This window comes from Candidatus Aramenus sp. CH1, from assembly GCA_022678445.1.
Taxonomy (GTDB): Archaea; Thermoproteota; Thermoprotei_A; order Sulfolobales; family Sulfolobaceae; genus Aramenus.
This window is the reverse complement of the sequence record JALBWU010000009.1, coordinates 55,124-97,617: the sequence shown is the minus strand read 5'-3', so window position 1 is coordinate 97,617 and position 42,494 is coordinate 55,124. Positions and strand designations below refer to the sequence as shown.

At 49.1% G+C, this 42,494-nt stretch carries 43 protein-coding genes (1 of these 43 cut by a window edge); 22 read left to right on the top strand and 21 right to left on the bottom strand.

All coding sequences use genetic code 11. The features are described from left to right. Positions 1 to 159: 159 nt before the first annotated feature. The 8 genes from MPF33_08950 to MPF33_08915 form a co-directional block, all read right to left on the bottom strand. Positions 160 to 435: a hypothetical protein gene (locus tag MPF33_08950; protein MCI2415349.1), complete on the bottom strand. Its 276-nt coding sequence runs from the start codon at positions 433 to 435 to the stop codon at positions 160 to 162. A gap of 173 nt (positions 436 to 608) precedes the next feature. After that, the gene (locus MPF33_08945) at positions 609 to 800 is read right to left on the bottom strand and encodes a hypothetical protein (GenBank protein ID MCI2415348.1); all 192 of its coding nucleotides are present in this window, start codon (positions 798 to 800) and stop codon (positions 609 to 611) included. A 74-nt stretch (positions 801 to 874) separates the two neighbouring features. Next, on the bottom strand, positions 875 to 1,117 hold the full coding sequence (locus MPF33_08940) for an MBL fold metallo-hydrolase (GenBank protein MCI2415347.1): 243 nt from the start codon (positions 1,115 to 1,117) through the stop codon (positions 875 to 877). A gap of 160 nt (positions 1,118 to 1,277) precedes the next feature. Then, on the bottom strand, positions 1,278 to 2,447 hold the full coding sequence (locus MPF33_08935) for a cation:proton antiporter (protein MCI2415346.1): 1,170 nt from the start codon (positions 2,445 to 2,447) through the stop codon (positions 1,278 to 1,280). A 385-nt stretch (positions 2,448 to 2,832) separates the two neighbouring features. Further along, entirely contained in the window at positions 2,833 to 3,633 is an 801-nt protein-coding gene (locus MPF33_08930) for a hypothetical protein (protein MCI2415345.1), read from the bottom strand. Positions 3,634 to 3,727: 94 nt separating this feature from the next. Continuing rightward, on the bottom strand, positions 3,728 to 5,527 hold the full coding sequence (locus MPF33_08925; protein ID MCI2415344.1) for a cbb3-type cytochrome c oxidase subunit I: 1,800 nt from the start codon (positions 5,525 to 5,527) through the stop codon (positions 3,728 to 3,730). A 197-nt stretch (positions 5,528 to 5,724) separates the two neighbouring features. Further along, positions 5,725 to 6,198, bottom strand: coding sequence for a hypothetical protein (locus MPF33_08920; GenBank protein ID MCI2415343.1), 474 nt, complete (start codon positions 6,196 to 6,198; stop codon positions 5,725 to 5,727). Next, positions 6,191 to 6,412 carry a hypothetical protein gene (locus tag MPF33_08915; GenBank protein ID MCI2415342.1) on the bottom strand — a complete coding sequence of 74 codons (222 nt, stop codon included), beginning with the start codon at positions 6,410 to 6,412 and terminating at the stop codon, positions 6,191 to 6,193. The genes MPF33_08920 and MPF33_08915 overlap by 8 nt, the downstream gene beginning before the upstream one ends. Positions 6,413 to 6,892: 480 nt before the next feature. On the opposite strand from MPF33_08915, the gene MPF33_08910 reads away from it, so the two are divergent. The 16 genes from MPF33_08910 to MPF33_08835 all read left to right on the top strand — a co-directional run bounded on the left by MPF33_08910 (position 6,893) and on the right by MPF33_08835 (position 22,014). Continuing rightward, positions 6,893 to 7,495, top strand: coding sequence for a quinol oxidase (locus MPF33_08910; GenBank protein MCI2415341.1), 603 nt, complete (start codon positions 6,893 to 6,895; stop codon positions 7,493 to 7,495). 12 nt (positions 7,496 to 7,507) lie between these two features. Then, positions 7,508 to 7,756 carry a hypothetical protein gene (locus MPF33_08905; protein MCI2415340.1) on the top strand — a complete coding sequence of 83 codons (249 nt, stop codon included), beginning with the start codon at positions 7,508 to 7,510 and terminating at the stop codon, positions 7,754 to 7,756. Then, positions 7,753 to 9,423: an ethylbenzene dehydrogenase gene (locus MPF33_08900; GenBank protein MCI2415339.1), complete on the top strand. Its 1,671-nt coding sequence runs from the start codon at positions 7,753 to 7,755 to the stop codon at positions 9,421 to 9,423. The genes MPF33_08905 and MPF33_08900 overlap by 4 nt, the downstream gene beginning before the upstream one ends. Before the next feature lie 64 nt (positions 9,424 to 9,487). Continuing rightward, complete coding sequence (locus MPF33_08895) at positions 9,488 to 10,363, top strand: hypothetical protein (GenBank protein ID MCI2415338.1); 876 nt, start codon at positions 9,488 to 9,490, stop codon at positions 10,361 to 10,363. A gap of 51 nt (positions 10,364 to 10,414) precedes the next feature. Next, positions 10,415 to 10,612, top strand: coding sequence for a SepZ protein (locus MPF33_08890; protein MCI2415337.1), 198 nt, complete (start codon positions 10,415 to 10,417; stop codon positions 10,610 to 10,612). After that, positions 10,603 to 11,211: a DUF1404 domain-containing protein gene (locus MPF33_08885; GenBank protein ID MCI2415336.1), complete on the top strand. Its 609-nt coding sequence runs from the start codon at positions 10,603 to 10,605 to the stop codon at positions 11,209 to 11,211. Before MPF33_08890 ends, MPF33_08885 begins: the two co-directional genes overlap by 10 nt. Before the next feature lie 99 nt (positions 11,212 to 11,310). Continuing rightward, positions 11,311 to 11,463 (top strand): hypothetical protein, encoded by a 153-nt coding sequence (locus tag MPF33_08880; GenBank protein MCI2415335.1) that lies wholly within the window; start codon positions 11,311 to 11,313, stop codon positions 11,461 to 11,463. 11 nt (positions 11,464 to 11,474) lie between these two features. After that, positions 11,475 to 13,364, top strand: coding sequence for a hypothetical protein (locus MPF33_08875; GenBank protein MCI2415334.1), 1,890 nt, complete (start codon positions 11,475 to 11,477; stop codon positions 13,362 to 13,364). A gap of 35 nt (positions 13,365 to 13,399) precedes the next feature. Further along, entirely contained in the window at positions 13,400 to 15,496 is a 2,097-nt protein-coding gene (locus MPF33_08870) for an AAA family ATPase (GenBank protein MCI2415333.1), read from the top strand. Between the two features lie 7 nt (positions 15,497 to 15,503). Beyond that, positions 15,504 to 15,782, top strand: a complete 279-nt coding sequence (locus MPF33_08865; GenBank protein ID MCI2415332.1) for a hypothetical protein — start codon at positions 15,504 to 15,506, stop codon at positions 15,780 to 15,782. Further along, positions 15,775 to 15,969 (top strand): hypothetical protein, encoded by a 195-nt coding sequence (locus tag MPF33_08860; GenBank protein ID MCI2415331.1) that lies wholly within the window; start codon positions 15,775 to 15,777, stop codon positions 15,967 to 15,969. The genes MPF33_08865 and MPF33_08860 overlap by 8 nt, the downstream gene beginning before the upstream one ends. A gap of 67 nt (positions 15,970 to 16,036) precedes the next feature. Beyond that, the gene (locus MPF33_08855) at positions 16,037 to 17,935 is read left to right on the top strand and encodes a 4Fe-4S binding protein (protein MCI2415330.1); all 1,899 of its coding nucleotides are present in this window, start codon (positions 16,037 to 16,039) and stop codon (positions 17,933 to 17,935) included. Positions 17,936 to 19,275: 1,340 nt separating this feature from the next. After that, positions 19,276 to 19,458, top strand: a complete 183-nt coding sequence (locus MPF33_08850; protein ID MCI2415329.1) for a transposase — start codon at positions 19,276 to 19,278, stop codon at positions 19,456 to 19,458. A gap of 230 nt (positions 19,459 to 19,688) precedes the next feature. Continuing rightward, on the top strand, positions 19,689 to 19,832 hold the full coding sequence (locus tag MPF33_08845) for a hypothetical protein (protein MCI2415328.1): 144 nt from the start codon (positions 19,689 to 19,691) through the stop codon (positions 19,830 to 19,832). Positions 19,833 to 20,508: 676 nt separating this feature from the next. Continuing rightward, positions 20,509 to 21,663: an orc1/cdc6 family replication initiation protein gene (locus MPF33_08840; protein ID MCI2415327.1), complete on the top strand. Its 1,155-nt coding sequence runs from the start codon at positions 20,509 to 20,511 to the stop codon at positions 21,661 to 21,663. 12 nt (positions 21,664 to 21,675) lie between these two features. Further along, the gene (locus tag MPF33_08835; GenBank protein MCI2415326.1) at positions 21,676 to 22,014 is read left to right on the top strand and encodes a hypothetical protein; all 339 of its coding nucleotides are present in this window, start codon (positions 21,676 to 21,678) and stop codon (positions 22,012 to 22,014) included. On the opposite strand, the gene MPF33_08830 is transcribed toward MPF33_08835, so the two are convergent. The 4 genes from MPF33_08830 to MPF33_08815 are packed head-to-tail and all read right to left on the bottom strand — an operon-like array spanning position 22,011 to position 23,787. After that, positions 22,011 to 22,304, bottom strand: coding sequence for a 4a-hydroxytetrahydrobiopterin dehydratase (locus MPF33_08830; GenBank protein MCI2415325.1), 294 nt, complete (start codon positions 22,302 to 22,304; stop codon positions 22,011 to 22,013). The two genes, MPF33_08835 and MPF33_08830, sit on opposite strands and share 4 nt — an antisense overlap. A 44-nt stretch (positions 22,305 to 22,348) precedes the next feature. After that, positions 22,349 to 23,158, bottom strand: coding sequence for a gamma-glutamylcyclotransferase (locus MPF33_08825; GenBank protein ID MCI2415324.1), 810 nt, complete (start codon positions 23,156 to 23,158; stop codon positions 22,349 to 22,351). A 1-nt stretch (position 23,159) separates the two neighbouring features. Continuing rightward, positions 23,160 to 23,435, bottom strand: a complete 276-nt coding sequence (locus MPF33_08820; GenBank protein MCI2415323.1) for a hypothetical protein — start codon at positions 23,433 to 23,435, stop codon at positions 23,160 to 23,162. Then, entirely contained in the window at positions 23,419 to 23,787 is a 369-nt protein-coding gene (locus MPF33_08815; GenBank protein MCI2415322.1) for an NfeD family protein, read from the bottom strand. Before MPF33_08815 ends, MPF33_08820 begins: the two co-directional genes overlap by 17 nt. Before the next feature lie 34 nt (positions 23,788 to 23,821). On the opposite strand from MPF33_08815, the gene MPF33_08810 reads away from it, so the two are divergent. From MPF33_08810 to MPF33_08795, 4 genes are read left to right on the top strand one after another with little or no spacing between them, the layout of a single operon-like run. After that, a complete protein-coding gene (locus tag MPF33_08810; protein ID MCI2415321.1) occupies positions 23,822 to 25,108 on the top strand; it encodes a thermopsin in 1,287 nt (428 codons plus the stop codon). A gap of 23 nt (positions 25,109 to 25,131) precedes the next feature. Next, a complete protein-coding gene (locus MPF33_08805) occupies positions 25,132 to 25,932 on the top strand; it encodes a slipin family protein (protein ID MCI2415320.1) in 801 nt (266 codons plus the stop codon). Position 25,933: 1 nt separating this feature from the next. Then, entirely contained in the window at positions 25,934 to 26,674 is a 741-nt protein-coding gene (locus MPF33_08800) for a cobalt-precorrin-4/precorrin-4 C(11)-methyltransferase (GenBank protein ID MCI2415319.1), read from the top strand. Next, positions 26,671 to 27,204 (top strand): precorrin-2 C(20)-methyltransferase, encoded by a 534-nt coding sequence (locus MPF33_08795; GenBank protein ID MCI2415318.1) that lies wholly within the window; start codon positions 26,671 to 26,673, stop codon positions 27,202 to 27,204. Before MPF33_08800 ends, MPF33_08795 begins: the two co-directional genes overlap by 4 nt. 114 nt (positions 27,205 to 27,318) lie before the next feature. Here MPF33_08795 and MPF33_08790 read toward each other — a convergent pair whose 3' ends face one another. From MPF33_08790 to MPF33_08770, 5 genes are all read right to left on the bottom strand, one after another. Beyond that, on the bottom strand, positions 27,319 to 27,723 hold the full coding sequence (locus MPF33_08790) for a rhodanese-like domain-containing protein (GenBank protein ID MCI2415317.1): 405 nt from the start codon (positions 27,721 to 27,723) through the stop codon (positions 27,319 to 27,321). A gap of 108 nt (positions 27,724 to 27,831) precedes the next feature. Then, a complete protein-coding gene (locus MPF33_08785; protein ID MCI2415316.1) occupies positions 27,832 to 30,024 on the bottom strand; it encodes a xanthine dehydrogenase family protein molybdopterin-binding subunit in 2,193 nt (730 codons plus the stop codon). Positions 30,025 to 30,057: 33 nt separating this feature from the next. Beyond that, complete coding sequence (locus MPF33_08780; protein ID MCI2415315.1) at positions 30,058 to 30,435, bottom strand: DUF2203 family protein; 378 nt, start codon at positions 30,433 to 30,435, stop codon at positions 30,058 to 30,060. Positions 30,436 to 30,507: 72 nt separating this feature from the next. Further along, complete coding sequence (locus tag MPF33_08775) at positions 30,508 to 31,200, bottom strand: TIGR00266 family protein (protein ID MCI2415314.1); 693 nt, start codon at positions 31,198 to 31,200, stop codon at positions 30,508 to 30,510. A gap of 82 nt (positions 31,201 to 31,282) precedes the next feature. After that, the gene (locus tag MPF33_08770) at positions 31,283 to 33,205 is read right to left on the bottom strand and encodes a 4Fe-4S binding protein (GenBank protein MCI2415313.1); all 1,923 of its coding nucleotides are present in this window, start codon (positions 33,203 to 33,205) and stop codon (positions 31,283 to 31,285) included. A gap of 138 nt (positions 33,206 to 33,343) precedes the next feature. Between MPF33_08770 and MPF33_08765 the strand changes: the two genes are divergently transcribed. Then, positions 33,344 to 34,708 carry a hypothetical protein gene (locus MPF33_08765; GenBank protein MCI2415312.1) on the top strand — a complete coding sequence of 455 codons (1,365 nt, stop codon included), beginning with the start codon at positions 33,344 to 33,346 and terminating at the stop codon, positions 34,706 to 34,708. Here MPF33_08765 and MPF33_08760 read toward each other — a convergent pair. After that, the gene (locus MPF33_08760; protein MCI2415311.1) at positions 34,689 to 35,543 is read right to left on the bottom strand and encodes a hypothetical protein; all 855 of its coding nucleotides are present in this window, start codon (positions 35,541 to 35,543) and stop codon (positions 34,689 to 34,691) included. The two genes, MPF33_08765 and MPF33_08760, sit on opposite strands and share 20 nt — an antisense overlap. Before the next feature lie 52 nt (positions 35,544 to 35,595). On the opposite strand from MPF33_08760, the gene MPF33_08755 reads away from it, so the two are divergent. After that, complete coding sequence (locus MPF33_08755) at positions 35,596 to 37,935, top strand: M1 family metallopeptidase (GenBank protein MCI2415310.1); 2,340 nt, start codon at positions 35,596 to 35,598, stop codon at positions 37,933 to 37,935. On the opposite strand, the gene MPF33_08750 is transcribed toward MPF33_08755, so the two are convergent. The 3 genes in view from MPF33_08750 to MPF33_08740 are tightly spaced (at most 42 nt apart) and all read right to left on the bottom strand, a layout consistent with a single transcriptional unit that may run on beyond the window. Beyond that, entirely contained in the window at positions 37,921 to 38,619 is a 699-nt protein-coding gene (locus tag MPF33_08750) for a hypothetical protein (protein ID MCI2415309.1), read from the bottom strand. The genes MPF33_08755 and MPF33_08750 overlap by 15 nt on opposite strands. Before the next feature lie 9 nt (positions 38,620 to 38,628). Further along, a complete protein-coding gene (gene leuS / locus MPF33_08745; protein MCI2415308.1) occupies positions 38,629 to 41,421 on the bottom strand; it encodes a leucine--tRNA ligase in 2,793 nt (930 codons plus the stop codon). A 42-nt stretch (positions 41,422 to 41,463) separates the two neighbouring features. After that, on the bottom strand, positions 41,464 to 42,494 hold the 3' portion of the coding sequence (locus tag MPF33_08740; GenBank protein MCI2415307.1) for a TIGR04084 family radical SAM/SPASM domain-containing protein. 22 nt of this gene lie beyond the right edge of the window; 1,031 of the gene's 1,053 nt are visible here — the last part of the coding sequence; its start codon lies beyond the right edge, outside the window; the stop codon is at positions 41,464 to 41,466.

Sequence of the window (42,494 nt, the reverse complement as noted above, 5' to 3'; positions counted from 1 at the left end):
TACCCTTATCCTAGGAATGAAGTAAGGATAGCCCAAGTAAACCGTGGAGACGCCAAGAGACCACAAAGTCTTGGTGAGGTGAGATGCTAAAGTTCTGTAAATGAAGAAGCCCACGGTAAAAGCTTGAATACTCTTTCCCTTTCCCTCAACACTTCTTCCCTAGCCCCTACTTGATGCATCTCGAAAGGGATTGAAAGTGAACGACACCTTGATTGCCCCGCCCTGCTCCCCCCTCCTCCTTGCGACGAGGACAACAGTATAGCAGGAGCCGTGCTTCTTCAGCTCGACCACTTTATCGTTGGCCATGGCGTTTAGGTCGTCGAGGGTGAGGTCCTTGATCTTCTTCTTCAGCTTAGAGAAGCTCGCCCGCCAGTTCCGCTTCCTAAGCTCCTCCATAACCCTTCCCTTCTTCTCTTCTAATTGCAACTTATCCATGTTTGTATTTATTCAAATCAAGAGTTTTTATCCTTTTATGATCTCGTTACGCTATCTTTACCTCGTCGTCCTCGACGCCTCGCCGTTGACTCTCACACCAGGAACGTTGAGGAGCTAGGCCCGTGGGAGACGTAGACCATGGAGGGCTTCAAGGACTTTATCCTCTCCACGCTCTACCATATAGAGCTGTAGTCTTCGTAAATTGACGGGAGCTTAAGCCCTCTCCTAGTCCCCTGGAGCGTGTCCCCCACTATTACCGCGTTCAGTTCTGACAAGTAGAAGGAGACGGAGTCCTCAGTGTGGCCAGGGGTCTTCAGCATTTCCACTCCCTTCACTAGCTCCCCCTCCTTAAGTGAGAAGTCCACTTTTACTGGCTCAAACCCCCTGAGGAAGAACGGCCTGTCCAGGGAAAAGAGGAGCTTTAGTCCCAGCCAGTGGACTACCGGTTCTCTCCCCCACCTTCTTCTAGAAACCTCCTGCCTCCGTCCTCTATGCCGAACTTGGCGTTTAAGGACTTCCTGAGCTCCGAGGCACTCCCAATGTGGTCGCCGTGGGAGTGAGTGAACACCACGTAATTCACCTCTTCTCTCCTTTTTCCTAGGTTGTCCAAAGTCTTGAGCATCTTCTCTCCGCTACTCTTAAGCCCCGCGTCAACAATCACTAGTCCTTCTTCGGTGTCCAAAGATGAAGGACTTCACGAAGCCGAGGTTTACTTCGCGTACCCTCATATGTGGTAATTGCGGCTGGAGGAATTAAGGCTGAGCTCCCGTGAGAGCGCTCGTCAAAAGCCTCTTTGGACCAGTTGCACTATAGCGTTAAGTCGGGAGCTTGACCAACTCCTCTCACTTAAGCCCCTTTGCCAGGTACTTGAATGTCACTGCCCCTATCAAGGTGGTAAAGATGGACATGAGCACGGTGCTTCCGAACTCCATTTGATCGAGCACACCAAGGGAAGCCCCCAGGGAGGCGACCACGAGGCCCGTCTCACCCCTCGGCACCATGCCCACCGAGACCAAGTTGGCAAGCTTGAGGTTCCTCAGCTTGAGGTAGGCAAAGGGGAATACCCCTAGCCACTTGAAGGCCACTGCGACTCCAGTGAGGGCTAGCGAGAGCTCAACGGTCTGCAGGCTGACCTCCAACAGGTTAACCTCTGCCCCAGTCACCACGAAGAACAAGGAGCCGAAGACGCTCAAGAGGACTTGGCTTACTTCCTTCACCTTTTCGCTCTTGGAGCTGTTGGCCAGCGAGACCCCAGCTATGAAGGCGGCGATAATTGAGGAGAAGCCCAAGGAGACCATGACCAAGGTTAAGCCGAAAAGGAGGAGGAAAGGGAACTCCTCCACGTACTTCTCGCTTATCCTGTTCGCCACCCTAGGCACTACCACCACCGATGCCACGAATATCACGACCCACATGAGGACTAGCTCTGAGACCCTGAACGCTACCCCCTGGAGGCTCACTGACTTAGCGCCCAATAGCGTCAAGGCGAGGGAGAGGAGGACGAGGTCTATTACGTCATCAGAGGAGGAGGCTGAGAGCAGGAAGTCCACGTGCGAGCCCCTCAGCTTCTCTTCCTCGATAATCGACACAACTGCAGCTAGGCTAGTTGCCCCCATGGCTACGCCAAGGAAGGTCGCGGAGTCCCTACCCAATGGGGCAGAGAACGCGAAAAAGGCAACCGCAAACGGTAGCAGGGCGCCGAACGTGGCACTTAGGAAGCCTAAGGACCCTCCAGACTTTATCGGGGACACCCCGTGCTCGAGCCCAGAGGCAAATATGAGGAGGATCACCGAGAACTCGGAGATGAAGAGGACATAGGGGGTGAGGGAGATGAGCGGGTAGCCGAGCAAGGAGTTCACGAGGTAGCCAAGGGCGTAAGGACCTATCAGCATCCCGGCCACTATCTCTCCAACGATGTAGGGCAAGTTGTACTTGGCGAGGAGTGACTTAACGGCCTCAGCAACGAAGATGAAGAGGGAGATGTCAAAGAGGCTCACTATGTCCTGTTCCATACGCAATAGTCCTCGTAAGTCCTTTAAGCTTATCCCCACGTTGCCTTACCACGAACACTGCAGGCGCAGTGCTGTAGATGGCCTAACACTCGACTGAGGGAGTCTCCGGGTAGTTACTGGGGCTCTAATGAGTCGGTTTCATCATCTCCTCGCGTTAACTTTAGGTGGGTTTTCTCCTTTTTCGTTCCAATCGAAACCATAAACTACACATTTCATAGATAATTTTATTGTGATGATGAATATTCTTAAAAATTGTTACAGACAATGTGAGAAATCCATGGATTTTTTAAACACTTTTTCTCATTTTAAGGCTTTCAACAAGGTATTATTTCCCTTTTTAATTGAGGCTTTACGTTAAGTCCTAGGAGAACTTGAAAATTTTTATTTACTCGCCTTTCTTTAAATATCTAGAAACGTTCTGGAACGTCTTGGACAGAATGGCGTAGTAATAGAGCACCATTGTCACTACGATGTCGACGTCGTAGGGTATTGGCGTGACGAGTAATAAGGCCGTGGTGATTAATAGACTTGCGTAGATGTAGGTCCAAAGCCCCCTTCCCTTGAAAGAGTACGCAAATCCGTACCCTGAGGCCCCTAGGGAGACAGCCACGGCGAACGGGAACCACCCCTGGGTGTTGAAAGCCGTGGGCGGGAAGGACGTCACGCCTACAAGCGGCAGGAGCTGGGGGAACTGCTCGCCCTTCAAGTAGTGGATCAAGTAGAAGCCCAGCATCTCCGCCATCATTGGGTAGAAGAACCAGTAGCTGTTTACAGTGTAGTAGAAAGACCCGTAGGGAGAAGAGAAGAGCTTGGGCCCGAACTGGGCGAGGCCAAAGGCTGTGCTCATGAACACTTCGTTTGTCACCAAGAGCAACGAGACGGACATTGTGTTTAAGGAAGTGTGGGTCAGCTTCTTCTTCTGCATGTCCTCCGCTATGGCGAAGAAGTAGGTCAAGAGGCCCAGCATTACTGCCATGTTCACACCGAAGGCCACCGCCAGTGACGTGTTGCTTGGGGAGTACAGATAAACGGAGGCCCCCACGAACATGGTGAGCATCATGGCGAGGCCGAAATAGGCGAAGAACATCCCAACGTACGTCCTTATCCTCACTATGTAGAAAAGGATGAGGAGGATGACAGCCACCATACCGGAGGCGACTAGGGAGAGCAGTACTAGGGGCGCCACAAGTAAGATATTGCAGGAGGTTACTTAAATATTTTTCACTAAAAAACTAATAAAAAGTTATTAAAGAAAAAGAAGAAAATTCTTCAATGAATTATTAAGGACTACTTCGGCCTAGTTTGGGGTCCTTGGCCGAGTCCAGCTTCGCCTCGTTGTCCATAGCCTTAGCTTCCTTGGTGCCCTCCGAGGATCTCACCCCCTCTGGTCTGGAGACCCCGCTTGACCTCGTCACCGTTACTCTGTCGTACTCGTGTGCTACCCTGCTTATCATTCCGTCAGCTGGCAACGCCACGGGCAACTCCTCGTCCTTGTAACCCTCTCTCCTCAAGCCGTATCTCTCCATGGCCACAGTTATCACTGCCCACATCGGTATGTCAGTCTCCACTACCCTCTTCCCGTACAGCAAGGTCAAGATGAGGTTGTAGGCGAACACTATAGTGGCGAAGCCGGCTAGCCAACCTCCTATCATTATCAACTGGTAGTAGGGCTCGTAGAAGGCTGCCCACGCTACTTCCCTCCTTATTAGCCCGTAGAAACCTCCTATAGCGGAGGCAGTAACGAACAGTCCCATCCCTGCCTGCCAACCCCAGAAGTGTAGCCAAGCTAGCTTTTGGCTGTACCATTCCCTGCCCCATAAGTAGGGCCCTACCACATACAGCACTCCCAGTAGTCCTCCCACAGAGTAGAGGGCCAGCATTATGTGGAAGTGGCTGAAGATCCAGCCGGTGTTGTGGATTGTTGGGTCTACGGCTTGCACCGGGTTAGTGGGCTCTGCTTGTATGCCTCCTATGATGTTCCACACGGCAGCAGCATAAATGAATGCCAGTCCTACGTCCCACTTGAGCTTCCTCGGGTCACCTAGTGTGATAAAGAAGAGCAACCACAGGGCGGCGAAGGGTATTGCTATAAGGGCCGTAGAGGTCTGGGCAAATATGTCCCTCAGTATAAGGGGCCACGGATCGTCACCTAAGTGGTGTACGTATACGCTACTGCCTAACACGAAGAGCGTGGGTATTAACCACCTTGCAAATCTGTAGCTGTATAGGGGCCTCCTTGCATAGATTGGGACTACGGCTAGCGTGGCCCCTGTCAGAGCGTAGGGAGCAAAGTAGACTAGGGGGTGGTCTGCGAACCAGAAAAGACCCTTCCACACCTCAGCGTTTGGCACTCCAAACACGTTTATCCCTAGACCTCCTATTGGCGACAACAGTGACCATATGACGTCTATGAACACCGATATGTTGGCCAACGCCATCATTATCATGTCCATTACGATGAAGCCTATTGACACGGGGACCAGTTTGCCCTTGATCCTGCCTATGAAGGACGTCCCTATCACGGACGCCATCTCCATCCATTCGCCTATTATCATTAGGGCGTAGCCCACGTACCACGTTGGAGAGTCTTTGAGTGGGTTCAAGAACGTGAACAAGTACTGGTTCTCCACGCCTCCGAAGTTCATCATAAACAGACCTATTGTGGCTATCCACAGACCGACGTTGGCGACCTTTGGCCACTTTATCAGCCTAGTCCCGTTCACTGCGGGTATTACGTAAAAGCCCACTGCAAACACTGTGGAAAATACCGCGCCAAAGATCATGTCCATGACGTGGTTCGTCATAGCCTGGAAGTAGTACTCTGAGGTTACTATGACGGGTACTCCAGTGGAGGACAGACCTGCCTGGGACCTTAGGATCAGCGCGAACGCGCCGCCTATGAATAGCCACACTATTCCTACGATGACGTTCTTCAGCGCCAGCATCCTGTATTCCTCACTGTAGAGGGCCTTCATTAGCACGTTTCTCTTGGCTTCCCTCTCCTTCACCTTATTGTACTCGGCAGCCCACTCCAGTAGTTTCTCTTGTTCTAATCTTCTGATCTCCTCCCTAGACGCCATAATGTATCTGCCATATTATGAATAAAAATAAACTTAAAAACTTTGCTCTCAAAGTTAGTGCAAACAACGATAATTAGTGAAAAAGTTCAACTTGAGTTGAGGAGGCCAAGAAAGGAGTTGCGGAAACTTCCTCATTTGTAGGAATTGGTTTCTTTCATTTGTTTAGGAAATATCAAAAAACGGTAAGCTGGTTTCTCCTAGCCTACGTTTATCGTGAAGTCCATTCCGTCGCTGAGCGCTACCACGTAGATCCCAGGCCAGAGCCTTGGCGTGGGTATGAGGATTGTTACGTAGCCCAAGTATATGTTGCGAGTTTCCTCAAATGCTTGAACTATGGACCCGTTAGGTGCTGGGGCCCACACTAGGATTAAGTAAGGCGGGTTCTGGACTGAGTAGGTGGAGTTAAAGAGCCCAGTCACAGTTACCCTCTGCGAACACTCGTTGTTTATGGCCAGCATCACCCCCGTTACGTTTTCCCTCGCCAGACTACCTTGGATGGGTTCGTACACGAGAACCTCGAAGGTGCCGTACTTGTAACTACTCACAGACATGGACTGCGACTTGACGAAGGAAAAGAAAAGCCCCTTATCGAGGAAGCCCAAAGCGAGCACTACAATCGCTGAAAGCGCGAGAGCCAAAAAAACCTTGTACTTTCTCTTCAACTTACTCACGCTTGAAGATCCCCCCTGCCATAATTAGCGCTAGGCCCACGATAGCCAAAAACTCCCCTGCGTAGTCCATCATTCCTGGGGTGTAGCTGAAGGCATACGGGACTGGCTTAAGCAGGCTCATGGAGTAGATTACCTCAATTATTATGGAGACGGCGACTACAACGCCTCCCGCGAGTATTAGGCCCCACATTTTGACGTTCAATCTGACCCACAAGAAATCTTCAATTGGGAGAGTATTTATACTTTTCTGACTAAATTCTAATAATTTATGATAATAACTTTCTTTAATCGGCAAGCTCTAGGAGCCCCTTGAATTAGTGAAGTAAGCGCGAAAAGTTGCAGGTATAGCATATAATACTTTGGGAAAAATTGGAAATAATGTTTTAAAGTTCTGCATGCATTCAAGTTGATGATGTTTAATATATAATATAACCTTTAATTTCATAAAAAGCGAGGTTATAATTTGAAATTTCAAAGTAGCGGTACAGAACGCTTAAGCATGTAGTAACATAGAAATATCTTTTTTGATACAAAGCATAACACCGTTTAAGAAGTTGACGTCCAGTGGTTCTAGAAACTAAATAATTATTTTGAATGTTTATTAAAAAAAGCTAAATTGTTTTTTACCTTTAACTTTGAAAGTAAAGTTTATAAATAGCCTTATGCTGATTCATTAGCTAGTGAGGTAAGTGTTATGAAACGAGCCACAGTTATAGCCCTGTTCCTACTCTTGGTAATGGTGGCAGTCATATCCCTAGAAGTCCAATACGACTCCTACGACTACATAGGCTATAACCCCACAAACAACGCAGGCGTGGGAGTTGTCCACGCTTCCTTCGCCAACGCCTTAGGCTCCTATAAGGGCCCATACGTCATAATATACGTCACCGGACAGCAGTGGCACTGGGACTTCTACCCCCACGACAAGGTCTACACCAACTTAACCGTGGTCCCAGTGGACGAGCCCGTGGTGTTCGTGGTGCACAGCATTGACGTCTTCCACGAGTTCTTCGTGCAGAGCGCCACCTCCAACTTCACCATCTTCAACTTCGGAGCAGAGGCAGTCCCAGGCTACTACTCCTACATAGTACTGGTCTTCCCACAGCCCGGCGTCTACCACGTTGCTTGCGCCGAGTACTGCGGTACCGCTGCGACTGGCCTAGGCCACTCTTGGCTGGTGGGCACCATCATAGCAACCTCCAACGCGACCCTGGCTTCGGAGATCACCGGAGGAGTAATGCCGCAGGGGACGTGGGACCCCAACGTGGTGAGCGGTAGTGGAGTTGGAGGTTATTAAGGGGTGAGCAGGATGGCGACTAAGGTCTTCCTATACGTAGGTGCACTCCTAGTGGTCTTGGGGCTGATATTAATGGCAGTGGGAACTAGGACAATAACGTACCAACACGAGGTGTTCACGGTGAACGGCATGACCCTCGGTGCACCCGCCACGACGCCCAATTACTTCGTCAACTTCGTAGGCTTAGCCATTTTCCTTTTTGGTCTCGGTGGGATAATCGTCCACATGGAAATGATCAGGCTTGGAGGTAATAGGCAATGAACGGCTACATGAAGTTGTTAATAGCTGGCACAATAGCATTTTTAATAATGGTAGGTATAGGTTTTGGACTAGATCAAGTACTCAACGCCTCTGAGGTGTCATCGAGTACCATAACAGCCTACTACGTGCCAAACGCCCATCTAGACGAGGGCCTTCCGGGCCAGGAGGCGTTCTGGCAGACGATACCTTGGACTGCAGTGCCACTAGTGCCTACCGTACCAGTCCCAGACGGGATATCGGGGCACACGAAGACGGTATACGTCAAGGCAGCTTGGACCTACGTCGATGGGGTGCCCTACATATTCATACTAATGAAGGCCCCCGTGGTGGGCTACGAGTCCTGGTTAGCGTGTCCTGAGACCACCCCTGACGGCAAGATATGGGCGCCCTTCGCCTTCGAAGGGCCAGTGGGGTGGTGGGACGTCAACGTCTCCTTCAGCTACTCAAACCAGTCCGTGGCTAACGTGAGCTATCTACCTGCGTCTGAGGTCGTCCAGTACCCACCAGGGACGGCGCTGGCCAACCCCGTGCAGATAATAGTGCTAAACGAGAGCGGAAAGCTTGTAGGGGAAGTAATGGGGGCTACCCTGCCCAACGGAGAACCGCTCAATAACGGACAGCCAGTAATACTCAGCCACTTGTACTTGAACTACAGCGGAAAGATAATAACGTCCTTGAGCCAGTTCCTCAGCATGGGCTTGAACGACACCACTTGGGCCCAGTCGGCGTACAACGAGTTCTACCCAGAGGACACGGCGGGCTACGTGTCACTGTTCTACAACTCCACCTTTATGTACCCCGAGAGGTTCGCAATAATGTGGCTTCTCGGAGGAGTGCCTAACGACTGGACGCAGATAGCCTACACCCCGCACATGATGCCTGGCACCACTGGAGCACTCTCCGCTGGCCAAGCTGAGGTCTGGGTGTTGAACAACAACCCAAGGGCCAACAACACACAGGACTCTGGCTACCCTGGCCCAACCCTGTTCAGCAGAAACTCTCCACCGCCGTATAAGCACTACCCGCAGTACAAGGACCCACTGAACTTGGGGTACCTGCAAAATCAAGGAATATTAGCTGACATGTATACTAATGGCTCTTCACTCTACTACATAGGCGGTATACCCTTCATGGGGTTCCCGTACATCAACACCAAGTACGTGTCCACCTGGCAGTTCATGCAGTTCGTGGCAGGCACTAACACAACCCCGATCAACGTCACCGCCCTATGGAACCCCTCTGTCGTCGCAACTGGTTTCACCTTCTACAACACCCCAACAGGGCCATGGATGAAGGCGGAGTTCGCCAGGACCTTCACTACCTATGGAGTGTCTGGAGGACAGGGAGAGTCCAGGTACCAGATCCAGCTACAACCCGGCCACACTTACTGGGTCGCCTTCGCGGTTTTCCAGGGAGGTGCGGGAGAGTCGGTAGACTTCAAGTCCATATCGTTCTGGTGGAGGATATACATACAGCCCGCTACTCCTAGCTCCTCTGCCTTAGCGCCGTTCTTCGTGTTTAGCACTGTCTCGACACCGGCCATAGCGCTTGCCCTAAGCAGGAAAACCGTAGCGGACAAGGCACTGCTGACCTTCCTCCCGATAGTCAAGAAAGTAGTGATGTCCTTCAAGTCCAAGCTAAACTACGACAGGGTGGGCCAAAATTAGCGTTATACCGAACCTTAAGGGATTCAAGGTTTTTTTAGGCTACTTCTACGCGTTACTTGTATTTTTGGAGTTATTCTTCAACAGGGAATTCCTGATCGGAGTCCTCCCCCTGGGTATGGCGGGAGTGTCGCTCTCAGTCACCAAGGTATTTTACATGCTCTACTTGATAGGTGGCGTTTCCTTTGGCTTGATCTTCTTCCTCCAGTTCGCCATAATGTTCCTCGCCCTCCTCGAGAAGGGGTTGTCGCGAACGGTGAGGTCGCTGGTGGCGTCAGTGATGTCGATAACTGCCGTGTTCGACATAGCCCACGTAGCTTACGGCCTCGACAACACTGCCTTTAACCAGCCAATTGCTTCTTCCCTGGTGTACGTTGTACTAATAGTCTCTACTGCGTTGCTGGCAGTTAAGGACGTCAACAGGAAGGTGCTTTACGCAGTGCTGGTGCCAGACGTGGTTGCATACCTCCTGTTAATAGGCCCCTGGTTAACCCAGATGACACTCAACTCGGCCTTTGGGACCATCACTGTAGCGGCGTCTAGGATACTGCCTTTCTCCATACTTTTTGCCGGTATAGCATTCACGTCACTCGCAGTAGGAAAAGTTAGGTACGTCTACCCCTTGGCTGGTCTCCTCGTCTCTGTCCCCATTGCCTTAATAGCTTGGTTCAACGCAGTCCCTGGCATAGCCTTCATGCTCGGCTTCACCTTCCCCTACATCCTAGGCATAATGGGCATAAACGATTACTTCCCGCCCATATTCTTTGTGGTCGCGTGCGTGACCATGGCCACTGCAATAGGGTTAATGAGGAGGAAGGACAAAGCTGTGGCAGTACCAGCACTGGCCCTCCTTGGAAGTGCACTGATATTCGACACTGTGCCCTCGACCACCTACCTCCTCTTCCCGCTGATCGCGGTGCTGCTGTCGGCGTTTTATAGCTAGATAGTCCCGCAAAATTTTTAAACTATATTAATCACTTTATTTTTGATAGATATGGCTGGAGTCAATTTCTCGAGGAGAGTCTTAGGGGCGGTAGTAGTAGTTCTGGGAGTTGTAGCGTGGGTAATAGACATCTTCCTAGTCCAGACCCTCCCCTACAGCCTCTACGCCGACGACGCCCTAGTAGCAATGGTTGTGCTGGCAGGGGCAGTGCTGGTAGCTGGGGGTACGTTGGCGGGGTTGTGGAATTGAAGGGGGCCCAAAGGTACCTCATTTTTGGTATTGCCTTGGTCGTAGCCTCAGTGAACCCCCTGTCAGAGCAACTGTACGGTCAGCTGGAGCTGGCCAAGTTCTCCTTCGACATGACGACTGTGTGGGGGTCAGCCCTCATAGGGATATGGCTCTACAACGTTCTCTACTCAAAGGGAGGTGGACTTGCCAACGCGATCCTCTCCCTGGACTACTCCACCAAGGGGCTCCTATTCACTTGGGTAATCGCAGGGGCGATAACCACCTACTGGTACCTCCCGGAACCTTTTGCATACAGCGTTGAGAGCGTATTGGGCAGGGCCCTCTGCACGGTAAGCTTCCTAGCGGCCGGAGTGTTCGCTGGATTGGGATGGGAGGCCATGGGCAACGCGTGGAAGAGCGCAACCCTCTTCTCCATGTTCAGCATGATGGCAGGGCTGGCCGAAATCTTCCTTGAGATGGCCTCCTACTACTCGGTCAACTTCTACCCAGTGTTCCCAACTGAGCAACTAATAGAGACCTCCTACGCCCTCTTCGCCATGGCTGCCTTCCCTTCCACCTATTACATGGTGAAGATACTGAGGGACCTTGACCTGTTCTAAGCAATTTTACTCAAAAATTACTTTTTATTTAATAAACTTTTATTTTTAGCCCAAGTAAAGCTTTTATACTTTATTACGAAATTATAGACAAGTGAGAGCGTGGCCCTGCTAGAGTCCGAGTTAATGCTATGGCAGATAAGCTTCCTACTAATGGCCCTAATTTACCCAATATGGTACATACTCCTCATAGTGAAGGCGGACAAGGACCCAATAGTGGACATAGAGAAATTGTTGAGGGACGAAGCGTACTAAGGTGAGGGCCAATGGATCCCCCCAACTTTTTTAGGCTTAAAAGGTACAAGTTTTTGTTTGCCTCCGTGTTCCTCGGCTACTTCTTTTTCTTCCAGATAGTTGCCAGGATTTTCCTGATCACGAGGATCGACTTCCCCCAAGGGGTTGGGGTAGTGGTATCCTCTTCTCCCCCTGTATCACCGCAGGACATGCCCTTCCCGCTCTGGGGGCCTTTCCTCTCAATCACTACGCCGTACTTCTCCTGGGCCATGACTCCCTTATCTCTTGGGGTGTCGTTCCTCCTGTCCTTCCTCGTTGCCTTGAATATAACGCTCTACGTCGCCTTCTACCAAGTGCTAAAACTTAGGGCGTTCCAGAGCCTGGTGTCCAGTCTGGGACTTATTGCCACGTCCCTCTCCTGCTCCTGCGAGTTCTTTACCGCAATGATAGGCTCTGCCTCCTCAAACCTACCCTTACTGTTCTCCACGCCTTTCATGGAGAGGCTATTCGAGGGGCTAGTGGTACTCGCTGGGGCACTACTGTCGCTCTCGACGTACGTCCTCTACTCCGAAGTTAAGGGGAGGGACGTACTAAGGGGGCTTGGGAGGGGGGTCTGGACCTACGCAGTTGTGATAGCCTCGTTTGTCGCCTCCCTGGCCCTGCCCACTAGCATATATTTCTCCTTCGTAAAGTTCGTACTGGGGATACTTGCAGGCGTAGGAATAGCGAGCGCACTAGGTAAGAGGTGGAGGCTCGGGATACCCGCGTCCTTTGCCCTAGTGATGGGGGAGCTATCTACCTTTAACCTCCTCTACGACCGCCCGTTCCTGCTCGTACCACTCTCCTTTGCCTCTGGCTTCCTGGCGGGGACTGGGTTCTCCTCGCTGAGGCCATGGGCGAGGCTGGGCATACTCCACGTCACAGCGTGGAGCTTGATAATGCCCGGCCCCATCTCGATCCTACTTGGCCAACCTATCCCATTCTTCAACTTCCCGGCAGACCAGCTCATGTACCTCTGGGTTGTAACTTGGGTGATGGGCACTCCCCTCGCGTGGTATGCCGGAGTGTACTACCTCCAGTACTTGAGGAGTAGTTCAGCCATAAGGGAAGTGAGGATAGAGCTACCGCAAGTGAGCAGTAGGGACCTAGGGCTTGAGCTCATTGTGGTAGGGGCGGTAACAGTGGTAGTACAAGTGGCCTATTTCCTCACCCACGTGCCGTACTACGTGGACTACAACGGCTTTGACCTGGCCAACCTCGCATTCATGACCGGGATATCCACCGCAATAATAACAGCCGGCTCCGTGGTCATGGGCTACGGGGTGGCCAAGCTAGTCAAGAACCTCTTCCACCTAAGCAGGCCCAAAAACTGGCTCAAGTACTCAAGTGTATTCGCGGTGTTCTTAGCCCTGCTCTCAGGGGTAGTGCATTTGGGAGTCTACGGCTACCCCTACCCCCCAGTACTCTTCGGCCTCTTCGGGATACCCATGTTCGAGCCCTCAGTGACGATATACGTCCCTCACGTAATAGGCCTCTACGTCTACCCACTGCAAGTCCTCCAGCTCACCTCTGCCTCCCTCATGGCGGGGGCCATAGCCTCCTACTCCCTGAGCTCTAGGGCTAAGGGGGTAAAGGGGCTCGTGGCAACTGTCGTGGGCCCCGTGGCGGTGTGCCCAATGTGCACCCTCTCCTCCTTCTCGGCCTACTCCCTTGGCGTCATAGGGGCGGCGATGGCCGGGACTTACTTCTCAGACTTCATCAACTCCCTTGGCGGACAGCTCGCTCTGACCTTTGCCTCCCAGCTCGTCCTCCTCCTGTTCACGGTATACTACGGAAGGAGGTCAAACGCCTTCCAAGTAGCCCCAAGGAAGGCGACCCTGAGGATAACTCAAAGCAATAAGGAGGATAAGGACATTAAGTAAAGCTTATTTTTAGTCAAAAACCATATAAAAACAAGATGGACAACTCGGTTTGCTTCCTAAGGGTCTACGCGGGCAGGACTAGACCCGATGTCATCCTAGTTGACCGTGGGTTAATGGTTTCCATGAAGCTCTTGCCCGGGGACGTGGTAGTGGTAATAGGAGAGAGACAGGTCCCATTCTACGTCCAGGAGAACAGGGACGAAAAGGGAGGGATAGTGGTAAACGAGGACAGGCTGAAGCTCCTGCGGGTCAGGGAAGGGGAGAAGGTGGCAGTGAGGAAGGTGGAGGCTGTAGAGCTGAAGGAGGTAACCCTTGCCCCTAGCGTCCAGAAGCAGTACGACCTCAGGAAGCTCAACGTGGAGTTAAGGGGGAAGCTTGCGTCAAGGGGCATAACTTTGGAGACCAGGGACGGAGACTTCCTCGTTACTTCCATGTCGCCCCAAGTGGAGGTGGGGAGGATCTCCTCTGCCACAGCCATAACTCTCGCCCCGGAGTCCCTAAAGATAGCTAAACTGAACGTCCCCTACGTCACCTTGGACCAAGTTGGAGGACTGGACAGGCAGTTGAAGGAGCTGATGAACATAGTGGAGATAGCCCTCGTGAGGCCCGAGGTCCTAAGGCCTTTGGGGCTCAGGCCACCCAAGGGGGTTCTCCTCTACGGTCCTCCGGGGACTGGGAAGACGCTCATAGCCAAGGCCTTAGCTAACGCGGCCATGGCCAACTTCTTCTACATAAGCGGTCCGGAGATAGGGTCAAAGTATTACGGGGAGAGCGAGAAGAGGCTCAGGGAGATATTCGAGCAGGCCGAGAAGAACGCCCCCTCAATCATCTTCATAGACGAGATAGATGCCATAACCCCAAACAGAGATCTCACCACGTCTGAAGCGGACAGGAGGATAGTGGCACAGCTCTTGACGTTAATGGACGGGCTCTCATCGGGCGACGGCGTCCTCGTCATAGGGGCCACAAACAGGATCAACGCAGTCGACCCAGCCCTCAGGAGGCCCGGCAGGTTCGACAGGGAGATCGAGATACCCGTCCCCGACAGGAACGGGAGGCTGGAAATACTCAAGATCCACTGCAGGAGGCTACCCCTAGACCCCTCCGTGAACTTGGAGTATCTGGCTGACGTGACCATCGGCTTCACCGGCGCGGACCTCGAGGCACTGGTAAGGGAGGCCACGATGAAGGCATTCAACAGGGCAAAGGGTGACCTCAACTCCCTAAAGATCACGCAAGAGGACCTCCTGCAAGCGCTGAAGTCAGTGGAGCCCTCTGCCCTCAGAGAGTTCAGGATGGAGATACCCAACACCAGCTGGGACGACATAGTTGGGCTGGACGAGGTAAAGGTGGAGCTCAAGGAAGTAGTGGAGTGGCCTTTGACTAAGCCTGAGCTCTACGAGCAGATGAAGGTGGAACTACCCACCGGGATCCTGCTCTACGGCCCTCCAGGGACAGGAAAGACCATGCTCGCCAGGGCAGTTGCACACGAGAGCAAGGCCAACTTCATCGTGGTCAACGGCCCCGAGCTTATGAGCATGTGGGCAGGGGAGACTGAGAGGCAGGTGAGGGAGGTGTTCAGGAGGGCCAGACAGGTGGCCCCGAGCATAGTGTTCTTCGACGAGATTGACTCCATGACAATGGTGAGGGGAAGCGACCCTAACAGGCTCACCGACAGGGTGGTTAGTCAGCTCCTCACAGAGATGGACGGGATAAGCAAGAGGAAGGAGAAGGTCATCGTCATAGCGGCTACAAACAGGCCGGACATAATAGACCCCGCCCTCCTGAGGCCTGGCAGGTTCGACAAGCTCATTTACGTCCCCCCGCCAGACGAGAGGGGAAGGGCTGCGTTGCTCGCTAGGCTACTGGAGAGGGTTCCTCACGAGGTGATGGACGTAAACAGGCTGGTGAAGCTCACTGAGAACTTCACTCCGGCTGAGATAAAGGGGGTAGTGAATAAGGCAGTACTGATCTCCATCAGGAGGGCCATAACGACTAACGGTAGCCCCAAGCTCGCAATGGAGGACCTCCTGGAGGCACTGAAGTACGTCAAGCCCTCCGTGAACAAGGCAATGCTGAGCTACTACGAGAGGTTCAGGGAGAACGCAGCAAGGGGTTTCTCCTACGCTTGAGTACTTCGTGGTCTTTGGGGCAATGGCGTACTCCTTGGTCGCCTCTGGAGTTATAACCCTCATCCTGCTTGGGGTGGCCGAGAACGAGGTGATAGAGGCGCTGAAGGTGAACCTCAGGGTGACCTCGAGAAAGGAGTTGAGGGCCATATTCCTCTTAACGCTCTTCACCATAATAGACGGAGTTCTTGAGGGAATCCTAGTGGGAGTGCGGGGAATACTTTTATGCTTTGAATCAATACCATTTATTGTGGTGCTGTTGAGTGGGAGGCTGAGCGGTTATGCCTAGCGAAGGCGGTTCAATAATAGTCCACATAGGGATAATAGGGATCCTGTTCGCCGCCCTCATCTTCTTCGACCAGTACGAGAAGAGCCCGCCCCTCTACTACCTTTTCTTCGCCCTCTCCGTGGCCCTCACCGCGGGACTCATATACCTGCTGATAATAAGGCCTGCACTGAAGTACTTTAATTTTTAGTAGATACCCAAAATATCAAAGCAAACTTTTTAAGTAAACTTTTTTACTTTACGCTAAAAGTTTACGTATGGAAGGCATGGGCTACGCCCTCTTTACCTTGATAGCTGTTTCGATGCTCTCCGTGATGCTCTACGCTGTGTATGAGATGGAGAGGTGGCGTTCGCCAAGGAGGGTCGCCGTCGCCTTGTACTTGACAGGCATGATGCTTACCATGAACCTAGGCGCCTACATCTACGTTGCCTTCCACGACGCCTTCTACGTCCTTGCATTAAACGGGGCCTATATGTTCTTCGGTCTCTTGGTTCTGCTGAACGTTAATGAGGTGAAGAAGGGTTGGGGGACCTATCTGGTCTTCTCCCTCCTCCTCGTCTCCTCTGAGGTGTTCATGGGCTCCCTGTTCTACTCGATGACAACGGGTAGGCCGGCTACCTTCGACTCCTCAGTGGACAGCCCTTGGTTCGTGGGGGTCATGTTGCCGGAGATGGTGTTCGCGTTGGCCCTTGCGTTTAAGAGGTCGGACAAGCACTTGAGGAGGATACTGCTGGCGGTCCTCGCCTTAATGCCGTGGTTCCCACTGGTCATGCCAGTGGACGTTGCCTTCTGGGGCTCCTCTGCGGTGATGATAGGCGCTACGGTGCTGGTGTACGATACCCTCTACGAGCAGAGGCTGAAGAGCTCGCAAGAGGTCTTCACGGTCCTGGAACTAATGGGAGCCTTCACAGCCATGATGGCAGGAGCCTTCCTGTTCTTCCTCACTGGGGATCTGACGCTGTACAACGCCTCAATGCTCACAACGATGGCCTGGTTCGTCTACAGGACGCTGGGTGGGCCTAACGGGAGGAGGGGCAACTACCTCAGGGACCCAAAGGTGGCCTTCGCCGTAATCTTCCTCACCTTCGTCATGGAGTTCTTCATGGGAGGAGTGCTGGACTTCGTGGAGGGGGTCTTTTCTCCCGGGGTAAACGGCTTCACCTCATCGCTGGCGTTACCGTGGGAGAGCCCCACTTCGCCTCTCAACGTCCTCTGGGACGGGGTAGACGTTGTGGGGTCTGTCCTGGGCTCCGTGTGGTTCCTGGTGATGATGGGGGTTGAAATGGGGTTCCTGGCCTTCAAGAAGATGATGGAGGTCAAGGTGAGGGAGGTGAAGGTGAGGATAGGGCTCATGATCTTAGCGTACTTCGTCTACACGGTGTACTTGGCAAGCTTCAGCCCCATATCCTCGGTCTCGATGTACATTCCATACATGTGGAGCATGGGAATCGGCACCTTGGGGCCAGTCAGCAACGCAGTGTTGGTTGGGCTCATGGGCACGTACGCAATTTACGGGGCCCTCTCCTTCTTCTTCGGCTCAAGGAATTTGTGCGCCGTGACGTGTAGTGCTCCCATGATGTACCAGGGGAGCTTCTACGACTCCCTCAAGGTCTACAACAGGACGTCGAGGCTCGCGAGGAAGGGGGTAACGAGCAGAACTGGGCCCGCGTTCAGGGCGGTGGCGCTGGGGGTCTCCCTGCTAGTCCTAGCCTTGGCAGTGGTGTCGTACTTAAACAGCGAGGGGGTGTTGAGGTTCACTGTAGCTGGCGTAGACGTGACGATGCTCTTGTACTTCCTGTGGTTTGACGTCCTGTGGTACGCCCTCTTCGTGTCCATACCCTTTGTGGGCACGTTTGCTTGCGTGACCTCTGGGTACTGCTACTGGGGCGTGTTCAACCAGGCAGTATCGAGGGTAGGGCTGTTCAGGCTCAAGGTGAGGAACCCGGAGGTGTGCCTTCACTGTCAGACCGTGGACTGCGCCAACGCCTGTCCCGTGGGGATAACAGACATGAGGGGGAGCTTCATAAGGAAGGGGGAGTTCAAGGCAATGAAGTGCGTGGGCATCGGGGAGTGCGTGGATGCATGCCCCCACCACAACGTGTTCTTCTACGACGTGAGGCACTGGGTGAGGGAGAGGTTTTCAAGGATAAAGTAGACCGCTATGTTCACCAGAAGGAAGCGCCATAAAAGGGAATTGTTTTTATATTTAAAACCTTAACCCCGCCTTAAAAGGCGAGACTTGCAGTTCTTTTCTTTATCATTTGCGATTTCGACGTGATCACCTTGTGGCTAAAAAGACCCTTTGCCGTACGTATAGCCTTCCGGTTCTTGGTACTCTATCTTTTAAAATTTTTAAAATATATCGCTCCTAAATAAAAACTATTTGAGCTTAATTTTAAACGAGAAGAAGATTGCTTAGGTTCGATATTTTTATCTCGAAGGACAAGAAATCAAGCGTTATTTTCACGCGGACTTTTAAAACACTAATATATGCGTTAAAAATTATTTAATTAACTCACGATTCTACTAAAATCTATTAATGATCTAAGCTTTGACGTGAGGGAAAACGAACTGCCCCTGTCCCAGATCTCCTTCACAGTTTTTTAGGAGAAACGGAACGTTCTAAATGTCCCAAGCTTTAGATGGCTTTTCCTCATTCTCTCCCATAAATGTTCGTTTTGCCTGGGACAAGCAAAGACTTAGAGAAGATGAAGAGCGAGAGCCGATTACCCCCGCAATGCCGGGGGAAGCGTCAAAACCGTCGTAGTAGGGCTCTTTCCTAGTGGGCACCAACAGAGGAAACTGAGGTAGCAGAGGAGTCCGCAAAGCTGTGGAACGAGACAAACTACGAAAAACAATTTCTTTCAGCAAAAGAAAGTGGTCCTCAAGGAAACGCGGAAAAAGCATTACGATAAGTACAAGAAGATTTTAGGGGTTGCTCAAGCCTTTATGCAGAAGAGCAACGAGGCTCGTCACTCTTCTCGTTACAAAGACAAAACCGCCGTTCACTAACGCGCCGCCAAGCTACTGGAAGGGGGAAGTTGATTCTAGCCGTTAGGCAAGACAGTTATAAGTTGACGAGGAAAGGCGCGTTCTCTTTCTAAAGGATTGAAAATTGAGATACCTTTGAAGGTAGGTTAAGGTGGTTTGTATGTGGACAACAATTTCGCTAATCTCCATAAAATTCAATTTTATTCTGACTTATACTTATAGATTTCTAGTAAATTGTAATATGAAGAATTTTTTAACTATATTATTGAGTTCCATGCTCGCTAGTCTTAAGCTCCTGGATGCTAATGTTCTCTTACTAATGAACTTGTCTAAAACATACTTTTCAATAAAGAAAATTCAATTTATATCAAAACAACTAAGTGGTTGTCTACACACGGTGGTTTAGTGCAAAAGGACGTTTAGAGATTCATGCTGAGGGCAATAGGTTTTACGCTACATTCCAGTTGACGTTCGTAGAACTGTTGCGAAGAAGATAAGTCAATTATGAACTCTATCGTCGTCCACGGCGAGAGAGATTCAGTTGAAAAGCCTAAAGGCGACAAGATCGCGTCAATTGACCTTGGCGTAAACGCGTTGGCTACTGTCGTTGTTGAGAGCTTACTGTTCTATTTTACCGTGGTTCAGCAGTTAAGAGCGAACTTCTACTTTTCAGGAGAGGATCGCTGAGCTTGACAAGTTGAAGAGCGAGACAGAAAAGGTCCAAAGAAGTGAAAGCTAGGGAAGAGGTGTTGAGGGGAAAGGGAAAGGCTTTTCTCGAAGATTCACCTAGGCTTCATCATTTACAGAACTTTAGCCTCTCACTTGGCTAACTCTTTGTGGTCTCTCGGCGTCTCCACGGTTTACTTGGGCTATCCTTACTTCATTCCTAGGACAAGGGTAACAAGCTCACTTCAAATTTGGTCTTTTCGCAAGTTGGCGCTATAGTGAACAAGTTTTACGAGCACGGCATAAAGACGTTTCTAGTTGTTGAGTACAATACTTCGCGTTTCTGCGCTTACCATAACGTTAAGGTTGGCAGAAATCCCAAGGGGTGTCGATAGCTGTCCTTTTGGTCGTTAACTTCACAGCGACGTTAGCGGAGCGTTAAACATTGTGAAAAAGGAAGATTGTCAACGCTTTGGCTCTTTCCTTTCTCTTCACATCACGGGGTATCTCCCTTAAGGGGGAGTAACGCTCAAGACCTATGCAGAACCCTCGCAGGGCAGGGAGTAGGTCAGTTTTAACCCCCCAGTTTTACAGTACAACAGCAACGTTTCTACAAGAATTTGCCCTAAAATCAGGTAAACTAAAATATTTGTCCAATACTCTGTTTTAATTTTTTCAATTGGTAATTCGCTTTGATCGATATTACCGATTTTAAGGTGTGTGACTGTGCATATGCAGAGTTCTGAGACGCGCTAACTTTCTTTTCCTGGCTATTGTTTGTATAATTAAGGTTACGTATATCCTGGTCCTCTTTGTAAACGGATAACGCTTGAAACAGTTGAAATTCACAGAGTGTGTCCCTACGTTAGGGAAAAAACATGGAGAAACGACGCAGATATACGGTAAAGCCTTCAACATTAAACTGGGGAGTTAAAGGTCTCTCAATCCCTTCCTAGTTCCACGTAGCATACGTCAGAACGCGTCTTGTATTACTTTCCCAGGTCAGCACCTAGGTTATACGTTTGCCAATTTTGGAAACAAGATTAAACTGGCGAAACAGAAGAAACAGACGTGATAAGGGAAGCGCTGAAAGGGGGTAAGGGAGAGGTAATAAAGAACCCTAAGGTCTTCATCGACCCTTTGTCCGTGTTCACTGACATACCTTACAGGGAGGACATTATCAGAGAGACCGCGGTCGCCATTAGGTACTTTGTTAAGAACGACGTTAAGTTCTCCACACTGTTTTTGGGGCTTACTGGCACTGGAAAGACGTTTGTGGCTAGGTATATTTTCAATGAGATCGAAGAGGTCAGAAAAGAGGACGAGGACTACAAGGACGTAAAGCAGGCGTACGTGAACTGCAGAGAAGTGGGTGGAACTCCTCAAGCTGTGCTGTCCGTGATAGCCGAGAAGTTGAGTAGTGGCATAGTCCCTAGGCATGGGGTCAACTTGGGCGAGTACATAGATAAGATAAAGAACTCCGTTAAGGGCAGGAAGGCCATAGTGTACCTGGACGAGGTCGACACTCTGGTAAAGCGACGCGGGGGCGACATAGTGCTTTACCAGCTTCTTAGATCCGAGGCAGAGATATCCTTGATAATGATAAGCAACGACATAAACGTAAGGGATTACATGGAACCTAGGGTACTCTCATCCCTGGGTCCCTCGGTTATCTTTAAGCCTTACGACGCCGAACAACTAAAGGAGATCCTGGCAAAGTACGCCGAGTACGGAATATACAACGGCAGTTACACGGACGACGTGTTAGCTTACATAGCTGCGGTTTCGGCCAAGGAACACGGCGACGCTAGGAAAGCGGTGAACTTGCTGTTTAGGGCTGCGCAGCTGGCCTCAGGCGAGGGGATAATTAGGAAGGAACACGTGGACAGGGCGATAGTGGAGTACGAGCAGGAGAGGTTAGTGGAGGCGATAAAGTCCCTCCCCTTCCACTACAAGCTCGCCCTTAGGGCCGTGCTAGACGCAGACGACGTGGTCACCGCGCACAAGATCTACATAGACTACTGCAACAAGTTCAGAACGAGGCCCCTCTCCTACAGAAGGTTCTCCGACATAATCTCGGAGCTGGACATGTTCGGCATAATCAAGATCAAACTGCTCAACAGGGGGAGGGCTGGAGGGATAAAGAAGTACGTGGAAGTGGAGGATAGGGAAAAGATCATAAAGGCCCTCGACAACTTCGCGGATCCCTTAGGGTATGAGCACTAGGAAATACTGTAGATGTACTGTAAGGTGGTCAAAACGCTCTGGGAGAAGGTGAAGGAGATAGAGGAGAGGCTTCAAAGGGTTAAAGAAGAGAGGGAGAAGATAGAGAGGGAGATAAGCTCTCTCCCAGAGGGGCACATTGACGCCAAGAAGATAGGTAACAACGTCTACTACTACTTGAGGTACTGGGAGGACGGGAAGCTGAGGAGCAAGTACATCGGCAAGGAGGGGTCGGAGATTGTAGAAAAGGTCAAGCTCAGTAACGAGCTAAAGAAAAGGCTGGTCATCTTAAGGGAGGAAGAGAGGAGGTTAGAGAGAGCACTAGAAAAAGTGAAAAACGCCATCGACATCTAGGACTTGACGTAGTTGCTCAAGTCGTCTAACTTTTGGGCTAGCTCAAAGTCGAGGTCGGTTAACCCTCCAACGTCGTGCGTTGTCAGTTCCACTACCACCCTGTTGTAGTACACGCAGACGTCGGGGTGGTGGTTTAGGCCATCTGCCACTGGTTGTACGAGGTTAAGGAATTGGATTGACTGCTTGAAGTCGTTGAACTTGAACTCCTTCCTGATTTTGTTCCCCTCGAGTCTCCACCCAGATAGGCCCTTAAGAGCCTGGTTTACCTCTTCTTCCGACAGTTTCTTCATAGTTGTAAATGGTAGAGGAGTTTTTTAAACGTTAATTAGGGGGACTAGATGAGCCCAGTGGAAATGCACTTGTCTCCCCATCCTCTCCTTACGCCCTCGACTATTGCCTTAACGTATTCCTCGGAGGGCTTTTCCTCACCTTCCTTGTAGTCGGAGACGTAAGCAAGCCCAAAGTACTCCTTTCCATTTTCGTCGACTACCTTGAACGTCTCCCTGACGTACCTTATCAAGTGTTCCTCGGCCTTGTCCAAAAAGTTAAGGTCGTCCTCGAACATGACGTACACGTAACCGCATATTCTCCCTCCTTCAAACTCCTTTATGTTTGCACAGTAACCGTACTTGCACTTTATGTTAAAGATCATCTTGTAACCAGGGAGTACTGCCTTAATCTCCTTGAGGATCTTCTTCACTCCCCTCTCCTTTAGCACGTTCAAGTTGGTGTTTTCCGCATAGGCGAAGTAGTTGATCACCCTAGGCATGCCAACGTAGGCTGCATAGTCGCCGCTCTCTATCTCGTCCCTATAGGAGATGTCTTGGTTGTACACGTATAGGTAAACGTTATCAAGGTAGTACTTCCTTTTTTGGTCAAAGTAGACCCTCGTCTTACTCCTAACGTAGAGGTCGTCTTCCCTACCTCTGTAGTCCTCTATCTCATCCAGTTTCCTCAATAGGTTCTCGTCTATCTCGTACACCTCCCCCCATATCACTCCGTCCCCTTTAATAACGCCGGGATAACTCCCCAGGTCGTACATCTTAAAGCCTTCAGTGTAGCCAAAACCAACGTACCTACTGTCCTTTAAGAAGTGGTGTAACTCGAAGCCGTACCTAAGGCTCCCGTAAACGAAAAGGTACAACCTACATACCCTCAATATAATCAAGCCAAAGACTTAATTCGCTTTCGCTCATCTTCTTCACCTCTCTGCCGTTTTCCACAACTATGGCTTTCTCTATTTCAACATAATCCTTTCTCTTAACCCCTATAATTCTAATTTCTCTTACTACTTCCTCTTCACTGAACGCTTCAGAAGGAGAAGGAGGGTAATATGTTATTGTGACTTCGTTGTAAGTCTCCACCACTGAATAGTTCCCCTGACCTCTCAACCTTTCTATTGCCTTATACGACAACCTCATCTCTATTTGCCTTCTTGACGACGAGTATAAATCCTTGTTTTCCGACCACTATCACGGGTTCCCCTGCGCTTATGGGCTCGTTGGAAACTGCTTGCCAATACTCCCCTTCTATAAGCACATAGCCTGGCTTATTAGGGGCTAAATCATCTACCGCCTTTCCCACCTTTCCAGCGTAACTATAGAAGTTTCTATGCCTTGTCTTTACAATGACGTACACCATTCTATATGTCAGGAACCCGATCAACGCCAAGGAAGGTATGTCCACTAGAGGATCAGTAATGTACCCCGTTACGATAAGTGCAATGATGACTACAATGATAATAATGATCGGGACAACTACGTGTGATGCCATAAATTTTTATTTGTTATAGTGTATTAAATAGTTTATGAAACAAGTATTGCTTATAATTCTCTTAATATTGCCAGTGATCGCATTGCCCGCCTTTCACTCACAAGCCTCGGCCTCCTATCCCACTGGGATGACCTTCTTCCCATTGACCTATAAGGTAACTTCCTCCTTGGTGGAGGGAGTTGCTTACGTCCGCAACCTCACCATCGGTCCCTCCTATTTACCCAATGGACAGTTTTTCGCCTCCGGGAACGCATCCCTACAGCTCAACGCAATGCTGAACGGTAGCTTTTGGGCACAAGACGTTGCCTTAATTCACCAAGTCAACTCGACGTATTTTCTGGTAACAATGGTAGTCAACTTCTGGAACCTTACTGGTCCCTTTGTTGGGGTTAGGAACACAACGACTTTCCAAGGACTTGGCGTGATCTGCTATCAAGGACCTACGTTTCCTGTAAAGACTCCCTTTAATTTGACTTTATTTATGACGTTAAACAGGAGCCTGGATTTCGGTTACAGCGTTAACGGCAAGGAAAAGATCTACCTTTCCCTTCCCTATTCGGGCTACTTTGTAATGGGTGGATTGAGCAAAATTGGGCTACCTAACGACTTGGAACTTGTTTGGGGAGGGCCTGGGGGAGGTAGCGTTGTTCAAATTAGCGGGGAAATCACGGAAAACCTTTACTACAAGTCCTCCTCTGGGTTACAAGTAGTACCAGACGCGTTAAGCGTAGGTCTGGACACAGCCGAGAGCGCTTACGGCCTCGCCGTATCCGGCAACTTGGACAACATATTCCACCCGTTCGCCGTCCTAAGCCCAGGGTACAACTCTCCCTCAGTGCTGTGGCCTATCCCTCCAAGCATATCTGTAACGCAACTGAACAAGACGCTCATAGTTAAGCTGAGCATTAACGATATGCCTCTTCCTGGCCAAGTTGTTGAAGTGCTGTATCCAACCATTACGGGTTTCAAGGTGGGCTTTGAAAATGTGACCAATGGGACGGGTTCTGTTGTGTTTCCTAACGCCTCTGCAGACGTGTACTCGGTTTACTATCCAGGCAACTTCAGTCTAGCCCCTAACTACTACGTTTCCTCTTCCATATCCCCAGCCCTTAACCAAGCCGTCTCAAAACTGGTCTCCGGCTTTGAGAACTTGCTGAACTTCCTCAGAAACTACAACTTCAAGAAGGCGCTTTCCTCAGACTTTACCCGCGTGGAGTACAAGGCCCCTCAATCTGAAGTAAACCTAACATTAATTGAATATATTTCCGCCTTCCTTGCAGGAGTTTTAATATCTGCAATCCTTGTTAAATATAAGTTTTAATTCTACAAACGCAAGTTACATCTATGGCAAGCGGTCCAGATGTAGGTCTAATAGTAGGGCTAGTGTTTCTATTAATAATAATTCTCGTCTTCGTAGGGCTATCGTTCAGGATCGTGAAGGAATGGCAAAGGGCAGTTGTGTTAAGGTTAGGTAGGGTACTGGGAGTTAAGGGTCCAGGAATAATATTCCTAATTCCATTCGTCGACAGACCGGTAATAGTTGACTTGAGGATCAATAACGTCGACATACCTCCGCAAACAGTGATAACCAAGGACAACGTAACTGTCTCCATAGACGCGGTGGTGTACTACAAGGTCGTAGACCCGATAAAGGCAGTGGCTAACATCTCCAACTACAACACCGCAGTGATCAACATAGCCCAAACATCCCTTAGGGACATAATAGGTCAGATGCTCCTTGACGAAGTACTTAGCGAGAGGGATGCAATCAACAAGAAGTTGCAGGAGATACTAGATAATTACACTGAGGGGTGGGGAGTGAAGGTAACTGCGGTAACAGTAAGGGACGTAAAGCTACCCGCGGATTTGAGCACTGCCATGGCGCAGTACGCTGCAGCAGACAGGCTAAGAAAGGCAAAGGTGATCCTAAGCGAGGGAGAAAGACAAGCAGCCTCTATATTGGCTGACGCCTCCAAGTCCTATAAGGACAATCCAATTGCCCTTCAGATTAGGTTCCTGGAGACCCTATCTGACATCTCCCAAAAGGGCGGACTGATAATCGTCGTACCAGCAGGACAAGAAATATATCCCACGATTTCCACAGCTATCGCGGCTGGCATCTCAAATTACAAGAAAGGGGAGTGACTTGAAAGTTTACATAGTGGGAGTGGGTCCAGGGGATCCTGAGCTCCTAACGCTGAAGGCCCTAAAGGTAATAAGGGAATCGGACGTAATTTTTTACACCGGTTCGTTAGTAAGCCCTGAGATTGTGAAGTTATTTCATGGAAAGAGGACTTTTGATACTTCCTCAATGGAAACTGAGGAAATAGTAGGACAAGCCGTTAAAGAGGCAAGGGAGGGAAGGAAGGTCTCGATAGTCCACGACGGCGATCCGTCAATCTACGGCGCCATCAGTGAGCAGGTATTTCTCCTAGAGAAAGAGGGACTCGAGGTGGAGGTAATCCCGGGGGTTAGCTCCTTCCAGCTCTCTGCCTCGTTACTTAAGCTGGAACTTACCTGCCCTCAAGGTCCCCAGAGCGTGATAATAACCAGACTGCCTTATAGGACAGACTACGAGAGGAAGATGGTACTCGACAAAAACGCCTCCATCGTAATATTCCTCTCTATTCATTTAATAGACAAGGTCAAGGAACAACTGCTCTCGGTGTTCCCTGAGGACTTCCCGGTGGCGGTCGTGTACCACGCTGGCTGGCCAGACCAGAAGGTGTTAACTGGGGAGTTAAAGGAACTGGACGAGCTGGTGAAGAGGAACAAGATCTACAAGACTGCCATAATAATAGTGAGCCAGTGTCTGAAAAGGGAGGAAAGGCGCAGCAACCTTTATTCTGGTTCCTTTACCCACTCTTATAGGAGAGCAAAGCAATGAGACTTTACGGAATAGGCGTGGGTCCAGGGGATCCTGAGCTCCTAACGCTGAAGGCCCTAAAGGTAATAAGGGAATCGGACGTGGTTGTAGTACCATATACGTCTCGCATGCTCACCTATAACGCAGTTAAGGACTACTTAAAGGACAAGGAAGTGATTCTCTTCAACTTGCCAATAAGGAGGAATAGAGAGGAGTATAAAAAGCTGACAGAACAGATCTCAAGTTACGATAAAGTAGCCTACGTAACCTTAGGTGACCCGGCCTTCTACAGCTCTTTTTATAGGCTGGCCGAGTTCTTGGAACCCTACGAGGTCGTCCCCGGGGTTACGTCTTTCTCGTGGTGTTCCGCTTTCCACAAGATCCCCATAGTCCTAGGGAGAGAAAACGTGTTAATATCTACAGAGTACCCTCCAATGCGCGTCGACAAGGTAATCGTAATGAAAAGGGAAGAGAAAATAGGGACTTACTGCGGAAACGATTACTTTACCGTGTCTATACTTAAAAAACAGCTCAGAGTTCTAGAGCGCTGAGCACCATGTAGTCTTCTAGATCCATGTATTCTATCATGTGGTACATGTATATCATAAGTACAATTTGTAGTCATGCTTTAAAAATAATTGCATGTTGAGCCTATAGACAGATGTCTATTGGTTCATCTCCTTTTCTAGCCACTCCTGCCACTTGAGGCCGTTTTCGTCCATTCCGCTCTCCACTTCGTATCCCATGCCCATCCAAGCCATAATGCCTCCAGGCATGTATATTGCCTTCTTCTTATACACGTGTGGCATACCGTAGGTAGCAAACCTAGCCCTATTACCGTGTTCGCAAACCACTGCAACGTCCTTTTCTGGAAGGTATTTGGCTAATACCTCTAGGTAGTCCAAGGGCACAAGGAGAGCCCCAGGTATGTGGTGGTCTTCATATTCTTGTGGCGTTCTAACGTCTAGGATCAAGACATCGCCTCTTTTCCATAGCCTTCTGACAACTGATGCAGGTAAGTCTATTATGTGTCTGTAGAACGGAGAGCTATACTCCTCTATAACTTGCATATGTGTAATTGCATTAACAGAGTTAAAAGATCTTCTAGAAAAACTCGTATAAACTTTATTATATTAAAAAAATATAAGAAATTTAAAACAAGAAAATCTAAAAAGGGGTTAGAGATCCCATGGTAAAGTCGGCAACTTGGTGAGCCTCTTGCCTATCGCCTTTTCCATGGCCCTCAGCACCGATGGAGGTGTACCTATGGTGGCCCCCTCTCCAATGCCCTTAGTTGGTAGCGGAGCGTCTGACTTGCCCTTCTCCATGTACTCCCACTTTATGTTGAACGCCTCAACTGCGGTTGGTATCATGTAGTCCCCAAATGTACCAGTTAGTAGGTTTCCCTCCTTGTCGTGGACTACTTCTTCGAGTACTGTCTCGCCAAACCCCTGGATTACTCCTCCCATTACTTGACCCTCTGCTAGCATTGGGTTCACTACTAGCCCTATGTCGTCTATTGCGTAGTAGTCTAGGACCTTTACGAAGCCCGTGTCGTCTACCTCTACTAAGGCCACGTGGCTTCCATATGGATACGTTAAGTTGTCAAGCCCAAAGTACGCCGTTCCCTCAAGTCCGGGCTCTTCCTTATACCTCCACACACCTCCTAGAACTGACATGCTTTTTGCTGCTATTTCCTTTAGCGTCATGGACTTCCCTGTCTTCGGGTTGACGACCTTGCCGTCCTTGTACTCCAGCTCCTGTGGGTCGCTCTTGAGGAACTGGGCTGCTAGTCTTATCGCCTTTTCCTTCACTTTCCTTGACGCCAGTAGAGCAGCGTTTCCTGCTAACGTTAGGCTCCTGCTACCGTAAGTTCCGTAGCCCTCGCCTATGGTACTCGTGTCTCCCCATACCACGTCAACGTTTTCTATGTCCACTCCTAGCTCGTCCGCTACTATCTGGGCAATTCCTGTAGCCGTACCTTGACCGTGAGGTGCAGCCCCAATTATTACTAGAACTCTACCGTCTCCCCTAACCCTCACAGATGCGCTCTCCCATGGTCCGAAGTTGTTCATCTCTAGGTAGAAGGAGAAGCCCACTCCCACTTTCCTTCCTTCGCTCCTCAACTTCTCTGCCTTTCTCTCCATTTCCCTGTAGACTTGTTCTGCCTTGTTCAAGAGGGACGCGTAATCTCCATTATCGTACTTAACTCCGAAGGGATTGACGTAAGGAGTGCTCTTAATTAAGTTCTTTCTCCTTAGCTCTATCTCGTCCATCTTTAGCTCGTCCGCGAGTATGGACATAATCCTCTCTATGACGAACGTGGCCTCAGGCCTTCCTGCTCCCCTATACTGGTCAAGGGGAGTCTTGTTAGTGTAGACGCCGTAGACCTCTACCTTAATGTCCCTAATGGAGTAAGGGCCAGGGAGCATCTGCGCGGTTATGTCAGCCAAGTAGGTACCATGGGAAGCTGCCCCTAGGTCTATTATCAGGTCATCAACAATGCCCGTCAAAGTTCCGTCTCTCTTGGCACCCACCTTCACCTTGTGTATTTGCCCTCTTGCATGGTAGGTCTGTCTGATATCCTCACTCCTTGTAGCTATCCACTTCACCGGTCTTTCGTAAAGCAGGCTGGCGTAGACAGTTATGTAGTCTTCTGGGTAGGGGAAGAGCTTAGAGCCAAACGCACCACCAATATCTGGCTGTATAACCCTAATGTCCTTTACCTTGTCAGCAAAGGCGTCCAACAAGTACCTCCTCGTGTAGTGGGGAGACTGAGTTGACAAGTAAACGGTCAAGAAGCCCTGTTGGTATACTGAGAGGACTCCTCTTGGTTCCATGGCCGCCGGGTAAACCCTGCTTATGACAAGCTTCTCCTCAAAGGAGATGTCAGCTTCTGAAATTGCCTTTTCCGGGTTTCCAGAAGAATAGGTCTTCCTGTATGCAACGTTACTTTTTCCTTCCACTGCTTTCACGTCGTCCTTAAGTGCCTCCTCAGGGTCGGTCACAGCGGGTAGGCTATCGTAGTCTACTTGTATTAGCTCTGCCGCGTCGTAAGCAGTGTACTTGTCCTTCGCCACAACTGCGGCTACCGGTTGCCCCACATATAGTAGTTCAGTCTTAGCCATGGGGAAGTTGCTAGGCCTGTTTTCGACTCTCAAGTTGAGGCCTGTAATTACGCCTACAACCCCGCTTAACTTAAGGGCGTCAGAGACGTTTACCTTCTTTAGTGTGGCGTGGGCTACAGGGCTTCTAACTATGGCGAGGTATAAGGTCCCGGGAAAATCTATGTCGTCTACGTATTTACCTTGTCCGGTTATGAGCTTTGGATCCTCCTTCCTTTTGATCCTCTTCCCTATGTACCTCGACATATGGCTAAATAAGCAGATGGACTTAAAATTTGTTTACAAGAAGCTAAGGATATCCTCCTTTCCCGTGATTTCCTTTCTCCCTCTGAACCCCTCTTCTACGTAGTGCCAGTACCTTATGTCGTCCTCGTCCACTTTCCAGCACAAGTACGCTGGCCTCCCATTTATTACTGCAGGAAAATCTACTAGTCCAATATCCGGATTCCTAAGTATAATGCCTTTCCCGGTTATCTCCCTCACGATCTTGTCGATGTTAGCTGCGTATTTCTCCAGTTCTTCTTTGTTTCCATTAACTAGCACTATCTCCGTGGAGTACCTTAATTGCTTTAAGGTCTGTAGTTCGCTCTTGAGCCACGGTAGGAGCTTTCTCGCCGATTCTAGGTCGAAATATATGTACTCGCTGTCCTCGCTCATAATAGTATCTTTTCGTTTACTCCTTTAAATATTTAGACAAAAAGATTAAGGACAAAACATAGTAAAAATGAATCAAATTCCCAGTCCTATTCCTCCCTGTTGCCCAGAAGGAAGGAAGGGAATAAGGGAGCTCGCCAATTGCTCGGCAGTTAGGGTGTGTATCCACACTCTCCCTGGCCCGGAGATCGTGACGAAGAATAAGCCCTCGCCGCCAAATAGCATCGTTCTAAGTCCTCCTACTAATTGGACGGAATAATTCATCCCTTCCTCAAACGCTAGCAAGTGGGAGGCTTCCACTTGTATTGCCTCACCAGGGGCTAGGTCTTTCACTATTAGCCCTCCGTAGGCGTGAAGGAACACGTTCCCTACACCTCTAAATTTTGCCATGAAGATGCCTTCCCCTCCCAGTATACCTGCCGAGAGTCTACTCATAGTCGCTTCGTACTCCACTGACGTCTCTGCCCCAAGGAAGGAGTGGGACTCTGCAAGTATTCCCCTTCCCTGTAACTGTACGGGGAATATCTTCCCTGGGAACGCCCCTGAAAGGACTACTTCTCCTGGCCCATAGAACTCCGTTACAAAGAAAGACCCCCCAGTGAGAGCCCTCTTTATGCCGGATAAAATCCCTCCTCTTAGCTTTGTCTGTAGCCTAACAGAGTCGGACTTAATCACCATGTGTCCTGCGTCAGCGTAAAAACCTTCGCCCGGAGCAAGCATAACTTTCAAATACTGGAGGTCATCTCCTAAAATTTGATATTGTGGCATGTAGTTACATTAGTTATTGGCATAAAAAAAAGATGATGTGCCTTACAAGGGCTGAAGGGTGAAGAAAAGCTCCTGCTGATCCCTACCTAGTCTTAAATAAGCTCGTTACGTCGAAGATGTAGAGATTATTGTATGGACAAGCTTCCACGCAATCCCCACACCCTACGCAACTAATCCTATTACTGTACCCCTTATTGAGGACGTCCTTCCTTATCTCTATCTTCTGAGGGCATGCTTTCTCGCACGACAGACTTTGGCATGCCTTGCAGTCGCTGACGTCCTTCGCCTTTACCTTAAACAGGACTTTATTAAAGATCCCGGTAAACGTCCCGAAACCACACCAACCCTGCCTAGAGCACGAGTAAGCCCCAAATACTGGCGTTAGGAAGAACATAAACCACCATACGTAATTTAAGGTGAACATGCCGAACAGATCTAAGGGGTTTACGCTTAGCATACCTAGCTTAGGAGGTTTAGCGATCCCTACCTCGATTAGCACCCAATAAGCCATGGCAAGGATCATCAGCGAGAATGGGGCCCACCTAAAGTAGTTCCAGAACTTGTGGTCTTTCTTGGGCTTAAACTGGTCGTAGAACACGTTAGTCCACATGTGGGCAGACATGCACGCGAGGTTGCAGTAAGCCCTCTTCCCAAACAGGGAAGAGGATAAGATCACCGCTGCTAGAGATACTGCGAAGGAGACTAACGTCACTGGGAATATCATTCCGCTCATCCCAAACACGTAGAAACTTGTGTAGTACGGGATAAGCCAGACGAAGAGTGGTATTCCGGCTATAATACCCAATGTCCACGACTTAAGGCTCCTGTTCTTAAGGCTTTTGTATCTCTCGTATACGAGATAGGACATCTCAGCCCCCATCATTATAACGTAAAAGGGAGCCATGGTTGTCATCATAATTAACATGTAAGAGCCCCAGAAGTCGGCGTAAAGCAAGTTATGGGAGGAGGTAAGTGCGTTCTTGAATGTCATCACTGTCATTGAGTATGGGTTCATTGGGAAAATCCACCAGAATGGGTTAGAGAAGGGACTTCTCATCATCATATGTCCATTCATCGACATCATCTTAGAGGGATGGAAAATCGCGTTGGTAACGTTAAAGCCCAAGACGCTCTCCCCAAATCCCATTGCTAGCTCAGCCAAGTTTGCTAAGGTCATAAAGGCTATTGGGTACTTGAGTCCAGTTACCCTCCGGTCCGAGAACTTGTAGAAGGTCAAGATAAAGTACCAGAACATTGAAACAACCATGGCTATGCTAATGAGAGTGAGGTCGTTGCTAACTGAGAATTCTGACAGCCCCAACATCATGAGGAAATCGAAGCCTGAAAGTGATATGGCCAATAGCTGCGCATTGAAAGAAGCTCTCCTGATCTGGATTAGGTAAAGCATTACGATATTCACTATCATGAACAGCGATGATACTATGGAGCCTATGAGCTGAGCCTCCATCCTAAGGGTGTAGAAAACGTTAGGCATGAATACCATGGACGAGGCAAACGTGAACATGCTAAATTCTGTAATGTTTCTCGGCTTCGAAAGTAAGAGGAAAAATACGGCGTCTGCCAGCATCATGGCACCAAACGCTGGATTACTCACTGAGGCTATGAGGAAATCAGCTCTAGGCCCAAAGGCTAGAGAGTAAGCGTAGCCCATGGACAACTCGTCTATTAACACGGTAAGGGCTAGCGTCATAGAAGACGTCTTGTCCTCCCTCCACGCTACCACCCTGTCCTTTCCTACGACCGAGAGTAGGATGGGTATAGATGCTACAATTAAGGAGATTGGCTCCACCATTAGTGAGCCGTGGAGGAATAGCACATAACCTATATCGGAGGCCTCCATCGCCATGTACAGGAGTATGGAGGATAGGAAAAACACGGCCTTTCTATTAACAACTCCTTTACGTAGAACGTAAAACAGGATCACGAAGTTACCTATCATGTCTCCAACTATGTAGAGCAGAATTACTGCCTGGAGGAACTCCATATATAGGATTGTAAATTAGGAATATTTAAGTCTATATTAATAGAGTATTAATATTCAAAAATATCTCCACAACTTTTTTAGTTAAATCGCGAAGGTTAATTAGCTGAGCTTTATAATTCCTAGCTCAATTTGAGCTCAATGAAAAAGATAGTGAGGGAAGTTTCCTCCATCATACGAAAGGCTAACAGAGGAGTTGTCGTGTTGCCGGGGTTGAGCTTTGACGTTTGGTATCACCTGTTTAAAGAGCTCGACGAGGATTTCATTTTAGTAACGAGAGACCCGGAACTAGAGTCAGCCAAGGGCTCACTTAGGGTTTCCAGAGATTTTGTAGGAGGGAGCAAGAAATACGTGGTAGATTTGTCCTACTTGCTTGAGATGAGCCACTTTAGGCTCCCGAGGAACGCGGTGTGCATCGTGGAGGCACCTAGTAGGGCACTTGTCCTCAGAAACAAACTACTTAGGGTTTACTATTCAGAGGACTTGATAAGGGAAAAGTACCTGCCTTCGTTTAAGGTGATAAGGTACTCCGCGAGTAGACGCTTGCCTCAGAGCAGGGCATTTAAGGAAAGGGTGGAGAAGGTAAAGGAAATTTACGAAAGGTTCGGCGGGTTCACCGTTGTGGCACCTAACTCCAAGGAAAGGGACATGCTTAGGCACTACGGGATTAAGGCAGTTACGGATCTAAGGGAAGTAAAGGACAATAGGGTGATATTAAGCAGGGAAATAACTACCATGCCGGCTTACCTTTACTTGAGGAACAAGCTATGGGGAGGGGTTTTAGTGGACTTGACCAACACTACCAAGCTCTACGAGGAATGGGAGAAGGTAAGACTAGGGGAGCTCGGCTTTTACAAGTTAAGTCAGAGGGACTTTAAGGGATACGACACGGAGCAACTCAACTCCGTAAAGGGCTTCTCCCTAAAATTAGAAGAGGAGTTTAACGTAACGCCCAGGCGTGACGTTACTAAGGTTAAGCTAATCGGAGGGAAGGTGCTTGCCGGGGGAAGAGAGCTAGGAGAACTATACGTGGCGAAAAAGCGAGTTAACCTTAACGTGAAGTGCAAGGAAGAGACCCTCTATTCCTCTGCTCAACTTTCCTTAGGTCACTTCCTTTTCCCTCAGTCATCAGGCAGATGTAGCGTTTTTACGGCATGTATGGAGGTAGAAAGGAACAAGGACCTCTGCCTCAGAATGTCCTTTGAGGCGTTCTTGCTTTCAAGAGACTACGTTGAGGCGCTTAAAGAGATTGACCTCAAAAAGGCAGCAAGTTTAGTTGTGAGTAATAAAGTGGTAAAAGGAGCAACCAGGGGGAAAGAAACAATAGAGGTAAAACTTCTCGATCTCTCTTACGTCTTTGAGCTATCGAGGGAGGACAGCTATATTAAGGTATTATGTATCACTTGCAACAAGTGTCTAAGGGTGAGAATTAGGGGGGATATAGAGTCCACGAAGAGTGTACTAGTAGACGCCATCTATGGGATCCTCAAGACTGAGGTACCCTAAACACCTTGCCTAGTGCGAAGTCTTCGTCGTTGGTTGATATAAGGAAAGTGGAAGGATTACCTAGGATCAACTCCTTTACCTTTTCCTTATTCTCCTTGCTCAAGTTTGCCTCAGGGTCTTCTATTACAAAGAAACCCTTAGAGCCCTCCAAGAGGAACTTCAGCGGGAATAGGCTGAGAGTCTCTGGGTCAGCGTTGTATAGGAGACTCCCGTCGAGTACTAGACCCTCTGGACTAGTAGTTATCTTCCTCCCGTAGAAGTCGTAAACGCTTCCTTCCATTAACACTATAGAGTTTACGAACTCAGAGATAACCCCCAAAGTCTTAGGTATCCCTGGTGCTCCTTCGTTCCTCAAGATCAGAAACCTATTGAACGCAGCGATTAGCCCTGACCTATTGCCGAGGACGACAAATGGCCTTACCTTCTCAATCGAATCGAAGTAAAAGGAGTCCACCTTGATCAGACCGGCGAGGGAGTTTTCCGCGTTGAGTCTCTCCTTCAGCTCAACGTTAACTGAGAACTGCCTCTGGTTTAGGGCCACGTTCACAGCGAGTTTCTTAAATTCAACTCTTATTGTAGCTTCAGGAAACACTATTTTCTCCACCTCTATCTCCGAAGTAATAAGCCTAGACATCTCCCTTTCAAAGGAGTTCTTCCAGGAGTCTATGACATCGCCTTTAGGAGGACTGCCATACAGTCTTGGAATGGAATAAAGCGCCTTTAGCACGTAATATACCGCCCTTCCTATCTCGTACCTAGCAGTACCTCCCATAAGGGTTACGATCTTGTCCTTTATTTCGATCTGGTTTCCCTTGTAATAGACCGTTATTTCCATACTTGATAGAAGGAGAAAGTAGATTTTTAAATTAAGTTTCAGTTTAAACTTCATGGACGTTAAGTCGTACGAAATTTTTCTAGATTTCGACGATCTAGATTATAAAGGACACGAAAAGATCAGCGTTGAGACTGAAGACCTTGTAGAACTTGACCTAGAGGGTCTAAAGGTCACCTCAGTGATGGTCAACGGAAAGGAGGTAAAATACGAGGTCAAGGAGAACAAGCTCGTAGTCAAAACGGGGAAGTTTTCCGGAACCTTAGAGGTGGAGTTTGAGGGTAGAGTAAAGGACGATCTAGTTGGCATCTACAAGGCTCCCTACGATAGTTCTTATCTGATTACCACGCAGTTCGAGTCGTCTCATGCCAGGAAGTTCATTCCATGCGTGGACTATCCAGCGTATAAGGCCGAGTTCAAACTAGCGGTGAAGGTCGCAAAGGACCTAGACGTTATTTCAAACATGCCTATCGAAAGCGTAAGGGAAGAAGGAAACAAGAAGGTAGTAGAGTTCGCCAAGACGCCTAAGATGTCAACCTACCTTCTCTACCTGGGAATAGGAAAGTTCGAGGAGTACGCTGTTGATTCCACTCCAAAGGTAATAGTTGCCACAGTTCCAGGAAAGATATCAAAAGCTAAAATGCCAGCAGACCTAGCGGTGAAGTTCATCAAGTTTTACGAAGGCTACTTCGGGATAAAGTACGTGTTGCCCAAAGTTCACCTAATAGCCGTTCCCGAATTCGCCTTCGGCGCCATGGAGAACTGGGGTGCCATAACGTTCAGAGAGACTGCTCTATTGGCTGATGAGAAGTCCTCCTTTAGGCAGATCAGAAGGGTGGCAGAGGTCATAGCCCACGAGCTAGCGCACCAGTGGTTTGGAGACCTCGTCACAATGAAGTGGTGGAACGACCTATGGCTTAACGAGAGCTTCGCTACGTTTATGAGCTACAAGGCCGTGGACTCGGTGTTTCCACAGTGGGACTTCTGGGGCCAATTTATCTCAGACGAGACGTCTGGGGCTATGCTAAAGGACTCCTTACGCATTACGCATCCAATTGAGGTAGAAGTGAAGTCGGTGTCCGAAATAGAACAGATATTTGACGACATCAGCTACGGCAAGGGGGCTAGTATATTGAGGATGATAGAAGCGTACATAGGAAAGGAGGACTTCCGGCAGGGGATAGCCAAATACCTTGAAGAGTTCAAGTTCTCTAACGCTGAAGGCAGAGATCTTTGGAACAGCCTAGAGAAAGCCTCAGGGAAGCCCGTCTCCAGCATAATGCCCGCGTGGTTGACTACTGAGGGTTACCCAGTAGTTAAGGTAGAAGTGGTGGGCAAGAAAATCCGCATGACGCAAAAGAGGTTTACCATCTCTGGGCTTGAGGACAGAGTTTACCCAGTGCCCTTGACCATTCACGTTAACGGAAAGGTGGTATCTACCCTGTTCGACAAGGGAGAAATGGTAATTGACGCAGGGGAGGAAGTCAGGTCGCTGAAGCTCAACTTAGACAGGACGGGCTTCTATAGGGTATACTACAGCGACCTTGAGGTCTTCTGGAACTCCAATCCGAACCACATGGAGAGGTTTGGGATGGTAGATGATTACTTCAACTTCCTGTTGGCTGGAATGATAGACTACACAAGTTACGCTAAGATTGTTGAGAGGGAGATGGAAGAGAGGAACTATCTGCCGGCAACGGAAATAGCTGCTCAGTTGTTCACGTTGTTTACGATAAACCCGAGCAAGTTTGGAAAACTTGCCCTTGAGTTCCACCGGAGCGTCGTAGGCAACTTCGCGGGCTCTGAGGATCCATTAAATAAGATGACTTACGGCGTCCTTTCGGAGAACCTCGTTAGGATGGACGAGGATTATGCAAGCAAGCTGTCGCGCGATTTCAGCAACCTTGAAAACGTAGATCCTAACTTAAGGGATGCAGTAGTTGAGGCATATGCTGTAGTAAACGAAGATAGAGGTTTTGACGTCCTACTATCGAAGTATCGGCAGTCCAAATTCGACGAGGATAAGTTGACTTATCTCAAGGGCTTGCTGTCGTTCAAAAAGAACTACCTTATACTTAACGCGTTAAGCCTAGCGTTGACAAACGAGATAAAGAAGCAGGACGTACTTACGGCAATACGCTACTCCATTACTTACCCAGAAGTGAGGGACTCAGTGTGGATATGGCTGAAGACCAACTTGCAGTTCGTTAGGAGGATATACCAAGGTACTGGGATCTTGGGTAGGACGCTATCTACTATAATACCCATAATAGGCGTAGGCAGGGAAGAGGAAGTGGAGAAGTTCTTCAAAGAGAATAAGCTACCAGAGGCTGAAAAAGGCATATTGCAAGGCTTAGAGCTGTTGAAGGCTTACTCTAGGTTAGCCAGGGGCTAACTTCTCAACTAAACTTTTTACGAAATCTCCTGAGACCTCCTCGACGAAATCTAGATTTTTACTCTCCTTTTCGTCGTATTTTAGGGACATGGAAGTGACTATGACCTTGTCGTCTGCCATAATCAGAGAGAAATTTACCTTGGTAGACAGTTCGACCACACTAAGGTACTTGGAAAGCCTCTTCCTAGAATCCTCTATTTTAGCCCTTACGTTCTCAAGTTCCTGTTGCTTTAACGAGATCTCGTACTCTAACTCCTTGCTTTTCCTTCTGAAGTAAACAGAGGAAAAGGCTGTGGCTACAACTCCTGTGACTAAAGTAGCCTCCAGAAGTAAATCTAGTTCAAGAACACGGACTAGTTCCACAACGATTAGCGCCAAAAAAGCAGTTAACACTAGAAAAGGGATCCTTTTATATAACGTGAGTGCGCTGGAAATTTCCTTTACGTCCTCTTCAAGCCTTTTCTCTTCATCTAACCCGTAAGACTTGAATCTATTTTCCAGCCACCTTACCCATTCCGTGTCGGAGCTCATGACCTTCATTTTAACCCCACTGATCGCCTTTCTTTCAAGTTCTTCTGCGAAGCCGTGGGACAGTTCGTCAGTCACTATTAGGATCTCGGAAGTGGCGTTATTGATCATCGACCTTATGTCGTTGTAGAGGTATCTGGAGTTTAGAACCTTCAAGTAACTCCCCTAAAGGAGCACTATTGAGGGCAGGAGAGGTAGGGCGTAACTCTTCTTCCCCTTTATGTCAGGGGCGTTCGGGTCGTCGTAGTAGTATACCCTTATCTCGTCCACGTCGAGCTGGTTTAACATGAACATTGTGTTCTCGGCTATGGCTTCAAACTCGTCGAGGTCGGTGGTCAGAGCTAACTCCTTAATGAGCGTGGGGATCTTTGACAAGTTGTTACGGATTCTGAGGAAGTACTCTGACTCCGGTAGTTCCTTGTGGGATCTTATCGCGTTGAGCACAGTCCTAAAATCTTCAAGCTGTTCTGGCTTAGCCACGTAAATGACTATTCTCTCTGGTTTCTTGTTCACCTCCTCTTCAAGTTGCTTTACGTAGCTTATCACGAACCTTACGTACTCGAACTGCAGTAGAGCATAGGTGTCCACTGTGAACTCGTCCCCTGACGGGAAGTTCTCCTTGGCGACTAGAGAGGAGTGATATTGGTGCCAGAGCTCCTCAGCGGTGAAAGGTGCACCAGGAGACAGTAGTTTTATCCACGCGTCCACGAACTTGGTCACGACATCCTTGTTTGGCCTTTCCCTAATCTCTATGTAATCCCTGAAGAGGTCGTAGAGCTCGTAAAGGACAATATTATAGGCCTTTCTGAATTCCAAGTTATCCATTAGTCTGTTTGCCTCCCTTATCTTGAAACTCACAATGGACGAGAACCACAAGTCCTCCTTTCTCATCGCGCTGTCCGTGCTTATCGAACCCACGCGGGACACCACATCGTATATCTTCTTTAACTGGAGGTAAATCGAATTTAGGACGTCTTGCCTGAAATCAACGTCCTCGGAAATTTCCGAGCTTGTCGCTAATGCTAATCTAACTGGATCTGGGCCGTACTCGTCCATGGCCTTCTCCAAGGGATAGACGTTGCCGAAGCTCTTGCTCATCTTTTTGCCTCCCACCCTTACAAAGCCGTTGACCACGATAAGCCTAGGGAGATACTTCTCGCCAAATATTGCCACGTGGTTGTAAATGTAATAGGGTAAGTGGTTTCTAACGAGGTCCCTTCCACTGTGCCTAGAATCTACCGGGTACCAATACTCGAACTCCTCTCTCATCTTTGTAAGCAGTTCCTCGCTTATCCCAGTCTTTTTGGCTACAAAGCTTTTGTCCCCCTCGCCTAGAACCACGTAGTTCCAAAAGTCGTCGTCGAGCCTCTCGCTATCCTTGGGTAACAGGTGAGAAATTGTGTAGAAGGCTGTGTAAATTGTGGAGTCGCTTAAACTGTCCACTATTTGGCTCTCGTCCCAGGGGATCCTAGCCCCTAGCCCTCTAGACCTCGAGCATGCCCTTTTCCCCATGGAAAAAATTACCTTTTCAAAGTCGCTCCTCACGTCCTTAGGCACGAACCTTATCTTATCAAGGGACTTCAGAGCAATGGACTTCCACGCTGGATCCTCGTAATTTATGAAGAGCTGGTTAGGTATAACCTTGACCACTATTTCCGCCCCACACCTACAGTAAACTGGGGCGTTGGAGATCTCGTAGACGGTGTCGTGCGCGTTGATCTTCTTTAAGAGCTCGATAACCTTATCTCTAGCGTCCTTAACGGGCCTTCCAGAGATCTCCTCCTTTACGAACTGCTTAAGATAGTCGGGCACGTGATCCTCGAGGTCTGACGCCATAACGCCCTTGTAGTACTCTGTCCTATACAACGTCTCTATGTAATCCTTTAACTCGCTCGGGTTCCTAGTACCAGCTAGGGAGACCACTTCCTCCGCTGGGATTCCCTCGTACTCGCTTGAGATTATGACCGTCCTGGGCCTTACCTCTTCTCCTTCCTCTAAGTACCTCAAAAAGTGGAGGGGCTCGTGAGCTGGAACAGCCATTACAACGCCAGTACCTACCTTTGGCTCTACGTACTTGCTCTCAATTACCTTTAACCTTTCTCTTGTCACTGGGTTCATAGGGCTTGCGGATAGCAGTTTGGCCTTGTCGATCTCTTTTACCCCTCCGAAGGGTACTTGGTACTTGAGCTTATCGTACGCTTCCTTAGACACTACCCACTTCAGGTTGCCCTTTATGGCGACAACGTACTTGCTTTCAGGGTTGATCATGATGGCAGTCGCGCCAAAGACGGTTTCAGGGCGCGAGGTCACAACTGGGAACACTAGTTCTCCGTCCTCGAAGAGTATTACGTCTTCGCTCACTATCTCTGGCTCAACGTCGCCCCTAGTGTCGTGCATGCCCACTGGGAAACCGTCGTTGGGGCAATAACCTACGGCCTCTGTGGAAGTTACAAGGTATCCCTTATTCCTGAGCGTCTTTAACTGCCATTGGACGAACTTCTCAAAACCCCTATCTACGGTGGTGAACTCCCTCCTCCAATCTATGCTTAACCCAAACCTCTTAGCCGTCTTCTTCATGTCCTCCCTGAAGTATTCCGCCAGCTTCAAAGGGTCCTCAAGCTCTTTAAGCTTCTCTTGGGGGATCCTGTAGACCTCCATGAATTCCTTGACTATGTCCTTATCTCCTCTCTTCAGCGCCTCAGAAATGGAAAGGATAGGAGTACCGGTAAACTGGAACCCCAACGGGAATAAGACGTTGTACCCCTTCATCCTCATATACCTAGCGTATATGTCAGCAGTTACGTAAGTCCTTCCATGGCCTATGTGAAAAGGGCTATTCGTATAAGGGAAGGCCACAGTAACGAGGAACTTCTGTCTGCTATCTACGTTGGCCTCAAAGGCGTTCTCGAACTCTTTTATCCACTTTTCAGCAATTGAGTTAAAGAAAGTCTCAGTCACAATATAAACTTACTCGAGGGAATTATATCTTCTCATGTTCCCTTATGGTATAACCTCCGTAGAGTCCATCGTCGGGTCGTACTTGAGGTCGCTCAGCCTAATTGCGCCCTTCTTGATTGCGTCGTCTATTTCAGGGATGGAGGAGAGCACTATCCTTAGGTACTCCTTGGTAATTTGATCTACCACCTTGAACCCTTCTTCCCCCCAGTACTTCTCCTTTGAGGCGTATAGACATCTACCACCACAATACCTCTTGAACTCACACGTCTTACACTCTTCAGGAAGCGGGTCCTCGAGGAGCTTAAACCCATCCACAGTCCCTAGCTCTGCCCATTTTTCCCTGACTGCGATGGGACAGGACAATATTCTCCCTTCAGGGGTGACAGTCACAGACTTGTAACCAGCACCGCAAGGAGACCCTCTATAGCCCTCAAAGTAATGGGCAGAGATCACCCCTAAGATCGGTATGATCTTGACAACTTTTCCCCTCCGCACGTTGTCCACAAACAGCTCCACGAGCTTCTTAATTCCCGGTAGATAGCTCTCTTTGGCCCACTTTTCGACGTTCCACCTCTCAGTCCACACAACGTTGAGTTGCCAGTGAACCTTGTCAAATATTCCTAGGCTTAAGAGGTGTGTGACGTCCTCGTAAATGTCAGTGTCCTCCGTAACTGTCATCCTGGCTATTATCTCAACGCCCAAGGACTTCAGTAACCTTGTGTTCTCTGTGACAACTTTATAGATGTTTTTACCCCTATGCTTGTCGGTTATTTCTGGCCTCCCGTCAATTGACATAAGGGCTACGTTGATCTTCTTCCAATATTTTTGTGGCAAAAGCTTTACCAAGGTTCCGTTTGTCTGGATCCCTATCCTCTTAGCCCTTACCCTATCGATAAAGTTCATGATGAGCTTGGGGTTATTCAGGGGTTCGCCACCGTAGAAAATGACTGTAGCTTCTGGATCCAACTCTATCAACTTCTTTAACTTTTCAATGTTGTACCCGATTTTCCAAGGAACTACGTCCTTAGGAAAAGAGCCTCCACAATAGTCGCAAACTAAGTTGCATTTACCCG

What these genes read in the sequence shown, in the direction of transcription:
- MPF33_08950 (MCI2415349.1), bottom strand. Translation starts at nt 435, where the DNA reads ATGGATAAGTTGCAATTAGAAGAGAAGAAGGGAAGGGTTATGGAGGAG.
- MPF33_08935 (MCI2415346.1), bottom strand. Translation starts at nt 2,447, where the DNA reads ATGGAACAGGACATAGTGAGCCTCTTTGACATCTCCCTCTTCATCTTC.
- MPF33_08925 (MCI2415344.1), bottom strand. Translation starts at nt 5,527, where the DNA reads ATGGCGTCTAGGGAGGAGATCAGAAGATTAGAACAAGAGAAACTACTG.
- MPF33_08910 (MCI2415341.1), top strand. Translation starts at nt 6,893, where the DNA reads ATGAAACGAGCCACAGTTATAGCCCTGTTCCTACTCTTGGTAATGGTG.
- MPF33_08905 (MCI2415340.1), top strand. Translation starts at nt 7,508, where the DNA reads ATGGCGACTAAGGTCTTCCTATACGTAGGTGCACTCCTAGTGGTCTTG.
- MPF33_08900 (MCI2415339.1), top strand. Translation starts at nt 7,753, where the DNA reads ATGAACGGCTACATGAAGTTGTTAATAGCTGGCACAATAGCATTTTTA.
- MPF33_08890 (MCI2415337.1), top strand. Translation starts at nt 10,415, where the DNA reads ATGGCTGGAGTCAATTTCTCGAGGAGAGTCTTAGGGGCGGTAGTAGTA.
- MPF33_08875 (MCI2415334.1), top strand. Translation starts at nt 11,475, where the DNA reads ATGGATCCCCCCAACTTTTTTAGGCTTAAAAGGTACAAGTTTTTGTTT.
- MPF33_08870 (MCI2415333.1), top strand. Translation starts at nt 13,400, where the DNA reads ATGGACAACTCGGTTTGCTTCCTAAGGGTCTACGCGGGCAGGACTAGA.
- MPF33_08860 (MCI2415331.1), top strand. Translation starts at nt 15,775, where the DNA reads ATGCCTAGCGAAGGCGGTTCAATAATAGTCCACATAGGGATAATAGGG.
- MPF33_08855 (MCI2415330.1), top strand. Translation starts at nt 16,037, where the DNA reads ATGGAAGGCATGGGCTACGCCCTCTTTACCTTGATAGCTGTTTCGATG.
- MPF33_08850 (MCI2415329.1), top strand. Translation starts at nt 19,276, where the DNA reads ATGAACTCTATCGTCGTCCACGGCGAGAGAGATTCAGTTGAAAAGCCT.
- MPF33_08835 (MCI2415326.1), top strand. Translation starts at nt 21,676, where the DNA reads ATGTACTGTAAGGTGGTCAAAACGCTCTGGGAGAAGGTGAAGGAGATA.
- MPF33_08830 (MCI2415325.1), bottom strand. Translation starts at nt 22,304, where the DNA reads ATGAAGAAACTGTCGGAAGAAGAGGTAAACCAGGCTCTTAAGGGCCTA.
- MPF33_08820 (MCI2415323.1), bottom strand. Translation starts at nt 23,435, where the DNA reads ATGAGGTTGTCGTATAAGGCAATAGAAAGGTTGAGAGGTCAGGGGAAC.
- MPF33_08815 (MCI2415322.1), bottom strand. Translation starts at nt 23,787, where the DNA reads ATGGCATCACACGTAGTTGTCCCGATCATTATTATCATTGTAGTCATC.
- MPF33_08810 (MCI2415321.1), top strand. Translation starts at nt 23,822, where the DNA reads ATGAAACAAGTATTGCTTATAATTCTCTTAATATTGCCAGTGATCGCA.
- MPF33_08805 (MCI2415320.1), top strand. Translation starts at nt 25,132, where the DNA reads ATGGCAAGCGGTCCAGATGTAGGTCTAATAGTAGGGCTAGTGTTTCTA.
- MPF33_08795 (MCI2415318.1), top strand. Translation starts at nt 26,671, where the DNA reads ATGAGACTTTACGGAATAGGCGTGGGTCCAGGGGATCCTGAGCTCCTA.
- MPF33_08790 (MCI2415317.1), bottom strand. Translation starts at nt 27,723, where the DNA reads ATGCAAGTTATAGAGGAGTATAGCTCTCCGTTCTACAGACACATAATA.
- MPF33_08785 (MCI2415316.1), bottom strand. Translation starts at nt 30,024, where the DNA reads ATGTCGAGGTACATAGGGAAGAGGATCAAAAGGAAGGAGGATCCAAAG.
- MPF33_08780 (MCI2415315.1), bottom strand. Translation starts at nt 30,435, where the DNA reads ATGAGCGAGGACAGCGAGTACATATATTTCGACCTAGAATCGGCGAGA.
- MPF33_08775 (MCI2415314.1), bottom strand. Translation starts at nt 31,200, where the DNA reads ATGCCACAATATCAAATTTTAGGAGATGACCTCCAGTATTTGAAAGTT.
- MPF33_08770 (MCI2415313.1), bottom strand. Translation starts at nt 33,205, where the DNA reads ATGGAGTTCCTCCAGGCAGTAATTCTGCTCTACATAGTTGGAGACATG.
- MPF33_08765 (MCI2415312.1), top strand. Translation starts at nt 33,344, where the DNA reads ATGAAAAAGATAGTGAGGGAAGTTTCCTCCATCATACGAAAGGCTAAC.
- MPF33_08760 (MCI2415311.1), bottom strand. Translation starts at nt 35,543, where the DNA reads ATGGAAATAACGGTCTATTACAAGGGAAACCAGATCGAAATAAAGGAC.
- MPF33_08755 (MCI2415310.1), top strand. Translation starts at nt 35,596, where the DNA reads ATGGACGTTAAGTCGTACGAAATTTTTCTAGATTTCGACGATCTAGAT.